At 72.6% G+C, this 57671-nt stretch carries 49 protein-coding genes (1 of these 49 cut by a window edge); 38 read left to right on the forward strand and 11 right to left on the reverse strand.

Annotation, left to right across the window (positions count from 1 at the left end):
- Positions 1 to 264 precede the first annotated feature (264 nt).
- Together ACOJV7_RS07915 and ACOJV7_RS07920 are read left to right on the forward strand one after the other, a co-directional pair.
- Positions 265 to 1251, forward strand: coding sequence for a ParA family protein (locus ACOJV7_RS07915; protein ID WP_420190388.1), 987 nt, complete (start codon positions 265 to 267; stop codon positions 1249 to 1251).
- Complete coding sequence (locus tag ACOJV7_RS07920) at positions 1248 to 2396, forward strand: ParB/RepB/Spo0J family partition protein (protein WP_420189586.1); 1149 nt, start codon at positions 1248 to 1250, stop codon at positions 2394 to 2396. Before ACOJV7_RS07915 ends, ACOJV7_RS07920 begins: the two co-directional genes overlap by 4 nt.
- A 105-nt stretch (positions 2397 to 2501) precedes the next feature.
- Here ACOJV7_RS07920 and trxA read toward each other — a convergent pair whose 3' ends face one another.
- The 6 genes from trxA to ACOJV7_RS07950 form a co-directional block, all read right to left on the reverse strand.
- A complete protein-coding gene (trxA, locus tag ACOJV7_RS07925; RefSeq protein WP_420189587.1) occupies positions 2502 to 2828 on the reverse strand; it encodes a thioredoxin in 327 nt (108 codons plus the stop codon).
- A gap of 64 nt (positions 2829 to 2892) precedes the next feature.
- On the reverse strand, positions 2893 to 3933 hold the full coding sequence (gene trxB / locus ACOJV7_RS07930) for a thioredoxin-disulfide reductase (protein ID WP_420189588.1): 1041 nt from the start codon (positions 3931 to 3933) through the stop codon (positions 2893 to 2895).
- A 101-nt stretch (positions 3934 to 4034) separates the two neighbouring features.
- Positions 4035 to 4808 carry a hypothetical protein gene (locus ACOJV7_RS07935; RefSeq protein ID WP_420189589.1) on the reverse strand — a complete coding sequence of 258 codons (774 nt, stop codon included), beginning with the start codon at positions 4806 to 4808 and terminating at the stop codon, positions 4035 to 4037.
- A gap of 85 nt (positions 4809 to 4893) precedes the next feature.
- Positions 4894 to 5475, reverse strand: coding sequence for an RNA polymerase sigma factor SigM (sigM, locus tag ACOJV7_RS07940; protein ID WP_420189590.1), 582 nt, complete (start codon positions 5473 to 5475; stop codon positions 4894 to 4896).
- A gap of 1 nt (position 5476) precedes the next feature.
- Positions 5477 to 7672, reverse strand: coding sequence for a protein kinase family protein (locus tag ACOJV7_RS07945; protein WP_420189591.1), 2196 nt, complete (start codon positions 7670 to 7672; stop codon positions 5477 to 5479).
- A gap of 63 nt (positions 7673 to 7735) precedes the next feature.
- Positions 7736 to 8218 carry an NUDIX hydrolase gene (locus ACOJV7_RS07950; RefSeq protein ID WP_420189592.1) on the reverse strand — a complete coding sequence of 161 codons (483 nt, stop codon included), beginning with the start codon at positions 8216 to 8218 and terminating at the stop codon, positions 7736 to 7738.
- Between the two features lie 114 nt (positions 8219 to 8332).
- On the opposite strand from ACOJV7_RS07950, the gene ACOJV7_RS07955 reads away from it, so the two are divergent.
- The 9 genes from ACOJV7_RS07955 to ACOJV7_RS07995 all read left to right on the forward strand — a co-directional run bounded on the left by ACOJV7_RS07955 (position 8333) and on the right by ACOJV7_RS07995 (position 16640).
- The gene (locus ACOJV7_RS07955; protein WP_420189593.1) at positions 8333 to 9463 is read left to right on the forward strand and encodes a PucR family transcriptional regulator; all 1131 of its coding nucleotides are present in this window, start codon (positions 8333 to 8335) and stop codon (positions 9461 to 9463) included.
- 151 nt (positions 9464 to 9614) lie between these two features.
- Positions 9615 to 10892 (forward strand): NAD(P)/FAD-dependent oxidoreductase, encoded by a 1278-nt coding sequence (locus tag ACOJV7_RS07960; RefSeq protein WP_420189594.1) that lies wholly within the window; start codon positions 9615 to 9617, stop codon positions 10890 to 10892.
- Between the two features lie 127 nt (positions 10893 to 11019).
- On the forward strand, positions 11020 to 12537 hold the full coding sequence (locus ACOJV7_RS07965; protein ID WP_420189595.1) for a hypothetical protein: 1518 nt from the start codon (positions 11020 to 11022) through the stop codon (positions 12535 to 12537).
- A gap of 58 nt (positions 12538 to 12595) precedes the next feature.
- On the forward strand, positions 12596 to 13126 hold the full coding sequence (locus ACOJV7_RS07970) for a hypothetical protein (protein ID WP_420189596.1): 531 nt from the start codon (positions 12596 to 12598) through the stop codon (positions 13124 to 13126).
- A complete protein-coding gene (locus ACOJV7_RS07975) occupies positions 13123 to 13476 on the forward strand; it encodes a hypothetical protein (RefSeq protein ID WP_420189597.1) in 354 nt (117 codons plus the stop codon). The genes ACOJV7_RS07970 and ACOJV7_RS07975 overlap by 4 nt, the downstream gene beginning before the upstream one ends.
- A gap of 37 nt (positions 13477 to 13513) precedes the next feature.
- Complete coding sequence (locus tag ACOJV7_RS07980; RefSeq protein WP_420189598.1) at positions 13514 to 14194, forward strand: prepilin peptidase; 681 nt, start codon at positions 13514 to 13516, stop codon at positions 14192 to 14194.
- A gap of 98 nt (positions 14195 to 14292) precedes the next feature.
- On the forward strand, positions 14293 to 14901 hold the full coding sequence (locus ACOJV7_RS07985) for a hypothetical protein (RefSeq protein ID WP_420189599.1): 609 nt from the start codon (positions 14293 to 14295) through the stop codon (positions 14899 to 14901).
- A gap of 59 nt (positions 14902 to 14960) precedes the next feature.
- Positions 14961 to 16286: a hypothetical protein gene (locus ACOJV7_RS07990; RefSeq protein WP_420189600.1), complete on the forward strand. Its 1326-nt coding sequence runs from the start codon at positions 14961 to 14963 to the stop codon at positions 16284 to 16286.
- 3 nt (positions 16287 to 16289) lie between these two features.
- Positions 16290 to 16640 carry a DUF192 domain-containing protein gene (locus tag ACOJV7_RS07995; RefSeq protein WP_420189601.1) on the forward strand — a complete coding sequence of 117 codons (351 nt, stop codon included), beginning with the start codon at positions 16290 to 16292 and terminating at the stop codon, positions 16638 to 16640.
- 145 nt (positions 16641 to 16785) lie between these two features.
- Here the strand turns inward: ACOJV7_RS07995 and ACOJV7_RS08000 are convergent, their stop codons facing one another.
- Positions 16786 to 17355, reverse strand: coding sequence for a hypothetical protein (locus tag ACOJV7_RS08000; protein ID WP_420189602.1), 570 nt, complete (start codon positions 17353 to 17355; stop codon positions 16786 to 16788).
- A gap of 111 nt (positions 17356 to 17466) precedes the next feature.
- On the opposite strand from ACOJV7_RS08000, the gene ACOJV7_RS08005 reads away from it, so the two are divergent.
- From ACOJV7_RS08005 to ACOJV7_RS08055, 11 genes are all read left to right on the forward strand, one after another.
- Entirely contained in the window at positions 17467 to 18264 is a 798-nt protein-coding gene (locus ACOJV7_RS08005) for a hypothetical protein (protein ID WP_420189603.1), read from the forward strand.
- Positions 18261 to 18992, forward strand: coding sequence for a Flp pilus assembly protein CpaB (cpaB, locus tag ACOJV7_RS08010; protein ID WP_420189604.1), 732 nt, complete (start codon positions 18261 to 18263; stop codon positions 18990 to 18992). The genes ACOJV7_RS08005 and cpaB overlap by 4 nt, the downstream gene beginning before the upstream one ends.
- Positions 18992 to 20647, forward strand: a complete 1656-nt coding sequence (locus ACOJV7_RS08015) for a CpaE/TadZ family protein (protein WP_420189605.1) — start codon at positions 18992 to 18994, stop codon at positions 20645 to 20647. The genes cpaB and ACOJV7_RS08015 overlap by 1 nt, the downstream gene beginning before the upstream one ends.
- Positions 20644 to 20979 (forward strand): TadE/TadG family type IV pilus assembly protein, encoded by a 336-nt coding sequence (locus ACOJV7_RS08020; protein WP_420189606.1) that lies wholly within the window; start codon positions 20644 to 20646, stop codon positions 20977 to 20979. Before ACOJV7_RS08015 ends, ACOJV7_RS08020 begins: the two co-directional genes overlap by 4 nt.
- Positions 20976 to 22307, forward strand: a complete 1332-nt coding sequence (locus ACOJV7_RS08025) for a TadA family conjugal transfer-associated ATPase (RefSeq protein WP_420189607.1) — start codon at positions 20976 to 20978, stop codon at positions 22305 to 22307. The genes ACOJV7_RS08020 and ACOJV7_RS08025 overlap by 4 nt, the downstream gene beginning before the upstream one ends.
- Positions 22304 to 23227, forward strand: a complete 924-nt coding sequence (locus tag ACOJV7_RS08030; protein ID WP_420189608.1) for a type II secretion system F family protein — start codon at positions 22304 to 22306, stop codon at positions 23225 to 23227. Before ACOJV7_RS08025 ends, ACOJV7_RS08030 begins: the two co-directional genes overlap by 4 nt.
- Positions 23224 to 24129 carry a type II secretion system F family protein gene (locus ACOJV7_RS08035; protein ID WP_420189609.1) on the forward strand — a complete coding sequence of 302 codons (906 nt, stop codon included), beginning with the start codon at positions 23224 to 23226 and terminating at the stop codon, positions 24127 to 24129. Before ACOJV7_RS08030 ends, ACOJV7_RS08035 begins: the two co-directional genes overlap by 4 nt.
- On the forward strand, positions 24119 to 25300 hold the full coding sequence (locus tag ACOJV7_RS08040; RefSeq protein WP_420189610.1) for a sensor histidine kinase: 1182 nt from the start codon (positions 24119 to 24121) through the stop codon (positions 25298 to 25300). The genes ACOJV7_RS08035 and ACOJV7_RS08040 overlap by 11 nt, the downstream gene beginning before the upstream one ends.
- Entirely contained in the window at positions 25300 to 25938 is a 639-nt protein-coding gene (locus ACOJV7_RS08045) for a response regulator (RefSeq protein ID WP_420189611.1), read from the forward strand. The genes ACOJV7_RS08040 and ACOJV7_RS08045 overlap by 1 nt, the downstream gene beginning before the upstream one ends.
- Before the next feature lie 146 nt (positions 25939 to 26084).
- Positions 26085 to 26288 (forward strand): hypothetical protein, encoded by a 204-nt coding sequence (locus tag ACOJV7_RS08050; RefSeq protein ID WP_420189612.1) that lies wholly within the window; start codon positions 26085 to 26087, stop codon positions 26286 to 26288.
- Positions 26289 to 26398: 110 nt separating this feature from the next.
- Positions 26399 to 26986 (forward strand): pilus assembly protein TadG-related protein, encoded by a 588-nt coding sequence (locus ACOJV7_RS08055; RefSeq protein ID WP_420189613.1) that lies wholly within the window; start codon positions 26399 to 26401, stop codon positions 26984 to 26986.
- A 159-nt stretch (positions 26987 to 27145) separates the two neighbouring features.
- On the opposite strand, the gene ACOJV7_RS08060 is transcribed toward ACOJV7_RS08055, so the two are convergent.
- The 4 genes from ACOJV7_RS08060 to ACOJV7_RS08075 form a co-directional block, all read right to left on the reverse strand.
- Entirely contained in the window at positions 27146 to 27760 is a 615-nt protein-coding gene (locus ACOJV7_RS08060; RefSeq protein WP_420189614.1) for a hypothetical protein, read from the reverse strand.
- Positions 27757 to 28821, reverse strand: a complete 1065-nt coding sequence (locus tag ACOJV7_RS08065; protein WP_420189615.1) for an OmpA family protein — start codon at positions 28819 to 28821, stop codon at positions 27757 to 27759. The genes ACOJV7_RS08060 and ACOJV7_RS08065 overlap by 4 nt, the downstream gene beginning before the upstream one ends.
- Positions 28822 to 28902: 81 nt before the next feature.
- Positions 28903 to 29454 carry a hypothetical protein gene (locus ACOJV7_RS08070; protein ID WP_420189616.1) on the reverse strand — a complete coding sequence of 184 codons (552 nt, stop codon included), beginning with the start codon at positions 29452 to 29454 and terminating at the stop codon, positions 28903 to 28905.
- Positions 29451 to 30257, reverse strand: coding sequence for a hypothetical protein (locus ACOJV7_RS08075; protein WP_420189617.1), 807 nt, complete (start codon positions 30255 to 30257; stop codon positions 29451 to 29453). The genes ACOJV7_RS08070 and ACOJV7_RS08075 overlap by 4 nt, the downstream gene beginning before the upstream one ends.
- Positions 30258 to 30315: 58 nt before the next feature.
- Between ACOJV7_RS08075 and ACOJV7_RS08080 the strand changes: the two genes are divergently transcribed.
- The 16 genes from ACOJV7_RS08080 to ACOJV7_RS08155 form a co-directional block, all read left to right on the forward strand.
- Positions 30316 to 30765: a hypothetical protein gene (locus ACOJV7_RS08080; RefSeq protein ID WP_420189618.1), complete on the forward strand. Its 450-nt coding sequence runs from the start codon at positions 30316 to 30318 to the stop codon at positions 30763 to 30765.
- Positions 30766 to 30943: 178 nt separating this feature from the next.
- Positions 30944 to 32392, forward strand: coding sequence for a CCA tRNA nucleotidyltransferase (locus tag ACOJV7_RS08085; RefSeq protein WP_420190389.1), 1449 nt, complete (start codon positions 30944 to 30946; stop codon positions 32390 to 32392).
- Positions 32389 to 32820, forward strand: a complete 432-nt coding sequence (locus ACOJV7_RS08090) for a hypothetical protein (protein WP_420189619.1) — start codon at positions 32389 to 32391, stop codon at positions 32818 to 32820. Before ACOJV7_RS08085 ends, ACOJV7_RS08090 begins: the two co-directional genes overlap by 4 nt.
- 92 nt (positions 32821 to 32912) lie before the next feature.
- Positions 32913 to 33971, forward strand: a complete 1059-nt coding sequence (locus tag ACOJV7_RS08095; protein ID WP_420189620.1) for an SGNH/GDSL hydrolase family protein — start codon at positions 32913 to 32915, stop codon at positions 33969 to 33971.
- Between the two features lie 56 nt (positions 33972 to 34027).
- A complete protein-coding gene (locus tag ACOJV7_RS08100) occupies positions 34028 to 34726 on the forward strand; it encodes a hypothetical protein (protein ID WP_420189621.1) in 699 nt (232 codons plus the stop codon).
- Between the two features lie 120 nt (positions 34727 to 34846).
- Positions 34847 to 35326 carry a hypothetical protein gene (locus ACOJV7_RS08105; RefSeq protein WP_420189622.1) on the forward strand — a complete coding sequence of 160 codons (480 nt, stop codon included), beginning with the start codon at positions 34847 to 34849 and terminating at the stop codon, positions 35324 to 35326.
- Entirely contained in the window at positions 35323 to 36138 is an 816-nt protein-coding gene (locus tag ACOJV7_RS08110; protein WP_420189623.1) for a PP2C family protein-serine/threonine phosphatase, read from the forward strand. The genes ACOJV7_RS08105 and ACOJV7_RS08110 overlap by 4 nt, the downstream gene beginning before the upstream one ends.
- Before the next feature lie 11 nt (positions 36139 to 36149).
- Entirely contained in the window at positions 36150 to 37700 is a 1551-nt protein-coding gene (locus ACOJV7_RS08115) for an FHA domain-containing protein (RefSeq protein ID WP_420189624.1), read from the forward strand.
- Positions 37697 to 39187: a serine/threonine-protein kinase gene (locus tag ACOJV7_RS08120; RefSeq protein ID WP_420189625.1), complete on the forward strand. Its 1491-nt coding sequence runs from the start codon at positions 37697 to 37699 to the stop codon at positions 39185 to 39187. The genes ACOJV7_RS08115 and ACOJV7_RS08120 overlap by 4 nt, the downstream gene beginning before the upstream one ends.
- Positions 39188 to 39190: 3 nt before the next feature.
- A complete protein-coding gene (locus tag ACOJV7_RS08125; RefSeq protein WP_420189626.1) occupies positions 39191 to 39883 on the forward strand; it encodes an FHA domain-containing protein in 693 nt (230 codons plus the stop codon).
- 322 nt (positions 39884 to 40205) lie between these two features.
- A complete protein-coding gene (locus ACOJV7_RS08130; RefSeq protein WP_420189627.1) occupies positions 40206 to 42974 on the forward strand; it encodes an immune inhibitor A domain-containing protein in 2769 nt (922 codons plus the stop codon).
- A gap of 286 nt (positions 42975 to 43260) precedes the next feature.
- Complete coding sequence (locus tag ACOJV7_RS08135) at positions 43261 to 44229, forward strand: AAA family ATPase (protein ID WP_420189628.1); 969 nt, start codon at positions 43261 to 43263, stop codon at positions 44227 to 44229.
- A 35-nt stretch (positions 44230 to 44264) separates the two neighbouring features.
- Entirely contained in the window at positions 44265 to 45899 is a 1635-nt protein-coding gene (locus ACOJV7_RS08140) for a DUF58 domain-containing protein (RefSeq protein ID WP_420189629.1), read from the forward strand.
- Positions 45900 to 45957: 58 nt separating this feature from the next.
- Entirely contained in the window at positions 45958 to 48366 is a 2409-nt protein-coding gene (locus tag ACOJV7_RS08145) for a transglutaminase TgpA family protein (protein WP_420189630.1), read from the forward strand.
- Positions 48363 to 54713 (forward strand): Ig-like domain-containing protein, encoded by a 6351-nt coding sequence (locus ACOJV7_RS08150; RefSeq protein ID WP_420189632.1) that lies wholly within the window; start codon positions 48363 to 48365, stop codon positions 54711 to 54713. Before ACOJV7_RS08145 ends, ACOJV7_RS08150 begins: the two co-directional genes overlap by 4 nt.
- Positions 54714 to 54822: 109 nt before the next feature.
- Positions 54823 to 57671, forward strand: the 5' end (the start) of a protein-coding gene (locus ACOJV7_RS08155; protein ID WP_420189633.1) for an Ig-like domain-containing protein. Its footprint extends 3493 nt past the window's final position; the window shows 2849 of its 6342 coding nt (coding positions 1-2849); its start codon is at positions 54823 to 54825; its stop codon lies off the right edge, out of view.

Raw genomic sequence — 57671 nt, forward strand, 5'->3', positions numbered from 1 at the left:
CGCGGTGTTTCACGTGGAACGTCGCCCGGTTCGACTGCTGACTCATTCGCGACCGACATCATTGACGCCGCGTCGTCAGGGCTGCCCACTGAGTCGACTTTCGCGGTGACGAGCGCGGCCATCGACGGCGAGAGGAGTGACCCACCTGCGGACTCAACGCCCGTGACGGACGGCGCCCCGCAAGCGAGCGCTGGCGTGACCGCGCACCATGCCGCGTCGGCTGATGTTTCACGTGAAACAGGGGAGTCGGGCGCCGTGGATGCCATGCCAAGCGAGTCGGAGAAGGCCGAGGACGCGCTCGCCAACGTCTCGCGCGACGCCCACGAGGACGTTGCCGACCTGCCGACCGTCGGCGACGACACCCCCCTCGCGAAGGCCGTCGCCGAGGACGCACGCAAGCGGATCACGCTCGCCGGTCGTGAGCTGCCCCGCCCGGCAGAGACGCGGGTGCTCACGGTCGCGAACCAGAAGGGTGGGGTCGGCAAGACGACGACGACCGTCAACGTCGCCGCTGCGCTCGCTCAGGCGGGGTCCACGGTGCTCGTCATCGACCTCGACCCCCAGGGCAACGCCAGCACCGCCCTCGGGATCGAGCACCACTCCGAGGTCGCGAGCATCTACGACGTCCTCGTCGACGGCGATCCGTTGTCCAAGGTCGTCCAGCAATGTCCCGACATCCCCAACCTCCTCTGCGCCCCGGCGACGATCGATCTCGCCGGTGCCGAGATCGAGCTCGTCTCCCTCGTCGCCCGTGAGACGCGTCTCCAGAAGGCCGTCACCGCCTACCGGAAGGAGCTGGCGGAGCGCGGTGAGAGCCTCGACTACGTCTTCGTCGACTGCCCGCCCAGTCTGGGGCTGCTCACGGTCAACGCCTTCGTCGCCGCGAGCGAGGTCTTCATCCCGATCCAGTGCGAGTACTACGCGCTCGAGGGTCTGTCGCAGCTGCTCCGCAACATCGAGCTCATCCGTGACCACCTCAACCCGGAGCTCCACGTGTCGACGATCCTCCTGACGATGTACGACGGGCGCACGCGCCTGTCGGCCCAGGTCGCCGAGGAGGTCCGGACGCACTTCCCGGACCAGACCCTCCGGGCGACCGTGCCGCGGTCGGTGCGCATCTCCGAGGCGCCGAGCCATGGACAGACCGTCATGACCTACGACCCCAACAGCAGTGGCGCTCTCTCCTACCTCGAGGCCGCCTCCGAGATGGCCGCGCAGAACGCCGCCGAGAACAGCGAGGACCGTTCATGAGTGACAAGCGACGCGCCCTGGGCCGCGGCCTCGGAGCCCTCATCCCCCCGGGCGGGGGTGCGAGCACGACCCGGCCGACGGACGTCTTCTTCAAGGAGCGCACGGACGCACCCTCACCGGCCGGATCGGTTGACACCCGGGAGCGCCCGGCGGACACCTCGGCACCGACCGAGAACACCAGCCCGAGCGTCCCGTCGCCGGTCGACCTGCCCGCATCGTCGCAGGTCAGCGCCCAGAACGGCTCCTCCGACGCAGCGTCGCAGTCATCAGCGGCCCCCACCCCGACCGCCTCCGACGAGCCCGACCTCGTGGCCGTCCCCGGCGCCCAGTTCGCCGAGGTTGCGCTCGACGCGATCCGCCCGAACCCGCGCCAGCCCCGCACCGTCTTCGACGAGGACGACCTCGCCGAGCTCGTGCACAGCATCCGCGAGATCGGCGTCCTGCAGCCGGTCGTCGTGCGGCGCATCCCGTCGGACGCGACCGACGTGCCCGAGGGCGTCGAGTTCGAGCTCATCATGGGCGAACGCCGGTGGCGGGCCAGCCGCGAGGCCGGCAAGGACTCGGTCCCGGCGATCATCAAGGCCACGGAGGACGACGACCTCCTGCGGGACGCCCTCCTGGAGAACCTTCACCGCAGCCAGCTCAACGCGCTCGAGGAGGCGGCGGCCTACCAGCAGCTGCTCGATGACTTCGGTTGCACCCAGGAGGAGCTCGCCGGGCGCATTGGACGGTCGCGCCCACAGATCAGCAACACGCTGCGCCTGCTCAAGCTGCCCCCGATGGTGGCCCGCCGGGTCGCCGCCGGGGTCCTGTCCGCCGGCCATGCGCGTGCGCTCCTCGGGGTCGGGGACGGCGCTGCCATGGAGCGGCTCGCGCAGCGGATCGTCGCCGAGGGCCTGTCCGTCCGGTCGGTCGAGGAGATCGTCGCGATGGGCGTCGAGGACGAGAAGCCGGCGAGGCGCCGTCCCCGCGCCGGTGGTCGCCACCCGCAGCTCGACGACATCGCGGCCGACCTGTCCGACCGGCTCGAGACGCGGGTCGGCATCGCCCTCGGCAAGAACCGGGGGAAGGTGACGATCGACTTCGCCTCGGTCGAGGACCTCAACCGGATCCTCGACGCGATGAACCTCCGCGCCGACCGCTGAGACCCCGCCTCGCCTCGGCGAATTCCGTTGTGGGACAGGCGGATTGATGCACTGACGACGAAGCCCCGGTCCGAGTGGACCGGGGCTTCGTCGTCGGTGATGTGGTCAGGCGAGGAAGGGCTCGAGCTCGCGCAGCAGGGCCGGCTTCGGCTTGGCGCCGACGATCGTCTTGACGATCTCGCCGTCCTTGTAGACGTGCATCGTCGGGATCGAGGTGATGCCGAGCCTGCCGGTGATGGCCGGGTTCTCGTCGGTGTTGAGCTTCACGACGTCGAGCTTGTCGGAGTGGTCGCGCGCGATCTCCTCGAGGACAGGAGCGATCGCCTTGCACGGGCCACACCAGGGTGCCCAGAAGTCGACGAGGGTGACCTTGGAGTTCTTGACGACGTCGGTGTCGAACGACGCGTCGTCGGTGGTGCGGGTGGCTCCCATGTGGGGGTCCTTCCTGGGATCGGTGATGAGGAGTGGTCGGAGACGCGCGGGACGCGCCGGTGGGTCAGGGGGCGACGACGGCGGCGACGCGGGCGGCCTCGTGGGCCGGAGCGTGGTCCTGCTCGACCGCGGCGAGGAAGCGCTCGGCGTCGAGGGCGGCGGCGCAGCCGGACCCCGCGGCGGTGATGGCCTGGCGGTAGGTGTGGTCGACGAGGTCGCCGCAAGCGAACACGCCGGGAAGGTTGGTCCGCGTCGAGCGGCCCTCGACGAACACATAGCCTTCGGCATCCAGAGCAACGTGGTTGACGTCGTCACTGTTGCGGAGCAGCTCGTTGCGCGGGTCGTGGCCGATCGCGATGAACAGGCCGGTGACGTCGAGCTGGCTCTCGTCGCCGGTGACCGTGTCGCGCAGCGTGACGCCGGTGAGCTTGTCGCCACCGTTGACGCCGACGACCTCGCTGTTCCAGGCGAACCGGATCTTGTCGTTGGTGAGGGCGCGCTCGGCCATGATCTTGGAGGCGCGCAGCTCGTCACGACGGTGCACGATCGTCACCGACCGGGCGAACTTCGTGAGGAAGGTGGCCTCCTCGACGGCGGAGTCGCCACCGCCGACGACGGCGATGTCCTGGTCACGGAAGAAGAAGCCGTCGCACGTCGCACACCACGAGACGCCGTGGCCGGAGAGCCGCTTCTCATCGGGGAGCCCGAGCTCGCGGTAGGCCGAGCCCATCGCGAGGATGACCGAGCGGGCACGCCACGTGCGGCCCTCGCCGTCGACGACCGACTTGATGTCGCCCTCGAGCGAGACCGACGTGATGTCGTCGGTGACGAGCTCGGCGCCGAAGCGCTCGGCCTGGGCCCGCATCTGCTCCATGAGGTCGGGCCCCATGATGCCGTCGCGGAAGCCGGGGAAGTTCTCGACCTCGGTCGTGTTCATCAGTGCGCCACCGGCCGTCACCGCGCCCTCGAAGAGGACCGGCTGGAGGTTGGCTCGAGCGGCGTAGACCGCGGCCGTGTAGCCAGCAGGGCCGGAGCCGATGATGATGACGTTCCTGACGTCACTGTCGTCCTGGCCGAACGCCTTGGCGGGGGAGCTCACGAACACCGTCCCTTGTGTCTGTCATGGGGAACCACCGCTACATGCGGTGGTTCAGGTAGAACCGATCCTAGGCGCTGGGGATTCCCGACACACCGCCCGACCCGCGGTCAGGGCAGGTCGATCGGGCCCGCGAGCACCGACGGGTTGCCGATCGTGCAGTCGCGACCGACCGCGTATGCCGTCCGCCCACCCTGACCGGTCACGACGACGACCGCTGCCGGCTGCCCGTCGAGCAGCGCGAGGTCGACGCGGGCACTTGTCTCCTGCGGCAGGCCGAGGGCGACGAGGCAGGACCGGACGCCGATCTCGGTGCCGATCGGACCGACCGCAGGGGTCTCGGCCGCCAGTGGCCGGACGGGCGTCCCGCCAGTGGGCTGGACGACCTCGCTGCCGAGCCGTGAGGAGGTGTAGCTCCGGTCGGTCATGGTGATGACGACCGGCCCCGGCTCCGCCTGCCGTGCCGACGTGGCACCGGTGGTGAACTCTGGGGCCGCTGCCCCACCGGAGTCAGACGCTCCGCTGTCGCCCCCCGCGCTGCCGGCCGACGAGGACGCACTGTCGTTGCTCGTGGCGAGGAGCCCGAGCTGCCCCGACGCCACCGCGCCGCCACCGAGGAGGACGGCGGCCGCCACCGCCAGACGCGGACCGGTGCGGGCCCACCACGACGGCCGGGTGGCCGCCCCTCCCACGTCGGGACTCGTTCCACGTGAAACGGCCGACAGGGATCCGTGCTCCGTGGTCGTCGCGTCCGGTGCGCGCAGGTCCGCGAGGGAGGACTGGATCCGGGCGACCAGGTCGTCGGGCATCGGCCCCGGGTCCGGGAGGCCGCGGAGCAGCTCGCGCATCCCGGTCGGGTCGGTCTCGTCGTCGTGCAGGCTCACGCGTGCCTCCTCTCCGCGGTGGGGGACGTGGACCCGCGGGCACCGCGGGTGATCGGGGGCATCGGACCCTCTCCTGGGTAGGACGTCATGCGCGCTCCCGAGGTTCCCGGCGTCCGTCGGCGAGGCCGGTGTCGGCGAGGAGCGCCGCCAGTGCCTCGCGACCCCGCGCGCACCTCGACTTCACCGTGCCGACTGCGACCTCGAGGACCTCCGCGGCCTCGGCGACCGGCATACCGTGCATGTCGACGAGGACGAGGGCGAGCCGCTGGTGCTCGGGGAGGGCAGCAAGGGCCGCGCGCACGTCGAGCCCGGTCTCGGCCTCGCCGTGCCGGTCGTGCCGGTCGACGACGTCGAGGTCGGCCACGTCGCCGGCGCGGCGCAGCACGTCGCGCTCGCGGCGGAGCCGGTCGAGGCAGGCGTTGACGACGATCCGGTGCAGCCAGGTCGAGACGGCGGCGTCGCCGCGGTAGGAGCCCGCGCGGCGGAAGGCGTTGACGAAGCCGTCCTGGACGCAGTCGGCGGCGAGCTCGCGGTCGTTCGTCGTGCGGACGGCCACGGCCCAGAGCCGGTCGCGGTGACGCCGGAAGATCTCACCGAAGGCGTCGGGGTCACCCTCGAGGTGCCGGGCCATGAGGGCGCGGTCCGAGGCGTCCTCGAGGCCGTCCATCTCAGTTCGTGACCTCGACCTCGCCGAGCACCGCGCGGTAGCGGCCGTTGTCGTCCTGGGTGAGCCTGGTGAACCAGACGATGACGTACTGGCCCGCCGTGCCGGCCTTGACCGGGAAGGTGACCTTGCCGCTCGCGGAGGCCTTCTCGCCGACCTTGGCCGCACCGCTGAGCGTCTTGTCGCCACCGACGTAGACCTGGACGTCGGCGGTGTTGCCGAGCGTGAGGGCGATGCTGCGGGCGGCGACGTTCGGGCCGAGGTCGACGACGACGCCGACACCCTGCTTGAGGCCACCGAGCGCTGCCGAGCCGTAGCCCTCGGACTGCCAGGCGGTCTCGGGGTTGCCGTCGAAGACCCGCGGAGCGCGAGTGCCGTTCTCGCGCCCGTCGCCCTGGGGGTCGAAGCCGTCGGCGGCGAGGATCTGGAGCTTCTCGCCGCCCGCGCTCGCGGAGGCGCCGGGGGAGGGCGTGCCGCTCGGGTTGCCGCTGGCCTTGGCGGAGGCGCTGGGCGTGCGGCCGGGGACGCCACCGAAGTCGAGGTCGGTGTTGGATCCGATCTTCCTCACGCCGATGATGCCGACGATGAGGGCGAGCACGAGGAAGGCGGCGACGATGCCGAGCGCGAGCTTGGACTCGTCCTTGGTGAGCGGCTCGGCCGGCACGAGCGGGGCGGGCGGCTCGAGCGAGGCGTCGGTGCCCGTGCCGGGACGCACGCGCTCGCCGTCGGCGGTGAGGCCGGGTGCGTTGGGGGCGGTGATGCGCTCGTGGAACCCACGGCGCTCGGCGGCCTTCTCGGCTGCGCGCTCGCCGACCTGACGACCGAGGCTTCCGACGCGCGAGCCCGCGCGGCTCATGGCCCCGGCGACGGCCGCCCCGGCGCCCGCCATGGCCGCTCCCGCAGCGGCAGCCGCCGACGCGGCAGGGCTGGGGCCCTGGTCCTCTCCGTCCTCCCGGTCCTCCGCGTCCGCGCGGCCGGCGGGGACGGCGCGTGCAGCCGACACGTCCCGCGACTCCGCGGGTGCGGGCTTCGGAGCCGGAACGACAGGAAGGACGGCGGTGCTGTCGGGCCCGCCCACGGGCCCGCCCTCGGGCTCGACGTCCGAGTCGTCGCCGGAGTCCTCGTCGGTGCCCACCGGACCCCCGGTCGAGGACGTCGCAGCGACCGGGATGGCCTGGGTCACCTGTGTGCCGACCGCGCTGCGGTCGATGACACGTGTGGGGGAGTCGTCCTCGAAGACCTCGATCTCGTGGGTCGGGTCGTCGTCGGCCGCGACCTCGTCGACGGGCTCGCTCTCCGCAGCATCCGGCAGAACCACGGGGGCTGCGGGCGTCGCAGTCGCGGGGGCCACAGCGTCGGGAGCAGCGGCCGCAGCCGCGGCGAGCGCCGTCGGCACCCGCGGGTCGACCGCACCGGTCGTCGCGATCGTCGAGCGTCCGGCGACCTGTCGCGAGGGCCAGGGGGCGATCTGGCGGGCGAAGTCGCCGGGCGACGTGGGGCCCTGGTCGTCGCCGAGCGTGAGGCGGCACAGCGCATCGAGGTCGCGCGGCACCCCGGCGGCGATCTCGGACGGAGCAGCGACTCCGCCGAGCACGCGGGGGGCAGACCCGAGCGAGGTCTCACTGTCACCGGGCCACAGACCGGTGAGGCCGGCATACGCGAGGGAGACGACACCGATGGCGTCGCGTCGGGAGGCGTCCTCGGACTCGAGGTCGTCGAGCCCGACGATCGCCGCGCTCGTCGCGACACCACGGAGGCGGACCTCGCCGTCCTGGGTGCGCAGGACGTCCTCGGGCCGCAGGTCGAGGTGGTGCAGCCCGCGCTGGCGGGCGGACTCGAGCGCGGTCGCCACCTCGCCGACGATCCGGCGGACCTCGTCGGCGGGAATGCCGCCCTCGTGGACGAGCTGCGCGAGCGAGCGGGAGCCCGAGGTGTCGGCCTCGACGACCCACGCCAGGCCGCGCTCGCGGCCGACGTCGAGGACGCGGTTGAGGCTGGGCGTGTCGAGGCCCGCGGCCCGCCGGGCGGCGTCGAGCACGGCACTCGCGCGGTGGTCGGAGTCGGGCAGGCAGAGCACGACGACGGAGCGCCCCAGCGTGGTGTCGTCGGCGGTCCACCGCTCGCACCCGTGGCGTTGCTCGATCCTGCGCTGGGTGGTGTACCGCCCGTCGAGGGTGGTTCCGGGTCCGACGCCCTCCAACGGGTGCCCCTTCCGCTTGGGTAGTGGCGACCATCCTAGGCGGGCCACCCGGTCGGGCCCGGTTCAGTCTCCGGCGAGCCGCTGCCAGGCCAGACGCGCGATCCGGCGCTCGTTGGGGAAGGTGAGGTGGCGGTGCGCCTCGCGCAGGGGGAACCACGCGACGTCGATCGCCTCGTGGTCGGGGTCGTTCTCGATCGTGAGGTCCCCGCCGACCGCCTCGAGCAGGTAGTGGTGGACGTACTTGTGGATCCGGCGCTCGCCGACCGCGAACCAGTAGTCGATCGTCCCGAGCTCGATGAGCACGTTGCCCTGTATGCCGGTCTCCTCCGCGACCTCTCGGGCGGCGGTCTGCGGGAGCGTCTCGGCTCCCTCGATGTGGCCCTTGGGCAGGCACCACTCGACCCGGCCGGCCCGGTTGCGCCGCGCGATGACGGCGATGCGGGCCTCGCCGTCCTGCACGTCGACCACGACACCGCCGGCCGAGCGCTCCTCGACCGCAGGGAGCCGCCGGGAGACCCGGGGCGGCTCGGCTGCGGCGTGACTCATCTGGTCACTCTAACCACGACGGCCTCGGCGCCACCTCGCGTGCAGAGGGCGGTGGGCGTCACGCCGAGCCTGTGACACAGCGAGAGCCGACGGGCCCGGTCGTATGCTCGCGGCGTGTCACTCGACCTCGACGGCGACCTCTTCGACATCGCCACGTCGCTGGCCGGGCTCCTCGGGGCGCCGGTGACGATCGAGGACCGCGACACCATCGTCATCGCGTTCTCCGGGGGCGACCAGGACGTCGACGACGCACGCATCAGCACGATCCTCGGCCGCCAGGTGCCGCTGAGATATCGCGAGGCCATCGCCGCGACCGGCGTGTTCGACCGGCTCCGGTCCTCGGACGACGTCATCACGGTCGACCTGCCGGCCGAGGAGATGGTGGCGCGCGCCGTCGTCGCCGTCCGGGACGAGGGGGTCCTTGTCGGCTCGATCTGGGCCGCCATCCCCGGCGGACCGAGCCCGGCCCAGGCGGAAACCCTCGTCGCGGCCGCTCCCGTCGTCGCCCGCCGGTTGCGTGCCGAGCGCGACCTCGCCGACCGCGGGCGGCGCGAGCGCACCCACCTCGTCACCACGCTGCTCGCGGGTGGTGACGCCGCCGACGAGGTCGCCGCCGACCACACGATGACCGGCCAGTGGGTGGCGGTGTCGATCCGCGGGCCCGAGGCGGTGCGCCGTGCCGTGGGACCGCTGAGCCTCCACCTGTCGGCCGTGGCTCCGGCGGCGATGTGCGCCGGCATCGACCGTGGGATCCTCGGGGTCCTGGCCGCGGACTCGGCTCGCCGCATCCTCGACGACTTCCTCCGCCGGTTCGGGGGCGGGGACCAGCTCGTCGTCGGGCTGGGGACGGCCGCGGAGGCCGGCAACCTCGCCGAGTCGCGCCTCGTGGCCGACCAGGTCGCCGAGGCCCTGGGCCGGCGGGGGCGCACCGGTGAGGTCGCCGCCCTCGAGGACGTCTTCGCCGACGTCCTCGTCGACCGGCTCGACGGGTTCCTCAAGCGCCACGGCGGGTCCAGCCCGCTCGCCCGCCTGCGCGAGCACGACCGGCTCCACGAGAGCGGGCTCGTCGACGCCGTGCGGGCCTTCCTCGACGCCGGCGAGGTGAGCACGGCCGCCATGGCGCTGACGGTGCACCCCAACACCGTGCGCAACCGTCTCCGCAGGGCGCGGGAGGCGTGCGGGGTGGACGTCGGCGACCCGGCCACCCGGCTGGCGCTCATGGTCGACCTGCGCTCGCGGAGGTGAGTCCCGACGCGGAGCGGGGTGGCCACCACCAGGGCACCGACCTCCCGACCCGCCGTGCGTGGGGTCGTTGGCCGATCGCACAACGGTCTGCACGAAACCGTGGCCGTTCGGGCACGGACCGCGCGTCGCGACCCGACCAGACTCCGGAGTCATGGCACAGCACCCCCAGCACGTGGTCGTCGTCGGCGCCGGCATGGTCGGTCTCTCGACCGCGTGGCACCTCCAGGAGCAGGGCGTCACGGTCACCGTGGTCGACTCCGAGGGCGTGGGCGCCGGCTCGTCGTGGGGCAACGCCGGCTGGCTCGCCCCTGCGCTGACCCTCCCGCTGCCCGAGCCCGCGATCCTCAAGCAGGGCATCCTCGCGACGCTCAGGCCGGACTCGCCGGTCTACGTGCCCCTGCGCGCCGACCGTCGACTCGTCCAGTTCCTCGCCGGCTTCGCGCGTCACAGCACCTCCGGCCAGTGGAACAAGGCCATCGCGGTCTTCAACCTCGCCAACGCGGGTGCGCTCGCGGCCTACGACGAGCTCACCGAGCACGAGGGCACGGGCCGCGTCGAGGAGCCGACGCTCGACGCCGAGCCGTTCCTCGCCGGGTTCGTCAGCGAGGCCGACCGTTCGGTGCTCGTCGAGGAGTTCCGCCACGTCGCCGCGACCGGCGGCCTCACCGACTTCGAGCTGCTCGACCGGGACGACCTGCACACCCTCGCACCGTCGCTCGGCGACGCGGTCACGCACGGCGTCCGCCTCCACGGGCAGCGCTACCTCAACCCGGGCCGCTTCGTGAACGCGCTCGCGGACGCCGTCGTCGCCCGCGGCGCCGAGATCGCCACGGGCCAGCGCGTCACGGACGTGACCCAGCGGGGACCCGAGGTCCGCGTCACCCTCGAGAACGGCGAGTCGCTCGCCGCCGACTCCGTCGTCCTCGCGAACGGCAGCTGGGTCGGGAGGCTCGCGCGAGCACACGGCATACGCAAGGTCGTCCAGGCGGGGCGCGGCTACAGCTTCACGGTCCATCCCGAGCAGGTGCCGACGGGGCCGGTCTACTTTCCCACTCAGCGGGTGGCCTGCACGCCTCTGGGCAAGCCCGAGGAGGGCCTGCGGGTCGCCGGGATGATGGAGTTCCGCAGCCCTGACGACCCGCTGGACCCGCGCCGGGTCACGGCGATCGTCGACGCCGCCACCCCGATGTTCACGGGTGTCGACTGGACGGAGCGCCACGACGAGTGGGTCGGCTCCCGCCCGTGCACCACGGACGGGCTGCCGCTCGTCGGGGCCTCCCGGTCGGACCGCGTGTTCGTCGCCGGTGGGCACGGCATGTGGGGAGTCGCTCTCGGCCCGCTCACCGGCAAGCTCCTTGCGGGCGCGATGACCGGCACGTCCAGCGCCGCCGACCGCACCCTGCTCTCCGCGTTCGACCCGCTGCGCTGACCCCCCGAGGCGGGCCGACACGGCCTGCCCGCCTCGGCCTCGGGCCCAGGGTCCCGCGCAGATCTGGGTACGCAGGCGGGACCCCGGGCCCATGTGCCGCGTGGGGGGCCGACCCTACGGTGAGGCGGTGAGCAGAGGGACCACGACGCAGGGGGACGACATGGGGGCAGCGGACCGGCGGCGGCGCGAGCGGGGAGTCTCGTCGCTGCAGTACGTCGGCCTGCTGCTCCTCGCGGCCGTCGTCGTCTCGTCGGTCGCCTTCGTCCTGTCGGCCGGCGACGTGCGCGCCCAGGCGTGCAAGGCCTACGGGATGATCACGCAGCAGGACCTCGGCTGCGCCGGGGACGACGGCGGGGACGGCGAGGACGAGGCGACCGAACCGACCGAGGACCAGGACTTCGAGCCCGAGAAGTGCAAGATCCACGAGACCGGTGACGAGTACAGCTCGGTCGTCAAGATCGGGTTCATCGAGATCGGCGAGAACGCCGGGTTCGTCGTCACCGAGTACAGCGACGGCACCGTGACGATGATGGCGACGAACGGGTCCGAGATCGGTGCGACGGGCGGCTTCGGCGCCGACGCGGCATACGGGGAGCTCGAGGCCAACGCGAGCGTCGACTTCGGCGGCGGGCTGAAGTTCGACTACGGCAGCACGTGGACGTTCGACTCACAGGAGCAGGCCGACCAGTTCCGCCAGCAGCTCGACGACTACCTCTTCGACCAGTGGTCGCTCACCCACCCCGTGTGCACGCCCATGGGCATGTGCATGCCGCGACCGATCAAGGGGGTCGACCCGCCGCCGGTGCCCTCGACGACCTTCGGTGGCATCGCGCTCACCGGCGACGTCTCGGCCGACCTCGGCATCTCGCTCACCTCGGGAACGACCCCGCTCACCCAGGGCGAGCTGACGACCCAGGGCATCGCCGCCCAGCTCGAGGGGCAGGCTCACTGGACTGTGACCAACGACAACAACAACACCCCGGACGACCCGTCCGACGACACCCGCACCTATGTCACGGACACGACGCTCAACGCCGAGCTCACCGGCCAGATCGGCCTCGCGACCGGTGGCACGGGCTCGATGGTCGGCATGTCCTACTCGGTCAAGAAGGACGCCGACGGCAACATCATCGAGGTCCAGATCGTCTCGACGAGCCAGGTCGACTCGCAGTCGGGTGGCACGGCCGAGGGCGAGGTCAACCAGGGCTCCGGCGACAACCAGAACAGCGGCGGCGGCAGCGTCACCGGCGACACGACCAACGGCGACGTCGTCGTCACGGAGACCACGCTCGCGATCGACCCGGGCGACACCGCGTCGCAGCAGATCGTCCAGGACTGGATGGGCGGCAACGGCGACTTCGACTACCCGGGCCTCATCAAGCTCAACATGATCGACCCGTCGAAGGCCGACCCCAACGACCCGATGTCGATGCTCATGCACAACAACGCGACGAGCAGCACCATCGCCTACGACAACGTCACCGACGTCCAAGGCTTCGCGCTCAACGTGAAGTTCGGTCTGGCCTTCGGTGTGGACTTCTCGATGGAGAGCTCGGAGACGACCGCGACCGAGGCGACCTACCTCGGAGCACCCCGTCCCGACGGCACCCGGCCCGTCCTGGACTACACGGAGTGCGTGTCATGATCGACGCTCGACGGGCCGCACGAGGCCACACACGGGACTGCACAGGGGAGGAGACCCGATGAAGGTCGGAGTTCACGTCGCGCTCGCCGCCGCACTGGTCGGTGCCGCCGGCCTCACGGCCTGCAGCGGAGGGGCGGCCGACAGCGGGGGCGCCTCGCAGGGATGGACCAAGGTCACCATCGGCCAGCTCACCCTCGAGCGCCCGGCCGCCTGGAGCGAGGCCGACCCGAGCGGCGAGACGTGGGACAAGCGCTTCGTCGGCGAGGGCGTGGAGATGCAGGTCTCCGGCGAGTTCAGCGAGGACCCCACGGCGTCGGCGGCCCTCAGCCGTCTCGACCTGCCGGCGATGACCGGGCTCGAGGGCTACGACGGTGGTGGCGCCAAGAAGGTCGAGGTCGAGGGCGCGGACACCGCCATCCGCAGCGACTTCACCTACACCGACGGCGGCCCGCGCAAGGGCGTGTGGCTCATCGTCGGCCAGTACCCCCACCCGCGCACCTCGGCCGTCTCGATCACCGGCGAGAAGCTCGACGAGGCGACCGTCGCCCACATCGTCGACAGCATGACCTGGGAGAAGAAGAGCTCGTGAACGGACGCGTCCTCACGGCCGCCACGGTCGTCGCCGTCGTCGTGGCCGTCGCCGCCTTCCGCATCCTCCTGCTCCTGCCGGTGCTCGCCGTGCCGCTCGCTGGTCTCGCTGGCGGGGTCGTGCTCGGCCTCGCGCTGCGCCCGGACGACTGGTCGGAGGTCGCGACGCCCGGCATCGTCGTCGCCACCGCCGCGACCGTCGCCGCGATGCTCACCCTCGCCAGCGCCGGTGGCTCGCCGGTGGAGCCGCGCTTCCTCGTCGGCTGGCTCGTCTCCCTCGTCCTCGGGGTGGCCGCGTGCTCGGCGGTGGCGAGGACGTTCGGCGCCCTGTCCCCGCGCGGGCTGCGCTGAACGTGAGCCACCGCACGCCGCGCCGGGGAGCGAACCGGTGACGACGGCATACGTCGTCGTCCTCGCGGTGGCCGGTCTCGTGGCCGGGGTGCTGCTGCGCGCCCGGCTCGCGACGCTCGACCACCGCTACGACGACGAGGAGGGGACCCGCACCCTCGGGCTGGCGTGGGTGCCGGTCGTCTGCGCGCTCGTCGTCCCGCTCGTCGCGGTCGGCGGCTGGCGCCTGGGTGGGTGGACCCTCCTCGTGCTCCAGGCGGTCGTCGCCCTCGTCCTCGTCGCGCTCGCGGCCGTCGACCTCGACGTGCACCGCCTGCCGGACCGGATGACGCTGCCGCTCCTCGCGACCGCTGTCGTCGGTCTCGCCGTCGTCGTCGCGGTCACCGCCGACACCTCCGGTGGGGTGCGTGCCCTCATCGCCGGGGTGGGGCTCGGCGCGGTCTACCTCGTCCTCGCCGTCCTCGGCGGGGGTTCCGGGATGGGGCTGGGCGACGTCAAGCTCGCGCCGAGCCTCGGCCTGGTGCTCGGGTTCCACTCGTGGTCGCACGTCGTCGTGGCCACGGCGCTCGCGTTCGTCACCGGGACGCTGTGGGGGGTGTGGCTCCTCGTGTCGAAGCGGGGAGGGATGCGGTCGGCCTTCGCGTTCGGACCGCACATGATCGGGGCCGCGCTCGTCGTCCTCGCCATGTCCGGCATCGGTCCGGTGCTCGACCAGCTCTGACCCGGTCGGACGACGGCGGGGTGGTCCCGGAGTGACCACTCGTGAACTTCGCGCAAACGTTGGGTCTGCGGGCGCCCGTCCGCCCCTAGCATGACCGCATGGGGACGGGGGTTGCGTTCATGAGGCATGTGTGCGCCGCTGCCGTGGTGGTCGCGACGCTGTCGGCGTGCGGTGGTGAGGAGCCGTTCGCCGGCTCCCGCATCGCGCCCACCGGCAGCCCGAGCGCGAGCCCGACGCCGGTCGTGGCCCCGCCGGTCGGGAGCCGGGTCGTCGAGGGGGACACGTGGCGGCTCGCCGTCCCGGGCAACTGGGAGGAGTCGCGCCGCACCTTCGAGGACCACGGCGAGCTCGTCCGGTGGACCGAGCCGAGCCCGAGCGGGCCCGCCCGGGTCGTCGTGTCGGTCGTCGTCGAGACCGAGCCGGAGGTCGACCTGCTCGAGCAGAGCTTCCGGCTGGAGCAGCGCCTGCGCGAGCAGGAGGTCGACGTGCTGCGCTCGACCGTGCGGCAGGCGGGGACCCAGGAACCGGCGGTCCTCGTGCAGTGGACCGAGAACTCACGCGGCGACGAGCGGCGGCGTCAGGTGTGGCAGCTGCTCGCGCGCTCGAAGGGAGGGTCCATCGTCAACGTGGTCGGCTTCGCCCCGCTCGAGGAGTTCGCCACCTCGCCCGTGGCCGAGGTCATGGGGACCCTGGAGGTGCGCGGATGATCCGAGAGTTGGGACCCTGGGCCCTCGGCGCCCGGCTCGATGCTCGACAGGATGGGCCCATGACGTCGACGGGGGGGCCGGGGGCCCGGGCCAGGAGGTCCGAGCGGGGGGTGTCCTCGCTCGAGATGCTCGGCATCATGCTCGTCGCGGGCAGCGTCATCGGCGCACTCGCCTTCACGGTGGGCTCGGAGTCCGTCGGCGACAAGGCGGGCACGGCGTTCTGCGCCATCACGGCCGGGGACTGCGGGCCCGGCGGCGGCGGAGCCACGACGAGCCCCGGGGACGACACCTGCGTGGGCGCCCCACCCGGCGCCGCCGGACCGGTCCGCGGTCTCGTGCCGCTCTCCGGCAGCCGTGTCTCGGCGGTCGGCGTCATGGGCGACGGGACCTTCCAGGTGTATGCCGGCAGCTCCGGTTCCGGGGGCGGCTCCACCTCGCCCGCGGCGAACGACGGCTGGGTCTCGCGTCACCTGTCGCCGGGGGCTGCGGCGGGTGTCGAGCCCTTCCTCACCGGACGTGCACACGCCGTCTATGCCGCGAGCGGACCGGCCGACCTCGCCGACCTTGTCGCTGCCGACGCCCGCCAGGGCTGGTCGGACTCCGTCTTCGGCACCGGCACGAGCCGGCTCGGCGCGGCCGCGTCGGCCCTGGGTGACGCCGTCCTCTCGGGTGTGGGCGGCGGGGAGTCCCTGCCGGCACCGACCGCGACCTTCGATGACACGAGCGCGGCCGCCGGGCTCTCGCTCAATGCCTACGCGCAGACCGTCGCCATGGACTCCGGTGGCGAGGCCGTCGGCGTCGTCCGGCACGCCAGTGGCGCCACGACCGAGGTCGTCGGCGTCTCCGAGAGCACGACGTCGTCGGCCGACGTCCTGCCCATGCTCCTCCACGTCGACCGGGACCCGTCCGGCAACGTCGTCGCGGTGCGGACGGTCACCGACCGCGACCTCTCCGACCCGACGTCGGGCGCGACGTCCTCCCTCTATGTCACCCACCTCGACACGACGGCCGGGTCCGCCCAGAACGTCGTCCGCTCCTTCGCCGACTCGATCGGTGCGGTGGACCTCGGCGGCGCACGCCTCACGCCGGGCGCCGACGGGTCCACCAGCGGTGGGTCGACCACCGGGTCCCCGGGTGGGACCGACGGTGCGACCGTGGGCGGGTCCGACGGTTCGTCGGACGGCACCTCGGCGGCAGCGGACTTCGTCGCCGCCGCCCTGCGCGACGGTTACGTCAACCGTCAGCAGCCGAGCGGCACTGTGCCGACGACCGGCTCCGGCGTCGACGCCATCGAGAGCGGGCTGCGGCGGGTCTCCGCCTCGCCGGCGCCGGAGGCGTTCAACGGCAACGACTGGACCGCTCGCGTCCCCGGGTGCCGGGGCTGACCCATGCGGATCCTGGGGCCGGGTGAGCGACGTCTGCTGCGCGACGGTGTCGACGTCGCGCCGCTCACCGTCGCCGACACACCGCGCGAGCGGCGCAAGGGCCTGCTCGGCTCGGACGACGTCGTCGGCGCGCTCTGGATCACGAAGTGCCCCTCGGTGCACATGGTCGGGATGCGCTACCCCATCGACGTCGCGGTCGTCGACGGCGACGGCACCGTCCTCAAGGTCGCGACGCTGCGGCCGTGGTGGGGCGCCACCGCTCCCCGGCTGCGCGCCACGGCGACGATCGAGGCACGCGCCGGCTCGATGGCGCAGTGGGGCGTCACCCGTGGCTCACGGCTGGAGATGCGATGACCTCGGCGAGCGCGGCGACAGGCGCACTGACGATGGCGAGGACGCTCGTGGCCGCGCACTCCGCGACGCGCGTGGCGAGGTGCGCCGGGACGCGCGTCACGGCATACGCAGCGCCGCAGGCGCGTCGCCCGCAGCGGCCCTCGGCTCAGAACAGGCCGGACTTGAGGCCGCGTGCCCTCGGGTCGACGAGTGCGGCGAGTCCGAGCAGGGCGATGCCGCCGATGACGATGGACAGCGGTGTGCGAGAAGGCCCTGCGGTCGTCGGCAGCAGCCACACGACGGTGTCGTTCATCGCCGGCCCGTCGCAGCTGATCCGGTCCTCCGCGCCGGTCGGTCCGACCGTGACGACGGGTGAGAGCGAGAGCTGCGCGACGACGCGCGTGCCGAGCTCGTCGATCGAGGCCTTCGAGCGCAGCGGCGTCGACCGTCCCTCGCCGTGCAGGGTGCAGCCCAAGGTCGTCGGGTCCGCGGGCACCTCGTTGCGCGACGGCGCGGCGAAGAGCGTGAGCCCCTTGTCGAAGAGCGGCGTGCGCCCCACCGTCACCGACTCCCCAGCAAGCACCTGCGTCGGCGGCGGCCGGTCCATGCTCCACGCGTACAGCCCGATGCCGATGGCGGCTGCTCCCCCGAGCGCGGCGAGCACGGCGAACGTCGTGGCGACGAGGTGGGACCGCCTGCTGTTCGTCGTGCGCGCGCGATACGTCTTCGTCCCCATGACGGGCACCCTAACCGGGCGGTTCGGGCTGTACCTACACTCACGGACGAGCAGGGGAGCTCTCCGCCGGACCCACGCGGGCCGGCGGCATCACAGCGCAGGGGGACACGCGTGAGTCTTTTCGTTGCCGTTCTCGACCCGTCGGGCGCGCCCGAGGGCGTCCGGACCTGGTCGAGCGAGGACGGCGTCGCCACCGTCGTGGGGACCGCGGCCGCCCCGGCGCTGGCTCGCCACGTCGCCGGCTCGGGTGCCGAGCGGGTCGTCCTCGTCGCGCGCCGGCGCGACTGGGCACGGGCCGGCTTCGTCGCCAACGTCGTGAGCGGCGCGCTGCCGCACCTCCCGGTCACCCGGGTCCAGACCCGCGCCAGCCTGCTGGCCGCGACGTCGATCGCGCTGCGCGCCTCGCGGCTCGAGGACGTGCCCGACTCCACCCGCCTCTCGGTCCTCGAGCAGACGGATGCGGGCCTGCTCTCAGGGTTCTGGGTGCGGCGCGTGACCCGGCTCGCGTCGCCGTCGCCCTCCTTCGGGCAGCACCTGCGCTCGCTGCTGCCGGGCGGCCCCGGGTTCGTCGCCCTCTGCGGCGCCGACGACCTCGTCGTCAAGGCGAAGCCGGGAGGGTTCGCGTCGGTCGCCCGCCCCGGCACGCTCGTCGTCGCCGGCGCCTCGGCCCAGGCCGTCGACCACCTCGCCCGCTGGCACGGCGGCGACCACCGCGTCGTCGACCCGCTCGTGTCGAGCGTCCAGCGCCTCTACGGCAACGACGGCGCGGAGTTCGCCGTGCTGCCGCCCGAGCTCGCCGCCGCCGCTCCCGTGACCGGGACCTGCCCGGTGTGCGCCCTGCCCGCCCACGGCGCCTCGTGCCGTTTCTGCCATGTCCGCCCCCGCTCGGTCCAGGAGTTGTCCGCATGAATCCCCGTCAGCGTCGAGGCCTGCTCTTCGTGCTGGTGTCGGCCCTCGTGGCGATCGGCACGTTCTTCGCCGTGTCCGCCTACGTCGCCAACGTCAACAGCCAGGTCGGCTCGCGCGTCACGGTCTACCAGGCCTCGCAGCCCATCGCGCCCTACACGCCGCTCGGGCCCGACAACCTCGAGGCCGTGGAGGTCCCCGAGCGCTGGGTGCCGAAGTCGTCGGTCCTCTCGCTCGACGAGCTCCAGGGCAGGCGCGTCGGCTTCCGGCTCAACGCCGGCTCGACGGTGAGCTCGGACATGCTCATCCCGAGCAGCTCGCTCTCGGCCACCGAGCGCGAGGTCGCGGTCAACGTCAACTCCGTCACCGGCGTCGCCGGCCGCGTCCGCCCCGGCGACCGGGTCGACCTCTACGCCGTCTTCTCCGAGGTGCCCGGCCTGCCCAAGTCGGTGCGCATCCTCAGCCGAGACATCCGCATCGTCTCGATCGCCGGCGAGCAGACCGTCACCAAGGAGAGCGCCCAGGGCGGGACCTCCGAGCAGCAGGTCATCCCGGTGACGCTCGCGCTCGAGCCCGAGCAGGCCCTCGCCGTGACGTATGCCGGTGCCTTCGCGAGCGAGGTCCGTCTCGTCGCGCTTCCCAGCGACGTCGGCACCAACCGCAAGGGCGAACCCAATGACTACGACGCCCGCAAGCTGGGCGGCAAGGCCGTGCCCGAGGAGGCAGAGTGATGCGAGTTCTCATCGGAATGGCCAACTCGGACGTCGAGGCCGACCTCCGCCAGCTGCTCGAGGAGCTCGACGGCACCGAGGTCGTCGGTGTCGCGCCGACGAGCAGCGACCTGCTCGACTACGCGGACCGGTTCACCCCCGACATCTGCCTCATCCACGAGAACCTCGGGCCGGAGCCGGTCCACCAGACCCTGCGCGACCTCGGGGTGCGACACCCGAGCATCGGCCTGCTGCAGATCTCCTCCGACCGGATGCCGACCACCGTCATCCGCGCCATGGAGAACGGCGCCCGTGGCGTCATCGCGCTCCCGTTCAGCTTCGAGGACCTCTCGGCCAAGGTGCTCCAGGCCCACGAGTGGTCGACGCACATGAAGCAGGTCCTCATGGGCGCCATCGCCCAGGCGAGCGGCTCCCGCGGCCAGATCCTCGGCTTCGTCGGTGCCAAGGGCGGCGTCGGGACGACGACGATGGCGACGCACCTCGCGATGGACCACCTCATGAAGAACCCGACGCAGAAGGTGTGCGTCGTCGACCTCGACCTCGAGAAGGGCGACGTGAGCGCCATCCTCGAGGTCCGCCAGACGGTCTCGCTCGCCGACCTCGCCAAGGTCCACCAGGACCTCTCGGTGAGCACCGTCCTCGACGCGATCGTCCAGCACGAGAGCGGGCTCAGCCTGCTGCTCACGCCCGCCGACGTGCGCCTGACCGAGTTCATCACCCCCGACTCGCTGCGGCCGATCTTCGCGCTGCTGCGCCGGGAGTTCGACCTCATCGTCGTCGACGGCGGCGGTGCCGTGACGCCGAGCCAGGCCACGCTCGTCGAGCTCGCCGACGAGGTCGTCGTCGTGACGACCTCCGACGTGCTCGCCGTCCGGGCCATGCGCAAGCGGATGCTCGCGTGGGAGGCGCTCGGCGTGACCACGGAGAGCTCGGCCCGGATCATCGTCAACAAGGTCGACCGCAGCAGCATCTTCCCCGCGTCGGCCGTTCCCCAGCTCACGAGCGGCTCGGTCCTCGAGGCGTCGGTGCCGGTCTCGGCCCGGGCGCTCGAGGGCGCGATGAACGAGCGCGACCCGCGCGGCGTCACCGAGGTCGCCTGGTGGAGGCTCATGACCGACATCCGCCGCGAGCTCGGCCTCGAGGCCGACGTCCCCGCGCAGGCCCGTCGCGGCCGACGCAGTGACGAGGCGAAGGGGGCGCCCGAGCCGACGCCTCCCGCCGGGGGTCGTGAGCCCGAGCGCGAGTCCCACGAGCCCGACGGAGGCCGTCGCCGCCGCGGGTCCCGCCGGACCAAGGGCCGCCGGGCCAAGGCGGACGCCGAGCGCGGCCAGATCGCGCTCGAGAACGTCACGATGCTCCCGCTCACCATCTTCATGGCACTCGCGGCCTGGCAGATCGTCGTCATCGGCCTCACCTTCGTCATGTCGGGTCACGCCTCCCGCGTCGCCGCCCGTGAGTACTCCGTCACCGGCAGCCGCGAGGCCGCTCAGACGCTGGCTCGCGACACGACGCCGTGGGCCTTCGGTGACGGTCTCGACGTCTCCGTCAACGGCGACCGGGTCACGGTCCGCATGGACGTGCCGGCCGCCGGCCCCGCCGCCCTCGGCTTCCCGCAGACGCTCACCTCGTCGCGTGCGGTGGTGAGCGAGCGATGAGGCGCGACGAGCGCGGGCTCGCCTCGCTGGAGTTCCTCGCGGTCGTGCCACCCATGCTGACTGTCGCCTTCATGGTGTGGCAGCTCGGCGTCGCCGGGTATGCCGCGGTGTCGGCCAACGAGGCCGCCCGGGCTGCCGCTCGGGCCGCCTCGCTCGACCAGGACGCCAACGCCGCCGCGCAGGCCGCGCTGCCCGACGGGCTCGACGCCTCGGTGTCGGGTGGCAGGGCCGGCAACGGCTACAGCTACACCGTCCGGGTCGACGTCCCCCTCTTCACGCGGCTCGGGCTCGGTTCGGTCAGCCGCACGGTCGACATGCCGGCAGCCCGATGAGCCGCTCGTTCCGGTCCTTCATCGGGGACCCCACCGCGACCAACCGCCTCGGCGCCGAGGAGGACTCCCTCGTCACCGTCTTCCGCCGGCTGCTCCTCGAGGAGGTCGACCTCAACGAGCTGTCCCGGCTCGAGGCCAGCCAGCGACGCGCCCGCCTCGAGCGCGTCATCGCCCACCTCGTCTCGCGTGAGGGGGTCATCCTCTCCTCGAGCGAGCGCAACCTCCTCGTCCGCCGCGTCGTCGACGAGGCCGTGGGCCTCGGTGTCCTCGAGCCGATCCTCGCCGACCCCACGGTCAGCGAGATCATGATCAACGGCCACGAGACGATCTACGTCGAGCGCAGCGGCCGGCTCGAGCGCTGGCCGGGCGCGTTCACGAGCGAAGAACAGCTCATGCAGACGATCGACCGCATCGTCTCGACGGTCAACCGGCGCGTCGACGAGTCCTCGCCGATGGCGGACGCCCGCCTCCCGCAGGACTCGCGGATGCCCCGCGGAGCGCGAGTCAACGTCGTCCTGCCGCCGCTGTCGCTCAACGGCCCGACCGTGACGATCCGACTCTTCCCGCAGGCCATCTCGCTGGCGCGGCTCATCGAGTGGGGCTCGCTCAACGAGGAGCTCGCGGCCCTGCTGCGGGCCTGCGTCGAGGCCCGGCTCAACGTCGTCGTCTCCGGTGGCACCGGCTCGGGCAAGACGACGCTGCTCAACGCGCTCTCGTCGTTCATCTCGCCCAAGGAGCGCATCGTCACGATCGAGGACGCGGCCGAGCTCAGCCTCGACCAGCCGCACACGATCCGCCTCGAGACGCGCCCGCCCAACGTCGAGGGTCGTGGCCAGGTCACCATCCGCGACCTCGTCCGCAACTCGCTGCGCATGCGGCCCGACCGGATCATCGTCGGCGAGTGCCGTGGCGGTGAGGCGCTCGACATGCTCCAGGCGATGAACACCGGCCACGAGGGGTCGCTCACGACGGTGCACGCCAACAGTCCCGACGACGCCCTCGCCCGGCTGGAGACCCTCGCGTCGATGAGCGACGTCGAGGTGCCGTTCCACGCGATCCGCGACCAGGTGAACTCGGCGATGGACATCATCGTCCAGCTCAACCGCCAGTCCGACGGCTCCCGCAAGGTCGTCGAGGCCTGCTTCGTTGCCTCCCGCCGGCAGGAGCAGTTCGACCTGCGCCCGCTCATGACGTGGGACCCCACCCACGTCGAGGGCGAGACCCTCGTCCGTGGGCGCTTCGTCCAGCACGCGGTCCCCGAGGCGCTGCGCCAGCGGCTGCGCGAGGCCAACGTCGCGCTGCCGGCGTTCATGGAGGCGGCGTCGTGATCCTCGCCGTCATGCTCTTCGGCCCGGTCGTCGTCATGCTGCTGGCGATGCTCGCCTTCCGCGAGTTCGTGGGGGCCGCGCGTGACCGGCACGTCGCCATCAGCGGCGCCGAGTCCGGGTCGGACGACGACGCCACGAGCGCGCTCCAGCTCTTCGACCGGTGGTTCCGCAGGACCCGGCCGGGCCGCTGGCTCGAGCGCGAGCTCGAGTTCGCCGGCATCGAGCGGGCCCCGTCGGTGATGTTCTTCGGCGGGCTCAGCCTGGGCCTCGTCATGGTCGTCCTCATCGCCAACCTCCTGGCACCGCTGCTCGCCGTCGCCGGTCTGGGCCTCGGCTTCCTCGGCGTGCGGGTCTACCTCAAGCGGGCGCAGGAGCGTCGCCGCGAGGCGTTCGTGTCCCAGCTGCCCGAGCTCGCCCGGGTCCTCGCCAACGCGAGCTATGCCGGTCTCTCCCTGCCGACGGCGATCGCCATCGCCGGTGACGAGCTCGCCGAGCCGGCCCGCACCGAGCTCTCCCGCGTGGCGACCCGGCTTCGCTTCGGCGCCCCGCTGACGACGGCCCTCGACGAGCTGCGCCAGCGGGTGGGCTCGCGCGAGACGTCGGTGCTCATCTCGACGCTCGTCGTCGCCTCGCGCTCCGGTGGGTCCCTCGTCACCGCCCTGCGCGACATCGCCGGCACGCTCGAGCAGCGCAAGGAGACCCGTCGCGAGGTCAAGACCACGCTCGCGCAGCCGGTGGCGACCTCCTACTTCGTCATCGTGCTCGGCGTCCTCATGCTCCTCATGCTCAACACGATGCAGCCGGGAACCGTCGACAAGATGACCCGCAGCGTCGTCGGCCAGGCCGCCCTGCTCATCTCCTTCAGCATCTTCGGGCTGGGCTTCTGGGCGATCCGCAAGATGACTCGGATCGACATATGAACTGGCTCGTCGGCATGATCCCGGGCGCCGTGGCCGCGATCGCGGCCTGGGTCTTCATGCGCGGCTACCGGATGATGCGCACCGACATGGCCGAGGGCCTCAACCTCGAGGACCTCCAGCTGCTGCAGGGCGCGAGCCAGGAGCGGGCGAAGTCGCAGGGTCCGCTGAGCGCCGTCGCCTACCGGCTGGCGCCGAGGCTGCGCAAGGTCGTCCCGCCCAAGGTCATCGCCTGGCTCCAGGGCCAGATCCACCAGGCGGGCCGCCCCGAGGGCGTCGACGTCGACTCGGTGCTCGCCCGCGCCGTCATGTGGATGATCATCACGGCACCGGCGGTGGTTCTCCTCTCCGCCCAGGGCAACTACATCCCGGTCCTCATGGCGATCGCCCTCATCTTCGTCATGCCCGTCGCCCGCCTCGCGACGATGGCCCGCAAGCGGCGTGAGCGCATCGACCGCGACCTCCCGGACTTCCTCGACGTGCTGTCGGTGACCGTGAGCGCCGGCATCGGCTTCCGGCAGGCGCTGGGAACCGTGGCCGAGCGCTTCGGCGGGCCGATGTCCGAGGAGATCACGACGACCCTGCACCAGATCACCAACGGGGCGAGCGTGCGGTCGGCGTTCAAGGCGCTGCGCCAGCGCAACAGCTCCGAGGCGATGGAGGAGTTCACGACGGCCTACCTCCAGGCCGAGGAGCTCGGCGCACCGCTCGTGGACACCCTCAACCAGATCGCCGCCGACATGCGTCGCGCCGCGGCCCAGCGGCACCGGCAGAAGGCCGCCCAGCTGGCGCCGCGCGTCACCCTGCTCACGACCGTCGTCATGGTGCCCGGCGCGATGATCCTGCTCATCGTCGGCCTCTTCATCGGAGCCGACATCGACCTCGGAGACTTCGGTGCCCTCTGACTCGAGCACCGACCCGCTCACCCTCCAGGTCGCGCAGGTGGCGCTCCTCGTGAGGCTCTTCCTGCTGCTCGTCCTCACCCTCGTGTGGGCCGTGCAGCAGCCGGCGGTCGTCTCGGCGCTCGTCATGGTCGCGGCCCTCCCGGGCTACGTCGCGCTCCGGTCCCGGCGGGTGCGTGCCTTCGTCGGCGCCCATCCCCTCGTCGTCCTCGTCGATGCCATCGCCCTGACGATCGTCGTCGGTGTCGTCGGCGTCGACACCCCGTTCGTGCTCGCGCTGTGCACCTCGGCCCTGCTCGTCGGCCTCTGGCTGTCGTGGCAGCCCGGCCTCGTCGTCATCGCGACGATGTGCGCGATCCACCTGCTGCTCCTCGCCCGGCGACCCATCGACATCGACGCGATGACGGCATACATCTTCATCGTCCCGCCACTCTTCGTGACGCTCTGGCTGCTCGGTCTCGCGGTGCAGCGGTCCGCGCGCGCCACGCTCGCGAGCCACGCCGTGCTGCGCGACGCGACCGCGGTCGCGGCCACCTCGCACGAGCGCATGCGCATCGCGCGTGACATGCACGACAGCGTCGCCAAGTCGCTCCAGGCCATGGCGCTCACCGCCTCCAGCCTCCCGATCCTCGTCGAGCGACGACCCGAGGTCGCCGCCCTGCGGGCACGGGAGATCGAGGAGGACTGCACGCTGGCGATCGGTCAGGTCCGTGAGCTCATGGGCCAGCTGCGCAAACCCATCCCGGTCGAGGACCTCGCGCAGGCGCTGCGCCTCGTCGTCGACGAGTGGCGAGCGACGACCGGTCGCGCGTGCACCCTGCACGTCGGCGCGGTCGGCGACGTCGAGCCACTGGCGCGCTACGAGATGCTCATGGTGCTGCGCGAGGCGCTCGAGAACGTCCACCGTCACGCCGGGCGGTGCAGCACGGCGGTGCGGCTCGAGGCCGACGGTGACGCCGTCGTCCTCCGGGTCGTCGACGACGGTGCCGGCTCCACCGACGCGCACGTCGACGGGGCGGCCGAGCGCGGGCACTTCGGCGTGCTCGGCATGCGTGAGCGCATGCACCAGGTGGGCGGACGGCTCGACCTCGTCACGGCCCCCGGCGCCGGGACGACAGTGACCTTCAGGGTGCCTCGCCGGGCACTCACCGAGAGAAGTCCGGAGGTGGTCTGATGGCGCTCACCGTGGCGATCGTCGACGACAGCTCGGTCATGCGACGGGGGATCCGCGCGCTGCTCGAGACCGACGACGACCTCGAGGTCGTCGGCGAGGCGGGCAACGGCGACGAGGCGCTCGCGCTCGTCACCCGGCACCGACCCGACGTCGTGCTGCTCGACGTGCGGATGCCGCAACGTGACGGGCTCTCCGTCGTGGGGCAGCTCGCCGAGCGGACCCACGTCCTCATGCTCACCTTCTCCGACGAGAACGACGTCATCCTCACGGCGCTCGAGGCAGGGGCCATCGGCTACCTCGTCCACGGGACCTTCGACGCCGACCGCCTCTCGGCGATGGTGCGCGCGGCCGCGGAGGGCACCGGGAGCCTGTCCGGCCCGGCGCTCGCGGCTCTGCGCAACGGACGCCCGCCGGCCGAGGCGGAGGCGGGGGCGGAGCCGAGCGCGATGGGGCTGTCGGGCCGTCAGGTCGAGGTGATGGACCTCGTCTCCACCGGCGCGGCCAACGGCAGCATCGCCAAGGAGCTCTTCCTCTCGGAGAAGACGGTCAAGAACCACATCAACCAGATCTTCGCCAAGCTCGGGGTGACCACGCGGGCCGAGGCGATCGTCGTGTGGCTGGGCCGGGCGGGGCCCTGAGACCGTCCGAGGTTTGGGTCCGGGTTTGGGCCTGCGGGCCCTGTGGCCCGAGCGGCGGAAAAACTACCTTCGAGGTGTCAGGTCGAGGACCTGCAAAGGGTCCACGGCCACCAGGGGAACGTGAACCACGACAGAGAGGCACCGCCATGACTCACAAGATCGCAGCCCGTTACAGCACCGAGCTCGCCACCCTCCGCGACCGTCGCGAGGCCGGCCAGAACTCGCTCGAGTACCTGGGCATGGCCCTCGTCGCCGGCGTCGTCATCGCCGCCATCTACGGCGTCATCACCGGCTCGGGCGTCGGCGAGAAGATCCAGGCCGCGTGGGACAACATCACCGGCGCTTCGTGATCGAGAGCGTTCGACACGGCGAGGTGCGGGAGTCAGGGGCTCCCGCACCTCGCCGTCGTGTCCGCCCCGGCCGGGGCGGGCTGCTGGGCAGGGCATCCGGAGGGGGAGACATGGGACGTTCGCAGCGGGAGCGGGGCCAGGCGGTCACGGCGATCACGATGGTCGCGACGCTCGTCCTCGTCTGGGTCGCCCTCAACGTCATCCAGGACTTCAGCAAGGGCAACAGCGAGCTGAGCAAGCTCAAGAGCAGCGCCGACGCCGCCGCCCTCGCGGGCGCGCACGACTCGGTCGGCTTCATGTGGGGCCGGGTCCAGGCCTCGCTCAACTCGAAGAAGAGCGAGTGGAAGTGCGGGGACGGCCGGGGGGCCGCCTCCGAGTTCGCGAACCGCAACGACGCCACCCTTACACGCTTCTGCTACCGACCCGGTCGGGACCGCGTCGAGGCCACGACCCGGACCAAGCGGGTCACCGCGACCGGCGACCGAGAGAGCGCGACCTCCGTCGCAGAGCTGGGCGTCGCCCTCGGCGCGTGCAAGCCCGACCAGCCCCTCGTCGAGACGACCTCCGGCTACGAGGCGACCGCGACGTGCGGCGACCTCAAGGTCCGCATCTACGTGCCGCCGACGACCGAGCCCCTCACCCTCCTCACCCCGGAGCCCGCCCTCAAGGCGATGTTCCGGGTCCGCCTCGTCGACTGAGGCCTCCGCGCCGGTCATGGGCCGGCGGACTCGCGGACGGGGGCGGCCGGCATACGAGCGTCCGGGAGGTGCCGGCACACGAGCGTCGGCGACCGACGGCATACCAGCGTCCGCGACCGACGGCGGACGCCCGCGACCGACCGGTGGGCGTGCCCCGCGTCAGCCCTGGACGTCGGTGACCGGCACGGCCACGTCGTCGAACCACGCTCCGCGCAGCGTCACCTTGGCCGTGTCCTTGGGCAGCGGCGGGAAGAGCATCGTCACCGGACCCGTCTGGGCGCCCGAGGCGATGCGGTACTGCGGGTTGGCGACGGCCGCCCACGCCTTGCCCTGCTCCTGGAACGTCACGACCCGGTAGGAGTGCGTCGGTGTCATGAGCATCGGCGCCTTCTCCCAGTTCCGCGGCAGGGAGTCCGTCGGGCTGCTGTGCCCGGTGCCGCCGGTCACCGAGTAGGTGAGGACGGTCGCGGTGTCCGAGCGGGTGAGGGCGTGGATGGTGAAGGTGCTGCCGCGGAAGCTCGACGTCGCCTTGGCCTTGGCGGTCGCGATCGACGCGAGCTGGGGCGGGTCGGCGAGGACCTCGCTCGAGCGGTCCTCGAGCGCGTCGCCGGAGTCCTTCGGGGACGGCGAGCCCGACGAGGTCGAGGAGCCGCTCGTGCCGGTGGGCTCGGGGGTATCGTCGCCGGTGCAGCCGGACAGCAGCACGACCGACGCGAGGACGGCGCCGAGCGCCACGGGAAGTCGCCTGGGGTTCGTCATCATCGTCTCCGTCACTTCGGCAGCGAGATCGAGACCCGGCGGTTGAGCGCCCGGCCCTCTGCGGTCGTGTTCGGCGCGATGGGCGAGGTCTCGCCCTTGCCCACCGCCTGGATGGTGTAGCCCGGCAGCTGCGGTCGCAGGGCGGCGGCGACGGCGGCGGCGCGAGCCTGCGAGAGCTTGAGGTTGTAGGCGTCGCTCGCGTTGGAGTCGGTGTGACCCTCGACGACGACGGTGCCCTTGGGGGCGGCGGCCTTGATGCGGGCGACGGCCTGGGCGATGATCGCACTCGCCCGCGGGGTGAGCGCGGACTTGTCGACGGCGAAGAGGACCGAGGCGTCGATCTCGACGCTCTTCTGCGTCTGCGACACCTGGGCCTTGAGGTCGGTGACCATCGTGCGCAACGGGCGGACCGCCTCGGCCGGCGTCACGGCCGTCGCGACCTGCGAGAGGTCCACCTCGGGCCAGCCGGTGCCCACGACGACCGGTCCGGAGCCCTCGTGGAGCGGCTCCATGACGCCGTCCTCGACCGGCACGTCGTGCAGGACCTGCGAGCCGACGTAGAGGTCGACCTCGGTGAGCTCGGGCGGGATCGGTGCGATGACCGTGTGGCCGACGAGCGCGGCGTTGGGGCCGGTCTCGGACGTCGTCGCGAACTCACCCGTCCTGGTGCCGATGCAGCGCTGACCGCCCTGGACGCGCAGCGCGGTGAACGCGCGACCGCCGGCGATGTCGAGCGCGGCCACGCTGCACTGGAAGGTCGTCACACCCGGGTTCTGGCTGAGGACGTTGAAGAAGCCGGTGCCGTAGGTGCTGAAGTTCGAGCGCGCGGGCGCCTGCGACGACTCGGGGATGCCCATCGAGAAGTAGACGACGGCTGCGCCCTCGACCCGGCGCACGCCGTGGACCGAGAGCACGGCCGGAGGCGGCGCGTTCTGGATCGAGCTCGCGACGAGGGTGCGCGCAAGCACGGGCACGCCCTCGACCTCGCGCATCGGCGTCGGTTCGGCGTCGGCGGTGGACGCCGCTCCCACGGTGGCCAGGACGGCGACAGCCGCCGCAGCGACACGTGACCTCATGGCAGGACCCCCCAGTGTCATGACGTGATCGAATGCTCCGTCGACAATACACAGGGCGCAGGGGGCGTCCGCATCCGCGCGTCAGCGTCTGGACACCGGCACCGTGACGTCCTCGAACCACGGTGACGTGAGCACGACCGAGGTGACGTCGGCCGGCAGCGGGGGGTAGAGCGCTCCCTGGACGAGGGGCTCCCCGCGGATCGCGCGCACCGCCGAGCACACGCACCGCGGCGGCCCGGACGCCGGCTGGTAGGTCGTCACGGCATACCGGTGGGTCTTCGTCGTCACCTGCGGGAAGTTCTGCCACAGCGTGAGGTCGAAGTCCGCGCCCGCGGCGAGGGTGCGCGGGTGGGTCGCCGCCCACTCGACGAGGGTCGAGCGGGCGTCGGTCTCGACCCGGAAGACCTGGAAGACCGCACCCGAGAAGGACGAGTCGTCGCGGCCGGGTGTCGTCGCGACGGGCTGGGTCGGTGTCGTGTCGAGGAAGCTCGCGAGCGGGCCGAGGTCGGCCGGCGCCGAGGGGGAGGCGAGCGTGGGGGAGGGCTCCGGGACGGGCGTGCCGCCCGAGCACCCCGAGAGGAGCGCAGCGAGCGTCACCGCGACGAGCGCGAGACGTCGCGTGCCGCGCTTCATCGCCGGCTCCCCGAGGGCGACGGGGACGCCGACGGCGTGCCCGAGGGCTTCGGCTTGGCCGGCGCCGTCGGCGTCGGCTTCGGCGTCGGCTTCGGCTTCGGCAGGACGGTGATCCGCGGTTGCAGCGGCAGGACGGCGTTCTGGGGCGACCCCTCGGCGAGGGCGAACGTGTCGACCTCCGGCCAGCCCGTGCCCGCCGCCGGCGCGGGGACCGAGGCGACCGGGGTCATCGCGCCCTTGCCGACGGGGACGCCTCGGACGAAGGCGCTGCCGACGAGGAGGTCGACGACCTTGACCTTGTCGGGGATCGGCGCGAGGGCGATCCACTGGACGACGGCCCGGCCGCTGAGCCGGACGCGGTCATCGGGGGTGTCCGGCGGGGGTGCCGCGACGGCGGTCCCGTCGGGGCGACGCAGCGCGCCGTAGGACGTGCGTGACGCGAGGTCGATCGCCGCCGCCGAGTCCATGAAGCGCGACCCGGGCGAGCTCTGCAGGGTCTCGTAGGTGCCCGGACCCGACCCGTATGCCGTCACCGGCGCCACCTCGGGGTCGGGCGCCTGCCCCGCGAACCCGACGGAGTAGTAGAGGACCGTGGCGGTGGCGACCCGTCGCAGGCCGTGGACGGTCACGACCATGGGCTCGAGGCGCTGCTCGGTGTCGCTCGTCGCGGCCACGAGGGCCTGCCCGAGGACGGGCATCGCGGGCTCGGGCTCCTGCGGCAAGCCGGCGACCGGAGCCGCACCGAGGAGCCCCGCGAGCACGACGACACCCCCGAGCACCACCCCCGTCCGCCCACGCGCCACGGGGTGAGGCTACCCGAGCAGCGCGGCGGCGGAGGTCGCGCTCCGGCATCGTGCGACGATGAGCGCTCCAGCAGGGGAACGACATGGGGGGACGGCGCTCGTGGGGGCTCGCTCGGTGCTGTGGGTCGTGCTCGGTGGTGTCGTCGCCGCCCTCGTCTGCGCGGCCCTCGGCGTCGTCGGCATCAGCGCGGGCGCGACCTCGCTCAGCACGACCGGGGCGGTCGTCGGGCGCAGCGCCCTCTCGCTCGCCGCACTCGCCTTCGTCGTCCTCCTCGTCGTGCGTCGTGGGCCGTGGAACCCGCTCGTCGCATGGCTCGGCCTCGGCCTCCTCGCGTTCGTGCTCAACCCCCTCACGTGGACGGCGGGAGCCGACGCCGGGGGCGCGCTCTTCGGTGTCGCGGTGACGGGGTCGGCGTGGCCCGGGACGCTGCTCGACCTCGTGGTCTGGCTCGGCGTCACGGCCGGCGCGGCCGTCCTCGCCGAGCGCTCGCTCGACGACGAGACCTGACCGAGGTCCGGCCAGAGCCCGACCGGGCCTGACTGGGGCCCGACCGGGGTCCGTCCGGCGCACGACCAGCGCGGGACCAGCGCGCGACCCCGCCGACCGCCGCTCGGCCGGACGGCAGGTGCTCGGCCGGGCCCTACTCTTGTTCCTCGTGTCGTCCTCCCCGCCGCCCGCCGCGCTCATGAAGCAGGCCGTCTCCCGGCTCGCTCCCGTGCTGCCGCTGCTCACCGACCTCGGGGAGCGGTTCACGACGGCCGGGCACGAGCTGGCGCTCGTCGGCGGACCCGTGCGGGACGCCTTCCTCGGGCGCACACCGCCCGACCTCGACTTCACGACGAGCGCCTCCCCCGACGAGACCGAGGCGATCCTGCGCGGGTGGGGCACGGCGACGTGGGACGTCGGCCGGGACTTCGGGACGATCGGCGCGGTCCGCCGCGAGTCCGGGTCGGAGACGACGGTCGAGGTGACGACCTACCGCGCCGACGCCTACGACGGCGTGACGCGCAAGCCCGTCGTCGCGTTCGGGGAGTCGCTCGAGGAGGACCTCGTCCGGCGCGACTTCACCGTCAACGCGATGGCCCTTCGACTTCCGAGCCTCGAGTTCGTCGACCCCCACGGGGGCCTGGCCGACCTCGGCGCCCGCCGGCTGCGCACGCCGTCGGCGCCCGAGGTGAGCTTCGGTGACGACCCGTTGCGGATGATGCGCGCCGTGCGCTTCGTCGCCCAGCTCGGCCTCGCGCCGGCACCCGAGGTGCTCGCGGCGATGCGGGAGATGGCCTCCACCATCGAGATCGTGTCGGCCGAACGCATCCGCGACGAGCTCGTCAAGCTTCTCCTCGCGCCCGCACCCCGGGCCGGCCTCGAGCTGCTCGCCGAGAGCGGCCTGGCGGCGCACGTGCTCCCCGAGCTGCCCGCGCTCAAGCTCGAGGTCGACGAGCACCACCGCCACAAGGACGTCTACGTCCACTCGCTCATCGTCCTCGACCAGGCCATCGCCCTCGAGGGCCCGGCTGACGGGCCGGCCGACTCCGTGCCGGGCCCGGACCTCTGGCTGCGGCTCGCCGCGCTGCTCCACGACATCGGCAAGCCCGCGACGCGCCGGTTCGAGCCGGGCGGCGGCGTGAGCTTCCACCACCACGAGGTCGTCGGCGCCAAGCTCACCGCGAAGCGGCTCAAGGCCCTGCGCTTCGACAAGGAGACGGTCAAGGCGGTCGCCCGCCTCGTCGAGCTGCACCTGCGCTTCCACGGCTACGGCGAGGGGCAGTGGACCGACTCGGCCGTGCGCCGCTACGTCACCGACGCCGGCCCGCTCCTCCAGCGGCTGCACCGCCTCACCCGCGCCGACTGCACGACCCGCAACGTCCGCAAGGCGCAGCGGCTCTCGCGCACCTACGACGAGCTCGAGGCGCGCATCGAGGAGCTCATGGCCGCCGAGGAGCTCGCCGCGGTGCGACCCGAGCTCGACGGCAACGAGATCGCCGAGGTCCTCGGCATCCGCCCCGGCCCGGTGCTCGGTCGCGCCTACAAGCACCTCCTCGCGGTGCGGCTCGACGAGGGTCCGATCGGGCCCGAGGCCGCCGCCGAGCGGCTGCGCTCCTGGTGGGCCGAGCAGCCGGAGTCGCAGGGGTGACCGCCCCCGCCGGCCGCCGGGCGACGACGCGCACGCCGCTGACCTGGCTCGCGGTCGTCGCGCTCCTGGCGCTGCCGGTCGTCTGGCTCGACGTCTTCCTCCTCTCGCCACAGGAGGAGACCCCCGACTACGTCATCGGCCGCTGGTCGCTGCTCCTCGCCGCCGTCGGCGCGGCGGCCGTCGTGGTGGAGCGCGTTCGCGGGGCGCTCCCGTGGGCGGCACTCGCCTGCGCGGCCCTCGCGTGGGTCGGCGTCGTCCTCGGCCGCGCCGTCGGTGCGGGGGAGTCGGCCTTCCCGTGGGTCGTCGCGGCCGCCGCCGTGGTCGCCGCCGCAGCAGCCGGTATGCCGGGTGCCCACCGCCGCGCCTGCGTGCGCGTCGCGGGGGCCCTCGCGGTCGCCGCCCTCGCCGGGCTCGTCGGCCTGGCCTGACGCCCGGGGCCCGGCCGGCCCCGGCACCTTGGGCCCGGATCAAGGCCCGGGGGCCCTGCCCCGCCCCGGGCCGTCGTCCCTAGCGTGCGGACATGTCACGTGAGCGCGGAGGCTCCGCCCTCGAGTTCGTCGGCATCGTCGCGATCGCGGGGATGGTCGTCGCCGGGGTGCTCGCCGTCGTGAGCACGGCCAACGTCGTCGAGCACGCGACCCTGGCGTGGTGCCGGATCGTCGGCGACGGGCAGGACTGCGAGGTCAAGGCCGAGGCGGCGCAGGACGCGTTCGAACGGGCCATCCGCGGTGGCTACGTCGCTCTCGGCGACAGCTTCGCCTCCGGCGAGGGGGCCGGCGACTACCACGACGGCACGAACTACGACAACCGTGACGACTGGGACCCCGGCAACTGGGGCGACGACTCGCACAACCGCTGCCGCCGCTCGGCGTCGGCCTACGCCGAACAGACGTATGCCGTGTTCGACTTCGGGGGCGACCTCACGACCGTCTACTGCTCGGGGGCCACGACCGAGGACCTGCACAACCCCAACGACACCAACGACGACGAGCCGGCGCAGCTCGAGGCCCTCGACGAGGACACCTCGCTCGTCACGATGTCGATCGGGGGCAACGACCTCGGCTTCGCCGACGTCCTCACCGACTGCGTCCTCAACGGCGGCTCCGGGGTGCTCTGGACCGACGGCTGCCAGGCGAAGTGGGAGGGCGAGCTCGACCGCCGCATCGTCGACCTGCGCGCCGACCTCGTCGAGCTCTACGGACAGATGAAGGAACAGGCGCCCAACGCGCGGATCGTCATCATGGGCTACCCACGGCTCTTCAACGACCCACCGAGCGAGGAGCTCAACAACATGCTCTTCGCGCAGGACCAGGTGTGGATGAATGGCAAGGCCGACGAGCTCAACGCCATGCTCCGCGGGGCCGCCCGGGAGGCCGGGGTCGAGTTCATCGACCCGACCCAGGCGTTCCTCGGCCACGGCGTGGGTGCGCCCGACGGTGAGCAGTGGATCAACGACCTCGACTGGGGGGGACCCGGGCTCTCCGTGACCGATCCCGGCTCGTTCCACCCCAACGCCCAGGGCCACGCAGCGATGGCCGAGCTGCTCCAAGAGCAGCTCCGCAACCCGGAGTACCCCTGATGCGGCCGGTTGCAGGCACCCGCGCCGCGGTCCGTGCGCGCCTAGGGTGGTCGACCATGGGGACGCGGACGGGGCGGGCGCTCGGCGCCGCGATCCTCACGGCAGGAGTGATGACGATGACCGCGTGCGGCGACGAGACCGCCCCCGGGTCGGCCCGCGGGGCCGCACCGACGACGACGAGCACCGCACCGACGACGGGCACGGCCTCGCCGTCGGGCTCGCCGAGCGGGTCCACGGACCTCGAGGCACGGGCCAAGAGCCGCTTCGTCCCCCTCGAGACGATGGGGGAGGGGTGGCGGCGCTCGCAGCCGCCCCAGGCGGGCTTCGGCCTCACCGTGTGCGGTGTCGACATCGAGCCCGAGGAGCCCCGCGGGGCAGCCCGCCAGCGGTTCGCCCGGTCGGCGGTCGGGCCCTTCCTTGCCCAGCACGTCCAGGTCCACCGCGACGGGCTCGCCACCGAGGTCGTCGACGCGCTGAGGACCGCGCTCGCCACGTGCACGACCTTCGAGACCCGGGGCGAGCTCGCGAGTGGGCCGGTGACGACCTTCACCGTCGACGAGGCGGACTTCGGCCAGGTGCCCGGCGACACCGTCGTCTGGCGGATGACGTCGCAGGGTCCACGCAAGGTCACGCAGGACGTCGCGCTCGTCGCCGACGGTGAGTTCCTCGTCGGCCTCGTCTCCTACGGCGCGGGGGACGCGCCCGACCCGGCCGTCATCAGCGGCGCGGTCACCGCCGTCCAGCGCGGCGACTGACGGGCGCCCGGCGGGGAGTTCTCCCCATCGTCCCTGACGACGCTACCCGGCTAGGCTGGTTCGGCTTCTGCACCGCACCCGCGAGGGTGCCGTCCTTCCGTCCCCCATGGAGGTGGCCCGATGCCCACGGTGGGCCATCCCAGCGCCCTCAGCCCGGCGTACCCGCACATCGAGCTCACGCTGCCCGACGACTGGACCGTGGAGCCCGGCGGCGACGCGCTCCTGCGTGCGGTCCACGGCAGGGGAGGCGACCTCGCTCCAGAGCTCACGGCATACGTCCACACGTCGCGCGAGGCGAGCACCGACGACCTCGTCGACGACCTCGCGGGCGAGGCGGAGGGACGCGACGAGGGCGAGGCGGACGAGACCTTCGTCGTCGAGCTCGAGGGCCGCGAGTGGACCGGTCTCAACGTGTCGTGGATCGAGGACGGCGAGCCGGTCTACCTCGTGCACCTGGTCACCGCGGTCGAGGCCGGCGAGGTCGTCCACCTCGTGCGCGTCACCGGCCGCATCGCCGGCCCGGACTCGGAGCAGGACTACGAGGCCGTGCAGTCGATCCTCGAGACGGCGGTCGTCGACCCGATGGGTGGCGGCGCGTGAGCGGCCCGCACTACGCCGCGCTCACCGGACCCGACGTCCGGATCCGCTCGGGTGCCGCGACCCACGTCGGTCGCGTGCGCAACCACAACGAGGACGCGCTCATCGCCGAGGGCCTCGTCTACGCCATCGCCGACGGCATGGGCGGGCACGCCGCGGGCGAGGTCGCGAGCGGCATCGCGGTCCAGCTCCTCGGCGAGCTCAACACCCGCACGCACGTGCGCCCCGAGGACGTCGTCGCGCTGCTGCGCCGGATCAACGGGCACCTCCTCGAGTCGGCCGCGCGCAACCCCGAGCAGACGGGCATGGGCACGACCGTCGCCGGGCTCACCGTCGTCGACGCGGGCGGCGCCGACCACTGGATCGTCTTCAACGTCGGCGACTCCCGCGTCTACCGCTTCCTCGGCAACCGGATGAGCCTGGTGACCCGGGACCACTCCGAGGTCCGCGAGATGGTCGACGCCGGGATCATCACGGCCGAGGAGGCCCTGCGCCACCCGCTGCGCAACATCATCACCCGCTCGCTCGGCACGGACCCCGGCCCCAACGCGGACGTCTGGGTCTTCCCCCCGCACCCCGGCGAGCGCTTCGTCCTGTGCAGCGACGGCCTGTCCAACGAGGTCGACGACCGGACGATCATGGTGGCCCTGCAGAAGTACGACGACCCGCAGGAGGTCGCGGACGCCCTGTGCCGCGCCGCACTCGACAACGGTGGACGTGACAACATCAGTGTCGTCGTCGTCGCCTTCGACTCGGACGAGGATGACAACGACGAGGCCGACACCGCGCCGCGTCACACCCTGATGCCGACCTGAGGACGAACGCCGTGAGCAGCACCGAGGTCACGACCCGGCCCCCCGCAGGCTGGGTCACGCTGTCCGCGGGAGACCGCCACCTCCTCGTCCAGGGCTCGGCCGCCTTCGCCGACGACCTGCGCGGCCCGCTCGAGGCCGGGGTCGTCGAGGTGCTCGACGCCCTCTCCCGCGACGGACTGCGCGCGCTCCCCGACTTCGCCCTCGTCGACACGTCGGGGGAGCAGGCGCGCGTCGTCGTCCGTGGTGAGGCAGTCGTGCGCGCCGACGGCGAGGACGTCACCTCGGACGCCCGTATGCCGTGGCGCGACCTCGACGTGTCGGCCTCCGCTCTCGAGCTGGCCGGCCCCGGTGCCCGGGGCGGCTGGAAGCGTCCCCGGCGGCTCGGCCGCCCGGCCGCGGCTGCCGGTGCGGCGGCTGCGGGTGCGGGTGTGGCGGCGGCGCGCGAGCCTGAGCCCGAGCCCTCGCCGGAGCCGACGGTGCAGGCGGAGCCGGCCACGGCGTCCGAGGCGGAGGAGCCGGGGGCCGAGGCACAACCGGAGCCGGAGGCCCAGTCCGCTGCGCAAGCGGAGCCCGAGCCGGAGGCGCCACCCGTGCCGCCGGCCGACCTCACCCTGCCGCCGTCGGAGGAGTACGCGGGAGCCGCACCGGCCGAGCGAGTCGCCCCCGAGCCCCCGCCGCAGCCCGAGAAGAAGGTCCTCATCGACAGCGTGCCGTGGCGCACCCTGCCCGAGGGTGACCGGTCGTCGTCGTCCGCCGCCGAGCCGGCAGCCGCATCCTCCGCCGCGGCCCCCGCGACCTCCGAGCCCGCCGCTGCACCGCCCGCTCCACCCGCGGACGTTCCCGTACCTCCGCCCCCGGGCCAGCAGGTCCCCGATGCCGCCGACGGCCCGACGGGCCCGGACAACTGGGGCCTCACCGGTCCGTCCCCGATGGCCGCCGAGCCGGCCGCCCCGGCGTCCCCACCCCGGGCGGACCTGCCGTCCGAGCCCGCGCCCGGCCAGGCCGCAGCCAGTGCGCCGCCCTCACCCGCTCCGTCGGCGCCCGACGTCACCATGGACCGCAGCGCGCTCGGCCCGGCCGTCGACGGCCCCGCCGACAGCCCGATCGTCCTCGCCGTCATCTGCCCGGCGGGCCACCACTCCTCGCCGCACGCGAGCTCGTGCCGGGTGTGTGGTCGCGACATCCCGACGCAGCAGCCGTTCCAGACCCCGCGCCCGCAGCTCGGCGTCCTGCGGGTCTCCACCGGCGGACTCGTGCCGCTCGACCGCGGGGTCCTCCTCGGCCGCTCGCCCAAGGTCAACGCCGACCTGCCGCCGAGCAGCCGCCCGCACCTCGTGCGGCTCGCCTCGCGTGACAACGACATCTCGCGCAACCACGCCGAGGTCATCCTCGAGGGCTGGCACGTCCTCGTCCGCGACCTCGGCTCGACCAACGGCACGACGGTGACGCTGCCCGGCCAGGAGCCGGTGCGCCTGCGGCCCACCGAGGACTTCGGCATCGAGCCCGGCGCCGTCCTCACCCTCGCGGACGAGGTCTCGCTCACCTACGAGGTCTCCGAGTGACGCGAGCAGCCCCGGGCTCCGCGCCCGAGATCCCCGGCCTCGTCTATCGCCAGCCCCTCGGCTCGGGCGGCTATGCCGACGTCTTCCTCTACGAGCAGCAGATGCCGCGCATGCCGGTCGCGGTCAAGGTCCTCAAGCGTGACGGCCTCACGCCGGCGATCCGGCGGCAGTTCGTCGAGGAGGCCAACACCATGGCCGAGCTCGCGGACCACCCCTACATCGTCCAGGTCTTCCGCAGCGAACAGCTCGCCGACGGCGGCGCCTACCTCGTGATGAAGTACTACCCGCCGCCCAACCTCGCGACCCGGGCCAAGCGGGAGCGGCTCAGCGTCGAGGAGGTGCTGCGCACCGGCATCCAGCTCGCCAGCGCCGTCGAGACCGCGCACCGGGCCGGCATCGTGCACCGCGACATCAAGCCGGCCAACGTCCTCGTGAGCCAGTACGGCGCCCCCGGACTCACCGACTTCGGCATCGCGGGTCGTGCGGTCGGCCAGGACGAGCACGACGAGGACGTCGGAGTCTCGGTCCCGTGGTCGCCGCCCGAGGTCCTCTACGGCCAGAGCAACGGCGACGCCCGCAGCGACGTCTACTCCCTCGCCGCCACCCTCTGGCACCTCCTCGTGGGGCGCTCGCCGTTCGAGCAGCCGGGAGGCGACAACTCGGCATACGCCCTCATGCCCCGCATCCGCGCGACGCCGGTCCCGCAGACCGGCCGCGCCGACGTGCCCCTGAGCCTCGAGCGGCTCCTCGGCCACGCCATGGCCAAGAAGCCCGACGCCCGTCCGCAGACGGCGATCGACTTCGCCCGCGGCCTCCAGGCCATCGAGCAGGAGCAGCGGTTCGCCCGCACCCCCATCGTCGTCCTCGACGAGTCGGGCCACACGACCGTCGCCGACAGCACCGGTCAGCCGGCCCCCGAGCACACCGACCCCGACCGGACGAGCGTGCGCGCCCCCAAGGTCACCTCGGCCCAGACCTACGCGCCGACCGCGACCTCGACGAGTCGCCCAGCGGCCGAGGAGGCCGACGCCGGTCCGCAGCCGACCACGATCAGCGGCGGAGCGCTGCTCGCCGGTGTCGGCGTCGTCCTCGTCGCGCTCGTCGGTGCCCTCGTCTGGGCGATCGGCTTCCGCGGCGGCGACGAGCCCACCGACGCCTCGACCGACGCCCCGACGGCGTCGGTGACCCAGGGTGGCGGCGGCCCCGTCGTCGACATCCCCGAGCAGCCCTCGATCGACGGGCAGGGGATCGCCGGTGGCGCGGCCTTCTCGTGGCAGTACGCCGGCGTCCGCAAGGGCGACTACTACCGCATGCGCATCGCCCCGAGCGAGGCCGAGATCGCCAAGGCGGCGGTGACGACCGTCAAGGCGATGCCCCACCGTGTCACCGCGAAGTCCGGCCAGTCGGTCTGCGCGCAGGTGGCGGTGGCCCGTGCGGCGGGTCCGACGTCGCCGTACTCGCCGATCAAGTGCGTCCAGGGAGGATGACCGATGGCAGTGACCGTGGAGTTCTGCGGTGAGGAGTTCGTCGCGCCGGAGGACGCGCCGCTGACGATCGGCCGCGTGGCCGACGTCGAGATCGACGACAACCCCTACCTCCACCGCGTCTTCCTCCAGGTGCACCGCGAGCACGACCTCTGGTGGCTCACCAACGTCGGCTCGACCCTCACCGCCACGGTCGGCGACCGCAAGGGCCTCTTCCAGGCCTGGCTCAACCCCGGCGCCCGCATCCCCCTCGCGCTCGAGGCGTTCACGGTGTGGTTCACGGCGGGTCCGACGACCTACGACTTCGACATCACCGTCGACGACGCGACCTTCACGACGATCGAGAACGACCCGGAGCCCGAGCCCGAGGACTCGCCCGGCGAGACGACCGTCGGCCGCGTCTCGATGACCCCCGACCAGAAGCTCCTCGTCGTCGCGCTGTGCGAGAGCTTCCTGCGGACCTCGTATGCCGGCCAGGGCCAGATCCCGTCCTCCGCCCAGGCCGCGGACCGGCTCGGCTGGACGACGACGAAGTTCAACCGCAAGCTCGACAACGTCTGCCAGAAGCTCGCCGACGCCGGCACCCGGGGGCTGCACGGCGGTCCGGGCAAGCTCGCGAGCAACCGCAAGGCGCGGCTCGTCGAGCACGCGCTCTCGACCCGCATGGTGACCGAGGCGGACCTGGCCCTGCTCGACTGACGACGATCGCACGGAGGCCACGAGCCAGGCCTGGAGGCGTGAGCAGTGGGTCGCGTCGGGCTGGGCTGACCTGCACGGACGGCATACGGAGGTCCCGTCCGGGCCATCCGGGGCACCCGTCGTGACCACTCGGCGCAAAGTGCTTCCCCTCTGTCGGTGCTGCGGTGCAGGATGCACAGAAGTTCGTGCAAAGACGTACGGACGCCCGGGCCTCCTGCCCGGTTCCTGGAGGAGAGACATGACTGCTCGCACATCTCCGCGCGGACGGCGGCGCTACCTCGCCGCAGTGCCCGCGCTGGCGTTGGCCGCGACCGGCTTGACCATGGGGTCAAGCACTGTCGCCGCCGCGCCCAGCTCAGGTTCGTCATCGGCCGGCGCAGACAGCGCGTCGTCCGAGGGCTACATCAACTACGTCGCCCCGCGGATGGAGGCGGTCTCGTCGGCGGACAAGGCCCTCAAGATCAACGGCAAGGCGGTCTCGAAGAAGACCGCGCAGACGCAGAAGGACGCGCTCACCAAGGCCAAGGCCGTGGACCGCAAGCACGCCAAGGGCAACCCGGTGGCCGCGCGACAGCTGGCGAAGCTGGAGGCGCAGGCGATCAAGACGGGCAAGAGCCCCAAGGAGCTCAAGGCCAACCGCTTCAAGCAGGCCAAGAGCACCCAGGAGGCCAAGCTCCTCACCATCCTGGTCGAGTTCAACGACAAGGCGAACGACGACTTCACCGACGTCATGGTCCCGGACGGCTTCAGCGCCGAGACCTGTGTCAACGGCTCGATCCAGAACGGGCCGAAGCACAACAACATCCCGAACCCCGCCGACAGCGAGCTCAAGGACAACAACTCGATGTGGGTGGAGGACTTCTCCTCCGAGCACTTCAACAAGATGCTCTACACCAAGACGGGCATCACCGAGCGCGTCCGCCCCGACCTGACGGGCCCGGACGGCAAGGCCGGCATCGACATCTCCGGCTACACGATGAAGAACATGTACGAGGAGATGTCCAAGGGCGCCTACACCGTGAGCGGTGCGGCGACCCCGTGGATCACCGTGCCCCACTCCGAGGCCTACTACGGCGCGACCACCTGCCACAAGGACGAGAACGGCGAGTGGACCTACGGCGCGATCCAGGACATGCAGGGCCACCCGGACAACCCGCTCGGTCCCGGCCAGCTGCCCATCGACGCGGTGGCGGCGCTGGCGAAGGCTCAGCCGAGCTTCCCGTGGGCCGACTACGACATCGAGGACCAGGGCGACCGCGACGGTGACGGCAACGTCCTCGAGCCGGACGGCGTCATCGACCACGTCGTCCTCGTCCACGCCGGTGAGGACAAGTCCGGTGGTGGCGGTGCCGAGGGCCCGTACGCCATCTGGGCGCACTCGTCGGCCGTCGCCGGTGGCGCCCCGGTGCCCGGCACCAACCTTCGGCTGTCGAACTACATCGTCCAGCCCGAGGACTCCGGTGTCGGTGTCTTCGCCCACGAGTACGGCCACGACCTCGGTCTGCCGGACCTCTACGACACCGCGAGCGGCGGCGAGTCGGACGTCGACTTCTGGGACCTCATGAGCTCCGGCTCGCACTCGGGCCCGATCTTCCAGTCGATGCCGACCCACATGGGCATCTGGGACAAGTGGGTGCTCGGCTGGGCCGACCCGGTCCAGGTCAACCCCGGTGACGACCCGCGCGCCGTCAAGGTGGGACAGACGAGCCGGACCCCCAAGGGGTCGGCCGACGGCGTCAAGGTCAACCTCCCGCCGAAGCGGGTCGCCCTCGCCGAGCCGCACAGCGGCGACAGCATGTGGTACTCCAGCGCCGACCAGTCGTGGGCCAAGAACACCCTGACCCGGGACGTGGCCGTCCCGGCCGGTGCGACCGACGCCCGCTTCTGGACGTGGAACAACTTCCACATCGAGGAGGACTGGGACTTCGGCTTCCTGGAGGTCTCGACCGACGGTGGCACCACGTGGACAGAGCTCAAGCAGTACGACTCCGCGGGCAAGGAGGTCACGACGCCTGACGGCTACGCCGACCCCAACGGCCGCATGAAGGACTTCGGCAACAAGAAGTACGGCCTCAGCGGTGCGACCGACGGCTGGGAGCACTACTACGCCAACCTCACCCCGTATGCCGGCAAGAACGTCAAGGTGCGCCTGCTCTACGCCACCGACGCCGGCTTCGAGGACACGGGCTGGTTCGTCGACGACCTTTCGCTCACCAACGGTGGGACGACGGTCTGGAGCGACGACGCCGAGGCCAACAACGGCTGGACCGCCACCGTGGGCACCTGGACCGACACCACCGGTGCCGGCTGGGTCCTCGACCCGGGCGCGCACGACTACGCGCAGTACTACCTCGTCGAGTGGCGCAACTTCGACGGCTTCGACAAGGGCCTCCAGTACGCCTACGACACCACCTACCAGAAGCTCGGTGGCGAGGGCGCGTGGAAGGTCGAGAAGATCAAGTACAACGCGCCCGGTGCCCTCGTCTGGTACCGCGACACGTCGTACGGCAACGCCAACCACGTGCTCAACAACCTGACGACCCTCCCCAGTGAGGGCGCCAAGGGTGGCCTGCTCATCGTGGACAGCCACTTCGACCCGCTGCGGCGCAGCGGTGCGAACGCGGCCAACGACACGAGCACGCTGAAGAACCTGCCGTCTCGTCCGCAGTCGTCCAACGCCGCGTTCAACCTGTTCGGGACCTACCCGTTCAACGAGTGCACGACGAAGGCCGACTTCACCGGGGAGGCCTGCAACACCTTCGGCAAGCAGTCCGCCGTGAAGTCGTTCACTGACGACAAGGGCTGGTACCCCGGCATCGAGATCCGTGGCAGCAGCGTCTTCTACCGTGACGCCGACGCCTCGACCGTCGTCCCCTCGGTGGGCAACGCGCCGTACAGCACGCGCGTCGTCGACGCTGCCGGCAACCCGCTGCCGCAGTACTACGGCCTCGACCTCGGCATCATCACGCCGCTGGGCACGGGCAACCCCGCCGACGACGGCGTCGGGTACGGCACCTCGGTGACCGTCTCCAAGGCGTTCGGCGGCAACCAGGCAGCGCTCATCAAGATCACCCCGCCCAGCGCGGAGTAGTCGCGGTCGCTGCACCGACGCATCGGGCCCGCATCCTCTCTCGAGGGTGCGGGCCCGACGCCGTGCCAGCGACCCGCCGGTAGGCGAAGGGTAGGTATGGGCACCCATGGGAAGTGGCCCCGACAGCCGGTAGGGTGCTCCACGGCATACGCGGAAATTCTTGTCACGCCGGGGATCGTCGCAGTGCCTGAAGCACCCACGGGGGGTGACGCAGTCCGAGCCGGGCATCGCGCACGGGATCGGGACCTCGGTCCGCCCCGCCACCGCGATGAGAGGACCTCGACCCATGACGGTCACCCACGACCAGGCCGCGTGGTTCACCAAGACCTTCGAGGCAATGGTGAGCAACGTCGACAAGGCCGTGCTCGGCAAGGAGCACGTCATCCGCCTGGCCCTCACGTGCATGCTCTCGGAGGGGCACCTGCTCCTCGAGGACTTCCCCGGCACCGGCAAGACCCAGCTCGCCCGCGCGCTCTCGAGCACGGTGCACGGCTCGAACAGCCGCATCCAGTTCACGCCCGACCTGCTGCCGAGCGACGTCACCGGCGTAACGATCTACGACCCCAACAGCAAGAAGTTCGAGTTCCACCAGGGCCCGATCTTCGCGACGATCGTCCTCGCCGACGAGATCAACCGCGCCTCGCCCAAGACCCAGTCCGCGCTCCTCGAGGTCATGGAGGAGGCCCGCGTCACCGTCGACGGCGTGCGCCACGAGGTCGGCGAGCCGTTCATGGTCATCGCGACGCAGAACCCCATCGAGCAGGCCGGCACCTACCGGCTCCCCGAGGCCCAGCTCGACCGCTTCCTCATGAAGACGACGCTCGGCTACCCCGACCACGACGCCACCGTCCGCGTGCTGCGCGACGCCAAGACCCGTGACCGCACCAAGGCGCTCGAGCCGGTCGTGACTTCGCAGGTCATCCTCGACATGGCCGAGCTCGCCGACGAGGTCCACGTCGACGACGCGATCCTCGACTACGTCTCGCGGATCGCCGAGGAGACCCGTCGCCACGTGAGCGTGCGTCTCGGCCTGTCGGTGCGTGGCTGCCTCGCCTTCATCCGGTGCGCGAAGACCTGGGCCATCGGCCAGGGCCGCACCCACGTCATCCCCGACGACATCAAGCTGCTCGCGTACCCGGTACTCAACCACCGCCTGCTCGTCACCGCCGAGGCGCAGTTCGCCGGCATCACCGTCGAGCAGGTCATCGACCAGATCCTCGGCGAGGTCGCGCCGCCGACAGAGCGCGTCGCCTGACGATGTCCGACCCGGTGGAGCCCGACGAGGCGACGGTGAGGCGGTCCGACCTGAGCCGACCTCCCGCCTCGGCCTCCCCAGCTGCGCCGACCCCGGCTGCACCGACCCCGCCCGCCGCCCGGAACGCCGGGCCCGCCGGGCCCGCCGGTCCTTCTGCGGCGCCGATCGAGGAGGACGCGACCGTCTCGCGCTCCTCGCTCAAGGTGCGCCCCGCCCAGGACCAGCCGGCCCGGCGACGTGCCTCGGGCGCGACGGCCACCGGGGGCTCGCGCTGGCGTTCGCTGCTCGGGCTGCGCCAGCCCGACGACACGCAGGAGGTTCGCCGCCACGACCGCCAGCCCTCGCCCTCGACGAGCGGCCGGTCGACGCGGCTGCGTCCCGAGCTGCCCACGATCACGCTGCCGCGCGTGCAGATCCCGGCCGCGATCACCCAGACCGGCGCCCGCCTCCTCGACCTCACCGGCGAGCGGATCAAGCCGCTAGCCGAGCGGTCCGCCCCCGTGTGGCGCCCGGTCGCCCGCGCGCTCGGCTGGGTCTCGGCGCTCGGCTGGACGGTCCTCGTCCTCGGGCTCGTGTCGTGGTGGTTCGCCGGCCGCTACGGCTGGAGCGAGCTCGCGATGATCGCCGCCGCGTGCCTGGTCCTCTTCCTTGCCTGCGTCGCGCTCGCGATCGGGCACGCCAAGGTCGAGATCCGCACCGACGTCGACCCGACGCGGGTCGTCGTCGGCGAGCCCGCGACCGGCCGCATCGAGGTCCGCAACCTCTCCGGACGCGGCATGCTCCCGCTCCTCGTCGAGCTGCCCGTCGGTCGCTCGGCCGCCCGGTTCACCCTGCCCTCGCTCGGGTCGGGCAAGTCGCACGAGGAGCTCTTCGTCGTGCCCACCGAGCGCCGCGGCGTCATCCAAGTGGGTCCGGCGACGACCGTCCACGGCGACCCGCTCGGCCTCGTCCGCCGCACGATGGAGTGGACCGAGCGAACCGAGCTCTTCGTGCACCCGCTGACGACGAGCCTCGAGCCGCTCGGCGCCGGCCTCCTGCGCGACCTCGAGGGCCAGGTGACCCCCGACCTGTCGATGTCGGACCTCGCCTTCCACGCCCTGCGCGAGTACCAGCCCGGCGACGACCGCCGCTACATCCACTGGCGCTCGAGCGCGAAGCACGACCGCCTCCTCGTGCGCCAGTTCCTCGACACCCGCCGCTCCCACCTCGCGGTCGTCGTCGACACCACGCCCGAGGTCTACACCGGCGAGGACGCCGCCGTCGAGCTCGCCATCTCGTGCGCCGCCTCGCTGGCCGTCCGCTCGATCCTCGACGAGCAGGACACGACGGTCGTCGTCGGCGACCAGCAGATCTCGCGGGCGACGGCGCCGCTCACCCTCGACACGTTCGCCCGCGCGGCCGTCGGTCCCATCGACATCTTCGGCGCGGCCGGCGACGGCTCCGCGCTCGCCCCCGACGCGAGCGTCGCGATCCTCGTCACCGGCTCGCACCGCCCCTTCATCCAGGTGCAGCGCGCACTCGCCCAGTTCGAGGTCGAGGTCGTCAAGGTCGCGCTCGTCATCGACCCCGACGCCCAGGTCGGCGTGCGCCACGCCGGCGGCCTCACCATCCTCACCGTCCGCGAGCTCGGCGACCTCCGCCGCGTCCTCTTCAGCGGAGCCCTCGCATGAACACCCCACGACGTTCCTTCGTCGCTGCGCTCCTCCGGATGCTGCGCAGGGACCCCGCATGAGCATCGACGCCACCTCGAGCCGCCGCGCGCGGGCCGACGAGCGCAACGCGCGCCCGTCGTCCCTCCGCCTCTCCCTGCCCGGTATGCCGTCCCGCGACGTCCTCGTCGACCTCGCCTTCTCGCTCGTCCTCGTGACTATCGCCCTCGTCGGCTTCCGCACCGGGTTCATCGGCTGGGAGTGGATCCTCGCCGCGACCGTCGGTGTCGCCCTCGGCACCGTCGTCGCGCACATCGCGGTGACGCGCTCGTGGCCGCTCCTCCTGACGGTGCTCGTCCTCGTCGCCCTCCACTTCGTCCTCGGCGGGCCGGTGGCGGTGCGCGGCGACCTCATCGGTGGCGTCATCCCGACCCTCCAGACCCTCAGCGACCTCGCCGTGACCCCGGTGACCGGCTGGAAGGAGTGGCTCACCCTCCTGCCCCCGGTCGACGCTCGCGGCCCACTCGTCGCGCTTCCGTGGGTCACCGGGCTGCTCGGTGCCGCGGCGACCTACGGTGTGGCCCGCCGGTTCCGTAGCGTCGGCGGTGCCGCAGTCGCCCCCCTCGTCCTGCTCGTCGGGACCATCGCCCTCGGCACCCAGCAGCCCGCGGCGCGGCTCGTGCAGGGCGTCGTCTTCGCGCTCGTCCTCATCCTCTGGCTCGTCGCGCGGGCCGCCCGGACCCGCTCCAGCCTGCAGAACGGTGCCGGCCGCAGGGCCCGGGCCATCACCGGTGTCGCGCTCCTCACCGTCGCCGCCCTCGCCGGCACCTTCCTCGGCCAGGTCCTCCCCGGGGCCGGCTCGAGCGAGGCCCGCACCGTCGTGCGCGACCAGCTCACCCCGCCCTACGACGTCGCCCAGTTCATGAGCCCGCTCTCGGGGTTCCGCCAGTACACCGAGCCCAACTCCGCCGAGCTCTACGACGCCGAGATCCTCCGGGTCACCGGCCTGCCCGACGGCACCCCGATCCGGTTCGCCACGCTCGACAGCTACGACGGGCTCATCTGGGGCGCTGCGGACCGCGCCATGGACGGCACCCCCTTCCAGCAGGTGGGCTCGCGCATCGCACCGCGCGTCACCGGCAGGTCCGTGAAGGCCACGGTGACCGTCCCTGAGGGCGGCTACGAGGGGGCGTGGCTCCCGCTGGCCGGGTCGACCACCGGCGTCCGGTTCGAGGGTCCCCGCGGCGACGACCTCGCCGACGCTCTGTGGCTCAACACCGCCACCGAGACGGCCGTCGTGCCCGCGCTCGTCCAGCCGGGCGACACCTACTCCTTCCAGGCCGTGCTCGGCGACGACTTCTCGACGACCCTGCCCAAGGACCTCAAGGTCGAGAGCGGTGCGCAGGTCGCCGAGGACACGAGCTTCCTCGACGCCAAGCTCGATGCCTGGAGCGGTCGCGCCGGCAGCCCGTGGGAAAAGTTCGTCGCCGTGGCGAAGACGATGACGTCCGAGGGTGCCTACACCGACGGTGGCACGGCCAACTCCTACGAGAAGGTCTATCTCCCCGGCCACGGCCTCAGCCGGCTGAGCCGGTTCGTCGGCTCGACCCAGCTCGCCGGCAACGACGAGCAGTACGCCGCGACCCTCGCGCTCGTCGGCAACCGCCTCGGCATCCCGACCCGCGTCGTCATGGGTGCGACCCCCGAGTCCGGCAGCGTCATCCGGGGCAAGGACGTCCACGCCTGGGTCGAGGTCCGGGTCGACGGCGGCACGTGGCACGCCCTCCTGCCGTCGACGTTCCTGCCGTCGCGCAACAAGAAGCCCAACGAGCAGCAGCTCAAGTCCGAGGAGCAGAAGGTGGGCGCGCAGGTGCCGCCTCCGGCCGGCGTCAACCCGCCGTCGGTCCTCCAGGGTCCGGACCAGGCGCAGAACGCCACCGACATCAAGAAGAAGAAGCGCAACCCGCTCGACATCGGGTCGTGGCCGCTGTGGCTGCGCATCCTCGTCCTCGGCCTCGTGCTGCCGGTCCTGCTCCTCCTCGGCGCCTACGCCCTCATCCGCTGGCTCAAGACACGCCGGCGACGCCGTCACGCGACGACCGGTGCGCTGGCCTCACGTCCGGCGTGGGTGTGGCGTGACCTCGTGAGCGACGCGCGCAGCCTCGGTGTCGCCGTCCCACGCGGAGCCACCCGCCTCGAGCAGGCCCGCGCCTTCCCCGACTCCGCGCCCGCGCAGCCCATCGCGGTCGGTGCCGACGCGGCCGTCTTCGGTCCGGGTGAGCCCGGCGCGGAGGTGGCCACCGCCCTGCTCGACGAGGCCGACTCCGTCCGCTCCGAGCTGCGTGCCACCGTCTCGCCGTGGCGTCGGATCCGCTCCGACATCGACGTGCGTCCGCTGCTCGAGCGCGACCGTCGCACGCGCCCCAGGCGCAGCCTCCCCGCCATGCCGTCGCTGCGCCGCACCCGCGGCGCCGAGGGATCGGCGTGAACCCTCTGCGACGGCGCACCCGCTCCACTCCGACGACCCGGTCGCTGCGCCATGACCGGGGCCGCGGCCGCACCGCCTCGACGATGGTCGTCGTCCTCACGGCCGCCACCCTCGGCTGGGCCGCCGTGACCTCGCAGGGCGCCACCGTCCACGAGGCCGACGTCGGCGACGGCGCCGTGTGGATCACCTCGGACGTCCAGGCCAAGTTCGGCCGGCTCAACAAGGCGGTCTCCCAGCTCGACGCCGGGGTGGCCTCCGACGCCGCACCCGGCTCGGGCATCGACATCCTCCAGGACGGCAGCGCCGTCGTCGCGTGGTCGAAGGCCACGGCCCAGCTCCAGCCGATCGACGTGCGCACGGCGCAGTTCCGCGAGGAGACCGCCGCGGCACCCGGGTCCCCCACGGCACAGCCGGGGCGCATCGTCCCGACGCTCGTCGACCTGCGCGGGGGCACGATCGCCGCCGTCGATCCCCGCTCGGGCAAGGTCTGGGCCCAGCGCGTCGACCCGCGCGAGGGCGTCGAGAACCTCAGCGGCCTCGGTGCCGCGACCAAGCCGCTCGCGACCGTCGGCGGTGACGCCGTGCTCGCCGTCGGCGAGGACGGCGCGGTGCACGTCGCCTCGGGCGCCAAGGGCACGGTGACGACGATCCGTCCCGGTGGCTCCTCGTTCGCCAAGCCGGTCACCACCGAGAGCGGCGCCAAGGGCGACCGACTCCAGGTGACCGCGCTGGGGTCCGCGTGGGTGGTCTACGACCCACAGCGCGACGCGCTGCACAGCGAGGGCCACACCAAGGGCGTCCCCGCGGGCTTCGCACCCTCGGAGGGTGAGCCTGCCTATGCCGCCGTCCAGCTCCCCGGGGGGTCCGCCGACGCGGTTGCGATCGCCGGCGGCAGCGCGCTGCGCATGGTCCGTGTCGACGGCGGGGCGCCGACCGGCGGCATCGAGGTCGCCGAGCGGGTCAACCGCAGTGGGGCCGTGCCGCTGCCGGCCCACCCGGTCGTCCTCCGCGGCTGTGTCCACGGCGCCTGGTCCGAGACCGGCAAGGTCTTCTACGGCGCCAACTGTGGCCGCGAGGACCCCGTGCCGACGGGCACCATCGACAACATCAGCGAGACCCCCCTGCGCGACGGCGTGGCGTTCCGGGTCAACCGCGGCGTCATCGTCCTCAACGACCTCGACAACGGCTCCGCGTGGGACATCCAGCGCGACAAGCAGAAGATCGACAACTGGGACGCCCTCATCCCGCCGCCGGAGCGTGACGAGGACAGCAAGAAGAAGGACAAGAACCTGGTTGACGACGCCGTCGCCCAGCAGCCGCCGACCGCCAAGCCCGATGACCTCACCGTCCGGGCCGGTCGCACGAGCAAGCTCCACGTCCTCGACAACGACACCGACGCCGCCGGCTCGGTGCTCGCCATCGACCCACGCGACGTCAGCGCGGTGTCGGACCCCGACGTCCGGGCCTCGGTGTCCGCCGACGGCCAGAGCATCGACGTCACGGTGCCGGCCGGCAGCGTCGAACCGTTCCAGTTCACCTACCTCGTCGGCAACGGCAAGGTGAAGGCCAAGTCCCGGGCCGCCGTCAGGGTCAGCATCGCCCCCGAGACGACGAACAACGCGCCCTACCTGCGCGAGGGACAGGCCAAGCTCGCGAAGACGGCATACCCGGTCCTCGCCGGCAAGCGGCTCGCGGTGCCGGTCGTCGCGGACTGGCGCGACCCCGAGTCCGACCCGGTCCTCGCGACGGTCGACGGCGAGCGGCTGAGCATCGACGGGCAGGGGCGCCTCGCCTACCTCGCCCCGCCGGAGCCGGGCCGGGAGAGCATCGACTACGTCGCCGACGACGGCCGTGGCGGGCGCACCAAGGGCGCCGTCCCGGTCGAGGTCGTCGCCCTCACCGAGACCCGGGCGAGGCCGCCGGTCACCCAGCCCGACGTCATCCGCGGGGTCGTCGGCAAGTCGCTCCAGGTCGAACCCCTCGGCAACGACATCGCCGGTGCCGACCCCAGCGACCCCGACGACCGGATGCACCTCGCTGGCGACGTCCGCGCCAGCGGCTCCCTCACCGTCGACAGCAACCTCGACACCGGTGTCGTCACCGTCACCCCGTCCGCGCCGGGCACCTACGAGCTCTCGTATGCCGCCCAGGTCGGCGGCGGTGTCGCTCCCGGCAGGATCCGGGTCGACGTCATCGAGGCCGCCGACCCGGACGCGCCGCCGGTCGCGGTGGGCGACAGCGCGACCGTGCGCGACCAGTCGCCGACGCTCGTCGACCCGCTCGCCAACGACTACAGCCCACGGGCCGACGTCCTCGTCACGCAGGCCGCGACCGCCGCGACGAGCGATGACTCGTGGCTGCGCGCCTCGATCTACCAGGGCCGGTGGATCCGGGTCGTCGCCCTCGAGCCCGCCGGCGCGGCCGCCGACGCCACCCGCCGCGGGACGATCCGCTACTCCGTGAGCGACGGGTCGAAGCAGGCGACCGGCGAGGTGACGGTCACCCAGAAGGCGCCGCTCGACCTCGACCCCGTCGTCGAGGACGACACCGCGGTCGTCCGTGAGGGCGACGCCGTCGCCGTGCCCGTGCTCGACAACGACACGATGGCCGACGGCATCCCGCTGCGCATCGACCCGCTGAGCGTCAAGGTGCTCGGGCGCGACGTCGAGCAGACCGCGTTCGCGTCGGGCAACGTCGTGCGGTTCGTCCCGTGGGCGACCCGGCTCACGGCCGAGCAGCTCGTCACGGTCGAGTACGCCGCCTATCCCGAGGGCATGCCCGAGCGTGCCCAGACCGGCCGCGTGAGCATCCGGGTGACGCCGCTGCCGAGCGAGGCCCGCCCCAACCAGGTGCCGGTCGCCCGCAGCTTCTCGTCGTCGGTCACGGCCGGCGACCCGCTGACGATCACCGTCCCCACGACCGGCGTCGACCCCGACGGCGACACGGTCGGCGTCACCGGGGTCGTCGGGCCCAACGGTGGGGCGGTCGACCTCACCCACGGTCGCGTCGTCTCCACCGGACCCTCGACGATCCGCTACGAGTCCTTCCCGACGGCGTCGGGCACCGAGGTCATCAACTACGAGGTCGTCGACCGCTTCGGTGGGGTGAGCCGGGCGTTCGTGCGCGTCGGGGTCGTCGCTCCCGGCGACCCGCAGCCGCCCGTGGCCGTCGACGACACGGTGACGGCCGCACCCGGCAAGACGGTCACGGTCCCGGTCACCGCCAACGACCTCATCGCGCGCGGCGACTCGGTCGAGCTCCAGCACGAGGGCCTCAACCCCGCGTCCGAGGACTCTCAGTGGAAGGTCGACCTCGACGAGGAGACCGTCTCGACGAAGGTGCCGGGGGAGGGCGCGCCCGTCCACGACTTCACCTACGGCATCACCAACGGCGTCTTCGACCCCTCGCGTGCGAGCCTGCTCGTGCGCGGGCAGGAGGGCTGGGTCAACCCGCCCACCGCCAACGACGACGTCGCCAAGCCGCAGGGCGGTGAGACGGCGACGACCGTCGACGTCCTCGCCAACGACACCGACATCGACTCGGACCCGGCCACGCTCGAGGTCGTCGACGTCCTCTCCACGCACGGCCGGGCCGTCGGCAACCGCGTGAGCGTCGACGTGCTCGACCACCCCCACACCGTCCCCTACGTCATCGAGGACGAGGACGGCGCGCGGGCGATGGCCGTCGTCCACGTGCCCCGCGGCGCCGGTGGCACGCCGTTCGTCGTCGAGGGTGCGCTCATCGAGATGGACAAGGACTCGACGAGGACGGTCCGGCTCGGCGACTACGTGAAGTCCCCGCAGGAGCGCACCCTCGGCATCACGTCGGCGAGCACGATCTCGACCGTCCCCGGCAGCAACCTCGCCCTCGCCCACGACGGTGACGGCACCCTCACGCTCACCTCCTCCGGTGGCTACGTCGGGCCCGCCTCGGTGATGTTCGAGGTGACCGACCAGATGAGCGACGACCAGCAGGACGTGCACACGGCATACGTCTCGGTGCCGGTCCAGATCGGCCCCAAGGTGCCGCTGCTGCGCTGCCCAGCCACCGCGGTCACCGTGCTCGCCGGCGGGCTGCCACGCGAGCTCGACCTGCCGACGCTCTGCCGCGCCTGGCTCCCCGTCGGGATGTCGATGGAGGACATCGAGTTCACCTCCGAGTGGGAGCAGGAGCCGGCCGACGTGCGGCTCGACCGCAGTGGGACCGGCGAGCGCCTCGTCACCCTCACCGCCGAGTCCGGGGCGCCGTCGGGCGCCGGAGTCCTCTCCATCGGCACCCGCGGCTCCGACGTGCGGGCCACGGTCCGGGTCGCCGTCGTCGGCGGCGACAGCGACCCCTACGCCAACATGCCACCGCCCCGGCTGCGTCCCATTGCCGTCAACGGCCTCGAGGAGGGCGAGAGCCAGCAGGTCGACATCGGCTCCTACCTCGACTCGCCCGTGCAGAACCCGAAGTGCGCCGTCGAGGCGGCATCGGTGACGAGCGGCTCCGGACTCAGCGTCACCCGCAGCGGGTGCACGATCACCGTCTCGGCCGGTCCGCGCCCCAGCCCCACCGGCCGGGTCTCGATCAGCGTCTCCGACGCGCCGGGTCGCACCGCGACCGGCGCGGTGAGCGTGACGATGCTCGGGCGCCCGGACCCCCCGACGTCGGTGGCCGCGCAGGCCGACCGCGACGCCGGCGGCCGCGCCAGGGTGAGCTGGTCGGCGCCCTCCTACGACGGCGGCGCCCCGATCCGCGGCTACACCGCGCGCTGGACCGGCGGCTCGACCGGCAGCCAGGAGTGCACGGCCTCGCCTTGCACCATCGAGGGCCTCACCAACGGCAAGGACTACTTCTTCACCGTCACGGCCACCAACGCCGTCGGCGAGAGCGAGCCCGGCGGCCCCAGCAATGCCGCGCGCCCCGACACCAAGCCCGGCCCGGTGACCGCCGTCTCGATGGCGAGCCGCGGCGACGGGTCGCTGACGATGACGTGGTCGCCGCCCGAGAACAAGGGCTCGCCCGTCACGAAGTACCTCGTGCGGCTCGTGCCGACGAGCGGTGGGACGCCACGCACGGCGGAGGTGGCCGCGCCGGCCACGACGGCGACGGTCACCGGACTCGACAACATGAGCGAGTACGCCGTCGCTGCCCAGGCCTACAACGAGGCCGGGCCGGGCCCGTTCGGCGCCGACACGATGATGCAGTCGGCGGGCACGCCCCCGGCACCCACCGGCTTCACCGCGACGGCCGACGGCCCCGGCGCCAACAAGGACCTCGCTGCGATCACCCTGACATGGAACGCGACGAGCCCCAACGGCCCGCCGCTCAAGAGCTACACCGTCAAGCGCAGGGTCGGCGGGGGAGCGTGGTCGGTCCTCAAGACCGTCCCGGCCTCCTCGACGCGCACGAGCGACCAGGTCGTCTACGACGGCCGCCGCTACGACTACGTCGTCACCGCGACCAACGGCGCCGACATCACCTCACCCGACAGCGCGGTCCAGTCCTTCACCTCGATCGGTATGCCGTCCACCCCCTCCGTGAGCGCGTCGACGCCGACGAGCGACCGGCGGGCCCGGCTCACCGTCGACCTCGGCTCGCCGCGGGCATCCGGCTTCTCGTCCGTGACCTGGCGCGCGTCGACCGGTGAGAGCGGCACGTTCACGTGTGGAGCCTGCCCGAGCGGGGGCAGCGTCACCTTCACGACGTCGGAGATGAGCACGACGAGCAAGACGTTCACGGTGCGCACGAACAACGGCACGAGCTCCTCGAACCCCTCCGGCGACAGCAACGCGGTCACGCCCTACGGCCCCACGCCGCGGCCGAACCCGGACGGCGGCTCGACGTCCGGGCAGTCGGTGACGTGGAACTGGACCCTGCCCACCGATGGCCGTCCCATCACCCGCGTCGTCGTCACGGGCGCCGCGTCGCACGACGGCGACCCGATCCGCTCGATCTCGGCCCGGGGCGACTGGTCGCAGGACCTGACGATCCACATCCGCGCCTACTCCGAGGCGGGCGAGTCGCCGGTTCTCGAGATGACGCGACGCACCGACAACCCGCCGCAGCCCGAGGTGACGAACCTTCGTCCTGGGGCGAACTACGTCGATCCCGATGGTGTGGGGTCGTGCCGTTACTCCCCGGGGTGTCCGCGGGTCAGGTTCGACTACTCCAACTTCCCGTCGGGCGCGGGGACCTACACGTGCGAGGACGGACGGTCCTCCCTCGGCCCGTACTCGTTCACGAGCACCGGCAGCGGGACGGTCGAAGGATGGTGCATCTACGCCAGGAACAGCAACAACCGGATCCGGATCGTCGCGACCGTCAATGGCCAGACCGACGCGTCGGACTGGGTGAACTGGTAGCCATGGCGCGATTCGCGGGGAGTGCTCCCCATCCCCCTGCGCGCCGCCGCGTGCGATGCTCGGGGGCGGAGGCGTGGGCGGACAGCGCCTCCTCGAACGGGGTGGGGTCATGAGCAGGTCGGTGCGGCGGAGGACAGGGGTCCCCACAGGCAGGCGCGGCGTCGCCTCGGCGGCCGTCGTCGCCGTCGCCGCGTCGATGCTCACGTATGCCGCGGTGACGAGCCGCGGGTCGACCGTCCACGAGGCCGACGTCGGCGACGGCGCCGTCTGGGTCTCGTCGTCGGCCCAGGCGAAGTTCGGCCGGCTCAACACCCAGGCCCGCCAGCTCGACGCGGGAGTCGCGACCGCGCTCGCGGACGGGTCCGAGGTCGACGTCCTCCAGGACGGCGCGGCCGTGGTCGGGGTCGCGACCGGCAACACGCTCTCGCCCATCGACGTGCGCACGGCGACGTCCGGCGACTCCGGTGCGGCAGCCCCCGCACCCCTCACGGCACGCGCCGGCCAGTTCGTCCCCGCGACCGTCGACCTGCGCGGCGGCACGATCGCCACCGTCGACCCCAGGACCGGCAAGGTCTGGGCCCAGCGGGTCGACCCCAAGGAGGGCATCGACTCCCTCCAGGACATCACGACGACCGCCAAGCCGCTCGCCACCATCGGCGGCGCCGCCTCGCTCGCTGTGGACGCACGAGGCACGGTCATCGCAGCCTCCGGCGCGACCGGTCGCGTCGTCACGATCGCCCCTACTGCCGATGGCTTCGCCAAGCCCGTGACCACCGCGACCGACGTGCGCGCCGCCCTGCTCGACGTCACAGCCGTCGGCGACACGTGGGTCCTCTACGACCCCGACCGCGACGAGCTGCACGTCGAGGGACGCGAGGAGCCGGTGAGTGCCGGGGCCGCGCTCGGTGACGGGCCGGCATACGCCGCCCTCCAGATGCCCGGACCCGACGCGTCCACTGTCGTCGTCGCCAACGCGGTGGCCGCCCGTCCCGTGAGCCTCGACGGCAGCGGCGACGGGGTCGGTGGCGTCGAGGTGCGCGACCAGGCCAACCGCGCGGCCGAGCCGCCGCTCGTCACCCGCCCGGTCGTGCTTCGCGGCTGCCTGCACGCCGCGTGGGCCGAGACCGGCAACGTCTTCTACGGCGCCAACTGCGGACGCAGCGACGCCGTCGCCGCCGGGTCGCTCGGCGGCGTCGGCCAGGCGGTCGTGCGCGACGGAGTCGCCTTCCGCGTCAACCGCGGCAACGTCGTCCTCAACCAGCTCGACACCGGCGACGTCTGGGACCTCGACTCGACGAAGCAGAAGATCGACAACTGGGACGCCCTCATCCCGCCCACCAAGAAGGACGACGACAACGACAAGAAGGACGAGAACGTCGTCGACGACAACCAGGTGAGCCAGCCGCCCAAGGCGATGCCCGACAACCTGCGCGTCCGCCCGGGTCGCACGAGCAAGATCCACCCGCTCGACAACGACACAGACGCCAAGGCCTCGATCCTCGCGATCGACCCCAAGGACCTTACCGCGCCGAGCGCGCCCGACGTCACCGCGACCGTGTCGAGCGACGGGCAGACCGTCGACGTCAACGTCCCGGCCAACCCGTCGGCGTCGACGATCACGTTCGACTACAAGGTGAGCAACGGCAAGGCCAAGGAGAAGGCGTCCGCGAGGATCACCCTCACCGTCGTCGGCGACGACGTCAACACCCCGCCGAAGGTGCGCGAGGGACGCGCCGAGCTCGTCCGCCGGACCTACCCCGTCGTCTCCGGCGGCCGGGTCGCCGCCTCCGTCCTCGGCGACTGGCGCGACGGCGAGAGCGACCCGCTCACCGTCGACGCGACGGACCCGGGCACGGTCATCGACGGCCAGAACCGCGTCGGCATCACGGCACCGGTCAAGCCGGGCCCCGCCACCGTCCCCTACGCCATCAACGACGGCCGTCAGAGCAGCAAGGGCGAGGTCAACCTCTCGGTCCTCGACCTCTCGCAGCAGGGCGCCGTCGCCCCGACGACCCAGCCCGACGTCGTGCGCGCCGTCCTCGGCAAGCCGGTCCAGCTCGAACCGCTCGGCAACGACATCCCGGGCGCCGACCCGGGTGACCCCGACGCGCGGCTCCGGCTCGCCGGCGAGGTCGCCCCCACCGGGCCGCTCGACGTCGACACCAACCTCACGACCGGCATCGTCACGGTGACCCCCAACGGACTCGGGACGACCGAGCTCGCCTACGCCGCCCAGTCGGGAGGCACGGTGAGCCCCGGGCGGATCCGGATCGACGTCGTCGAGCCGGCCGACCCCGAGGCACCGCCGGTCGCCGTGCCCGACGGCGCCACCCTGCGCGACCAGTCGCCGACGATGGTCGACGTCCTCGCCAACGACTACAGCCCGCGCGCGGACGTCGTCGTCACCCAGAGCGCCAAGGTCGACTCCGACAACGGCTGGCTGCGCCCGACGATCTACCAGGGCCGCTGGGTCCGCATCGAGGCGCTCGAGCCGTCACCGATCAGTGGCGAGGGCAGCCGGCAGGGCACGGTCGAGTACACGATCAGCGACGGCACCAAGCGCACGACCGGCCGCATCAACGTCGTCCAGCGACCCCCCGTCGCGGGAGCCGCCCCGACCGTCGAGGACGACCGCGCCACCGTCCGCGAGGGCGACAGCGTCTCGGTCGGCGTGCTCGACAACGACACGATGGCGGACGGCATACCCCTCGTCCTCGACCCCGCCAGCGTGAAGGTCCTCGGTGGCAGCGAGCCGCGCGCCTTCGCCTCCGGCAACCTCATCCGCTACGTCCCGGAGCTCACCGCGCTCAAGGCGCCCAAGGACGTCGTCATCGAGTACGCCGCGTATGCCGAGGGCTCGCCCGAGCGCGCGAAGACCGGCCGGCTCACGGTCACCGTGAACCCCCTGCCCACCCGCGCGACGCCCAACCAGGCACCGGTCGCGCGCAGCTTCTCGGG

Source organism: Knoellia tibetensis, assembly GCF_048606415.1.
GTDB lineage: Bacteria > Actinomycetota > Actinomycetes > Actinomycetales > Dermatophilaceae > Knoellia > Knoellia tibetensis.

Excerpts from the sequence above, each read along its gene's own strand:
- ACOJV7_RS07915 (WP_420190388.1), top strand. The coding sequence starts at position 265 with ATGCCAAGCGAGTCGGAGAAGGCCGAGGACGCGCTCGCCAACGTCTCG.
- ACOJV7_RS07920 (WP_420189586.1), top strand. The coding sequence starts at position 1,248 with ATGAGTGACAAGCGACGCGCCCTGGGCCGCGGCCTCGGAGCCCTCATC.
- trxA (WP_420189587.1), bottom strand. The coding sequence starts at position 2,828 with ATGGGAGCCACCCGCACCACCGACGACGCGTCGTTCGACACCGACGTC.
- sigM (WP_420189590.1), bottom strand. The coding sequence starts at position 5,475 with ATGGACGGCCTCGAGGACGCCTCGGACCGCGCCCTCATGGCCCGGCAC.
- ACOJV7_RS07950 (WP_420189592.1), bottom strand. The coding sequence starts at position 8,218 with ATGAGTCACGCCGCAGCCGAGCCGCCCCGGGTCTCCCGGCGGCTCCCT.
- ACOJV7_RS07960 (WP_420189594.1), top strand. The coding sequence starts at position 9,615 with ATGGCACAGCACCCCCAGCACGTGGTCGTCGTCGGCGCCGGCATGGTC.
- ACOJV7_RS07970 (WP_420189596.1), top strand. The coding sequence starts at position 12,596 with ATGAAGGTCGGAGTTCACGTCGCGCTCGCCGCCGCACTGGTCGGTGCC.
- ACOJV7_RS07985 (WP_420189599.1), top strand. The coding sequence starts at position 14,293 with ATGGGGACGGGGGTTGCGTTCATGAGGCATGTGTGCGCCGCTGCCGTG.
- ACOJV7_RS07990 (WP_420189600.1), top strand. The coding sequence starts at position 14,961 with ATGACGTCGACGGGGGGGCCGGGGGCCCGGGCCAGGAGGTCCGAGCGG.
- ACOJV7_RS07995 (WP_420189601.1), top strand. The coding sequence starts at position 16,290 with ATGCGGATCCTGGGGCCGGGTGAGCGACGTCTGCTGCGCGACGGTGTC.
- ACOJV7_RS08000 (WP_420189602.1), bottom strand. The coding sequence starts at position 17,355 with ATGGGGACGAAGACGTATCGCGCGCGCACGACGAACAGCAGGCGGTCC.
- cpaB (WP_420189604.1), top strand. The coding sequence starts at position 18,261 with ATGAATCCCCGTCAGCGTCGAGGCCTGCTCTTCGTGCTGGTGTCGGCC.
- ACOJV7_RS08015 (WP_420189605.1), top strand. The coding sequence starts at position 18,992 with ATGCGAGTTCTCATCGGAATGGCCAACTCGGACGTCGAGGCCGACCTC.
- ACOJV7_RS08020 (WP_420189606.1), top strand. The coding sequence starts at position 20,644 with ATGAGGCGCGACGAGCGCGGGCTCGCCTCGCTGGAGTTCCTCGCGGTC.
- ACOJV7_RS08025 (WP_420189607.1), top strand. The coding sequence starts at position 20,976 with ATGAGCCGCTCGTTCCGGTCCTTCATCGGGGACCCCACCGCGACCAAC.
- ACOJV7_RS08035 (WP_420189609.1), top strand. The coding sequence starts at position 23,224 with ATGAACTGGCTCGTCGGCATGATCCCGGGCGCCGTGGCCGCGATCGCG.
- ACOJV7_RS08045 (WP_420189611.1), top strand. The coding sequence starts at position 25,300 with ATGGCGCTCACCGTGGCGATCGTCGACGACAGCTCGGTCATGCGACGG.
- ACOJV7_RS08050 (WP_420189612.1), top strand. The coding sequence starts at position 26,085 with ATGACTCACAAGATCGCAGCCCGTTACAGCACCGAGCTCGCCACCCTC.
- ACOJV7_RS08055 (WP_420189613.1), top strand. The coding sequence starts at position 26,399 with ATGGGACGTTCGCAGCGGGAGCGGGGCCAGGCGGTCACGGCGATCACG.
- ACOJV7_RS08065 (WP_420189615.1), bottom strand. The coding sequence starts at position 28,821 with ATGAGGTCACGTGTCGCTGCGGCGGCTGTCGCCGTCCTGGCCACCGTG.
- ACOJV7_RS08070 (WP_420189616.1), bottom strand. The coding sequence starts at position 29,454 with ATGAAGCGCGGCACGCGACGTCTCGCGCTCGTCGCGGTGACGCTCGCT.
- ACOJV7_RS08080 (WP_420189618.1), top strand. The coding sequence starts at position 30,316 with ATGAGCGCTCCAGCAGGGGAACGACATGGGGGGACGGCGCTCGTGGGG.
- ACOJV7_RS08085 (WP_420190389.1), top strand. The coding sequence starts at position 30,944 with ATGAAGCAGGCCGTCTCCCGGCTCGCTCCCGTGCTGCCGCTGCTCACC.
- ACOJV7_RS08095 (WP_420189620.1), top strand. The coding sequence starts at position 32,913 with ATGTCACGTGAGCGCGGAGGCTCCGCCCTCGAGTTCGTCGGCATCGTC.
- ACOJV7_RS08100 (WP_420189621.1), top strand. The coding sequence starts at position 34,028 with ATGGGGACGCGGACGGGGCGGGCGCTCGGCGCCGCGATCCTCACGGCA.
- ACOJV7_RS08105 (WP_420189622.1), top strand. The coding sequence starts at position 34,847 with ATGCCCACGGTGGGCCATCCCAGCGCCCTCAGCCCGGCGTACCCGCAC.
- ACOJV7_RS08125 (WP_420189626.1), top strand. The coding sequence starts at position 39,191 with ATGGCAGTGACCGTGGAGTTCTGCGGTGAGGAGTTCGTCGCGCCGGAG.
- ACOJV7_RS08130 (WP_420189627.1), top strand. The coding sequence starts at position 40,206 with ATGGGGTCAAGCACTGTCGCCGCCGCGCCCAGCTCAGGTTCGTCATCG.
- ACOJV7_RS08135 (WP_420189628.1), top strand. The coding sequence starts at position 43,261 with ATGACGGTCACCCACGACCAGGCCGCGTGGTTCACCAAGACCTTCGAG.
- ACOJV7_RS08145 (WP_420189630.1), top strand. The coding sequence starts at position 45,958 with ATGAGCATCGACGCCACCTCGAGCCGCCGCGCGCGGGCCGACGAGCGC.